Below are 56,931 nucleotides of genomic sequence, written 5' to 3' on the forward strand. Positions count from 1 at the left end.
CCGTGCATCAGTTGCGCAAGCTCAGCGCGGCGGCCGAAAAGCTCTTTGTGACGCAATCCGCCGTCAGCATGCTGATCCGCCAACTCGAGGACGGACTCGGCGCGCGCCTCTTCGACCGCACCACCCGTTCGCTTCAGCCCACGGCTGCGGCTGAAGAAATGCTCGCGACGGCGGAACGCATCCTTCGCGATGTCGATTCATTGAGCGCTGGGTTTCTCGAACTCTCGACGCTCCAGCGTGGCCGCGTCAGCCTCGCCATCACGCCGACGCTGGCTTCGTTCCTGATGCCGCCGGCCATCCGCCGCTTCAATGAAGCGCATCCGCAGGTGCGTGTGCTCGTGGACGACTGCGCGCCGGAGCAATTCGTCTCGCGCATCATCGGCGAGCATGTGGACTTCGGCATCGGCACGCCCGAGCGGTCGGGCGCGGAGGTCGAGACACAGACCTTGCTGCGCGATCACCTGAGCCTCGTTTGCACGCCAGAGCATCCCCTTGCGCAAAAGAAGGCTGTGCGCTGGGCCGACCTGGGCGGGCATCCCCTCATTACCGTGCGGCCGGGCTACGGCATCCGCCCCTTGATCGACGGTACGGCCACACGCGCCGGCGTCGCGCTCAACGTGGTCAACGAGGTGTCGTTCCTGTCGACCGCGATATGGATGACCGCGAGCGGCATGGGGCCGTCGATCATGCCTTCGGCCTTTGCGAAGGCTGCGGAGAATCCTGCGCTGGTCATCAAGCCGATCACCGCACCGCGCGTGTCGCGCGACATTTCGGTGGTGAGCAAGCGGGGGCGTTCGCTTTCAGCGGCAAGCCGCAGCTTCATCGAAGCGTTGCGCCACGGACTGAAAGAAAGTTGAAGAAAGCTGAGAGAAGGCAGCGAGATAGGCGAGGACGCCCGGGCCGTTCAGGCCGGCTGAAAATGCTGCTCAATGCGCTGAGCGACCGCTTTAGGGTTCGCGCGCAACGCTTCGGTCGCACAGGCACCGAGGAACATGCCCTCGAAATTCATCTCCACGCTCGCGAAGTAGTGGTTGAGCGACGCCCCTGCGTCAAAGAGGCACTGTTCCAGCGACGTGAAGGTGCCGCCGGCGTCCTGCGGTTCGAATCCTTGGGCGCTGATGCGATAGTAGTAAGCATCCGCTGCGATGCGCCGGATTTCGATCAGGGGTTTCATGGCACTCGGATGATTCCCGCAATGGCGCATGCGGTAAATAGTCCATTTGGACGGGGCTGACTTCGCGCAGAATTCGCGGGTCATGTTGCCGCCCCGAATCCTGCTTATCGACGACCATGCGCTGTTCAGGTGCGGGCTGCGCATGGTGCTCCTGTCCGGCATTCCCGAGCTCGAAGTGGCCGAAGCCGCGTCGCTCGAAGAAGGCATGAAGACCGCCATGACGGAGCCGGCGCTGGTCCTTCTCGATATTCAGTTGCACGGCCTCAACGGCCTTGAAGGCATCGCGCTGGTCAAACGCAAGTGGCCGGACGCGGCAGTGGTCATCCTGTCGTCCGACGCCGCGCCGCAGAACGTGCGAATGGCCCTGGAGCGCGGCGCCGCCGCCTTTGTCTCGAAAGCCGACACGGCCGACAACATCCTCGCCGTGATCGAGCAGTTGCGCCGCGGCCAGGAGGTTGTGTCCGCGGTGCAGCCCCATGCGCACGGTGATGCGGACGGGGCCCGCCAGTTGCTGACGCCTCGGCAGTTCGAAGTGCTCGACCTGCTGTGCCAGGGCCTCTCCAACAAGGTGATCGGCAGGCGGCTCAATCTTTCCGAGAACACCGTGCGCGGACACGTGCAGGCCGTGCTTGCCGCGTTGCAGGTATCGAGCCGCTCCGAGGCCGGCTTCGCGGCACGCCGAAGGGGACTGGTCGCCTGATGAAGAACCCGCTGCGCCTTGCCGATGGGCGCACCCTTGTCGAGCAATTGCGGCTGCTGTGCGGCAACGTCGGCAGCTCGGTCATCCCGACCATCCTCGTCGCGCTGCTGCTGGTGTGGGTGCTTTCGAACGAGCACAACGTGCTCGCGCTGCGCGCATGGGCCGGGGCCGTGATCCTCATGAAGCTCATCTGCGCGCGTGAGGCGCGGCGGACGCTCGCCTCGGTGATATCGCCCGAACGCGCCCGGCAGCTGGTTTGGCGGCAGATCGTGCTGAACGCGGTCGACGCCGCGGTGTGGGGTTCGCTCGGTTGGGCGGCGCTGGGCACAACGACGGTGGCGGGCTCGGTGCTCGTGGTGGCGGTGCTGGCAGGCGTCGCCGGCAGTTCGATGTCTTCACTCGCGCCGGTGCTGCCGGTCTTCATTGCCTTCGGTACGGTGCAATTGGTCGTGCTCGCGTCAAAGCTGTGGACGCTCGGCGATCCGGCCTACAACGCACTGGGAATGGCCGGCGTGCTGTACGTCGTCACCCTGCTCGGGCAGGCGCGCAACAGCGCCAAGGCGGCGCGCGCGGCCATCGATCTGCGATTCGAGAACATCGAACTGATCGAACGCCTGCGGGTGGAAACCGAGCACGCACAGGCAGCACAACTGAAGGCCGACGAGGCCAATCTCGCCAAGTCCAAGTTCCTGGCCGCTGCCAGCCATGACCTTCGCCAGCCGATTCATGCGCAGGGCCTGTTTCTCGAAGTGCTGGCGCGCAGCAAGCTTTCCGCGGCGCAGTACGACGCACTCGCCAATGCCCGCGCCACCTGGCAGGCTTCGGCCGAGATGCTCGACACATTGCTCGACTTCTCGCGCATCGAGGCCGGCGTGGTCGAACCGCAGATGCAGGTCTTTCATCTGCAGCCGCTGCTCAACAAGATCGAGAACGAACTCGCGCCGCAGGCCGACGCCAAGGGCATCGTCTACCGTTCGCGCGAAACCCATGTGGCGGTGCGCTCCGATCCGGCCCTCGTCGCGCTGATCCTGCGCAATCTCGTCTCGAATGCCATCCGCTACACCGAGCATGGCGGCGTGCTGGTGGCGTGCCGCGTGCGTGGAACCGAAGTGCAGATCGAGGTGTGGGACACCGGCATTGGCATCGAGGCCTCGCAGCACGAGGACATCTTTCGGGAGTTTCATCAGCTCGGCAATGCGGAGCGCGACCGACGCAAGGGCCTGGGGCTTGGCTTGGCCATCGCCCAGGGGCTGGCGCGTACGCTCGGCCATGCGCTGTTGCTGTTTTCGCGGCCCGGTCGCGGCAGCGTATTCAGGGTCAGCCTGCCGGTTGCGCAGATGGGTGTCGCGAGTGGCGTCGTCGAGGTCGTGCCCGGTCACGCGCGGGTCTTTGACGTGCGCGTGCTCGTGATCGACGACGACGATGCGGTACGCGCCGGCATGCGCCAATTGCTGGGCGCCTGGGGTTGCCAATGCGATGTCGCCGATTCGATCGAAGAAGCGCTGGCGCTGGCGCGTGTCAATCCGCCGGGTTTGGTCATCAGCGACTACCGCCTGCGTGAACTGCGCACTGGCGCCGAGGCGATCGCCGCGCTGCGGGCCGAGTTCGGCGAAACGCTGCCCGCTTTGCTGATCACCGGGGACACCGCGCCGCAGCGCCTGCGCGAAGCCCGCGCGAGCGGCGTGCCGCTGCTGCACAAGCCTGTGTCGCCGAATCAGCTCTATCACGGGCTGATGTGCGTGCTGAACGATGTCGAAATCGATTCGTCGTTTGCGCGGCTCGAAGCAGCGCCCGGCGAGAGCCTTCGGCGCGCCTGAGGCCCCTGAGCCCCTGACACTTCGGCATCGCCGCTCAGGCGAAGTGATCGAAAGACGTGAAGCGCTGCGCGACAGCCTTGCCTTGCGCGTCGACGATGCGCAGCCCTGATTCGGCTTCGATGCGCCCGATGCGCGCGACCGGCGTTGACGCAGCGCGACCCGCCTGTTCGACGGCATCCCGAGCCGAAGCCGGCGCAGTGAAGGCAAGTTCGTAGTCGTCGCCGCCCGCGAGCGTGCAGGTGCGCCGCACTTCCGCGCTGATCGCGGTGCTCGCAGCAAGAAGGGCTCCCGCAATATCGGCATCGACTTGTGCGCCGACACCGCTGGCCTTCAGGATGTGTCCCAAGTCGCCGACAAGACCGTCACTGACGTCGATTGCCGCAGTCGCGATGCCGCGCAGCGCAAGGCCCAATGCAACGCGGGGCGTCGGTCGTTCCATCCGCTCGCGTGCCAGCTCGAACGCCTCACCCGGCAACGCGAGCGTGCCCCGAAACACTTCGAGCGCGAGCCGGGCATCGCCGAGCGTGCCGCTGACCCAGATATCGTCGCCCGCCTTCGCGCCCGAGCGCAGCAGCGCACCGCCGGCAGGCACTTCGCCGAAAACGGTGATGCAAATGTTGAGCGGCCCGCGCGTGGTGTCGCCGCCGATCAACTCGCAACCATGCGCATCGGCCAGCGCGAAGAGGCCGTGCGAGAAACCTTCGAGCCATGCTTCGTCGACCGCAGGCAATGCAAGCGCGAGCGTGAAAGCCAACGGCTTGGCGCCGCACGCCGCCAGGTCACTCAAATTGACGGCGAGCGACTTGTGCCCAAGCCTCTCGGGGCTGACCGTCGAAAGAAAATGCCGACCCTCCACCAGCATGTCCGACGACACCGCGAGCTGCATTCCTGCAGCCGGCGCGAGCAGTGCGCAATCGTCGCCCACGCCCAAGGGAGAGCGCTTTGCCGGCCGCGTGAAGTAGCGCGCGATGAGATCGAATTCGCCGTTGCTCATGTCGATGGCAATCCCGGATTCAGATGGCGGAACTGCGAAACCGCAGTGCCGATTGCCGAACCACTTCGGCCAGCAGTTTTTCCTTGCCCTGAAGCTCGCGCAGCCAGCGCGCGTCGTTGCGGTTCGCTTCGACGCTCGTGCGCAGATCGGACAACGCCTTCGTGGCGTTGAGCGCTTCGCTGTGCCATTCGAGCTGCGTCATCGTCATCAGGATGTGGTCGCGCAGCGGCATGTGCTCGCCGCTCGCCGGGTCGACATAGACGGCGTCGAGTCCGAAGCGGCAGGCCTGAAAACGGTTGTACGTGTAGACGAGATAGTCGTCCTCGCACGGCGTGAAAGGCTGCTCCTGCAGGAACCAGGCGGCCAGCGATTGCACATAGCCCGCGAGCGCTGCGGCCCGCTCTACCGTCAGCGGCGTGTCGAACACGCGGATCTCGATGGTGCCGAATTCAGGCTTGGGGCGGATGTCCCAATAGAAGTCCTTCATGCTGCGGACCACGCCGGTGCGCGTCATTCGCATGAAGTAGTTCTCGAACTCCTTCCACGACAAGGTGAACGGCGCGCGGCCCGACAGCGGAAACGCGAACACCGAATTCAGCCGCGCCGAATCGAACTGCGTGTCCTGCCCCTGCACGAAGGGCGACGACGCCGACAGCGCGATGAAGTGCGGGATGTAGCGCGACATGCGGTGCAGCATCAGCAGCGCCCCGTTGGCATCAGGGCAGCCGATATGCACGTGCTGGCCAAAGATGGTGAACTGCTTCGACAGATAGCCGTAGAGCTCCGACAGCTCCCGAAAGCGCGGCTTGTCGTAGATGCGCCGCTCGTGCCACTGCTGGAATGCGTGCGTGCCGCCGCCGACCACTGCAATGTTGAGCTTGTCGGCATTGCGCACGAGCGCATCGCGGATCGGCGTCAGTTGCGCGATGACGTCCTGCGCCGAATGGCACACGTCGGTCGAAATCTCGATCATGCTCGACGTCATCTCCGGCACAACGCTGCCGGGCAGTGGCGTCTGGGCCATCAGCCGGAGCATGTCCGCCGCATAGGGCGCGAGATCGTAGTCGTGCGTGTTGACGAGTTGCAGCTCGAGCTCGACGCCCAGCGACAACGCCACGGAATTGTTGAAACGCTCCAGCGGCACGATGCGGCTCGCCGGTGTTGCAGGCGTGCCATCCGCCTGGAGTTCCATAGGGCGTGAGCTCATGTCGATCCCCATGCTCGGCAGTTCGTGCCCCTCAGCGCTGCGTTCATCTCTGCTCCTCCACAGTCCCAAACGCCTCAGGCAGCCACGGCCTGGAACTCTCGCCCGCGCCGTGAATGGCAATGGTGGCGATCACCGCGCCCAGCACTTCCATCAGCAGGATGGCGGGCAGGGCCACTTGCGTGATCATTGCACCCAGCAATGGCGACGCGGTGACGAAGGCCGACGTAATCAGCAATGCAATCGAGGACAAGGGCGACATGGCGCAGCCGACCCAGAAAGCCTGCTTCCAGCTTGCGCCGCTGCCCGGATTGGCGATGGCGACGCCGGCGACCTTGGAGAAGGCGCGCACGCCAATCACCGCCAGCACCAGGCTCGCGACCGGCAGGCTCCAGTCGGCTTGCGCGGCGACGATCGACACCAGCACGAACATCAGCATCGTGATCAGCGAAGCAGCGGTGCCCAACTGCCGGGGCCAAGTCCACGGCTTGGGATTGAGCGCCTTGAGCAGCACCCCGCCGATCAATGCCGCCAGCGGCGCCGAACCGCCGAAGTGCGCCGCCAGCGCAGCGCCCGCGGCGATGATGGCGAGCAGCAGGATCGACGTGTTTTCGCTGGTCGGGCTCATCACGCGCAATGCCGATCGCAACGAAAGCGCCATCAGCGCGCCGACCACAAAAGACATCCCCAACACCACCAACACCGGCGACAGCTTCTGCAGCAGCCCCGTCGGCGCATGCTCGATCAGCCCAGCCTGCGCATAGCCGAGCGACAGCGCATAGAAGGTGTTGAGCGTTGCCAGCGTCATCGCGCGCTCGGTCACGGGGCCGGATGCGCGCGTGTCGATCACGACCCGGCTCAGTACGGCCGGCGACGCGACGATCGCCATCAGCGCAATGGGGTTGGCGACCGGGTCTGGCACTTCCATCCAGTGCAGCACCCAGAACACCGCAAAGTAGGTGATGGTCGATTCAAGCAGGCTCTGCACCAGCACCATCGGGTTGTGCCGAAACCAGCGCAGCGGCAGGCGTCCGCCCGCCTCGAAAAGCACGATCGCCACGCCGAGTTCGACCAGGAAGAGGCTGATGCCCTGCAGCGGCCAGATCGCGCCTTCGAAGCCGGCAAAGCCCACCACCGTGCCGACGATCGAATAACCGATCACCTTGGGCATCCCCATGTAGCGTTGCACCAGATGGCCCGAGGCGGCCGCTGCCGCCAGCAGCAAGGCCCACAAAACGGTCGGCAGGCCCGCCGAGGGGCGGACCCACTCGGACCAGAAGCTCAGCAGATCGCTGGAAAAGAAAGACGTCATCAATAAGATTCAAACAAGGGGGAAACGCTGCGCTGCCACCCTCTGGCGCGGGGCCCGGCGAAACATCCAGGAGCGCACGAGGCGTTCATGGTGCGAAGAAGGAAAAGTGCGTTCAGTGCAGCACGCGCGAGGAGGGCATGCCCCCCGCATCGGCTTCCAGCACGAACATGGCAATCGGGACGTCGAAGCGCTCCGCACGTTCCGTCACGATAAAAAGGCTGCCGTGCATCGTACCGCTCGGTGCCTGGAGGCGGCAGCCGCTGGTGTAGCGAAACGATTCCCCCGGCGCCAACAGGGGTTGCTTGCCGATCACGCCCAGCCCGTCGACTTGCTGCGTGTTTCCATCTGTGTCGTGGATCACCCAGTGCCGCGCAATCACTTGGGCCGCCACGTCGCCGTGGTTGGTGATCGTCACCGCATACGCAAAGGTATAGACCCGGTCGGCGGGCGACGACTGGTCGGGCAGGAAGCGCGGTTCGACCTGCACCGTCATCGGGAAGTTGGACATCGCCGGATGGTAAGGCACGCCGTACGCGGGTTTGCCCTGTACTGCGACAATCCGACCCCATGAGCAGCCCCTTTCGCATCGCCCCTTCCATCCTTTCCGCCGATTTCGCGCGCCTGGGCGCCGAAGTGAGCGACGTCATCGCCGCCGGTGCCGACTGGATCCATTTCGACGTGATGGACAACCATTACGTGCCCAACCTCACCTTCGGGCCGATGGTGTGCCACGCCCTCAAGCCGCACGCGCAAAAGCCCGACGGCACGCCCGTGCCTATCGACGTGCACCTGATGATCGAGCCCGTCGATGCACTGGCCGCCGCCTTTGCGCAAGCCGGCGCCGACTTCATCAGCTTTCACCCGGACGCGTCGCCGCACATGCACCGCAGCATCCAGGCCATCAAGGCCGCGGGCTGCAAGGCCGGCCTCGTCTTCAACCCGGGCCTCGGGCTCGAAGCGCTCGACTGGGTCATCGACGAAATCGACCTCATCCTGATCATGAGCGTGAACCCCGGCTTCGGCGGGCAGAGCTTCATCGATTCGGCGCTGCGCAAGATCGAACTTGCGCGCAAGCTCATCGACGCCACCGGCCGCGACATTCGGCTGGAAGTCGATGGCGGCATCAAGGTCGACAACATCGCGCGCGTTGCCAGCGCCGGCGCCGACACCTTCGTGGCCGGCAGCGCCATCTTCGGTGCGGGGGACTACAAGAGCGTCGTGACCGCGATGAGAGAGCAACTCGACGGGTCGCTCAAAGCTTGACCTTGTCGGAGTAGACGCCGTCATTCTTTGCGGCCGGGGCCTTCGCGGTGAGCATGACTTGCTCCTGATTCGTTGATCTTGATTCATTGCTTTTGGTGGGCCATGTTGTCGCACGGCATCGCGGCAAACACGGTAGGAACTGCCAACTCGGCGTTGTAGGATGGCCGGCGAAATGACAGCCCCCAGCAACGAGCCCACCCTCAACGACCCCCTCGGCGACTCTCTTCGCATTCACGGCATCGCGTCCCCCAGGCCCGGGCCGAAGCTCATCGTGCTCGGTGGCGTGCATGGCGACGAGACCTGCGGCACCGTCGGTATCGAACGCGTGGTGGCCGACTTCGACGCCGGCAAGCTGCAACTGCTGCGCGGCGAGCTGACGATGGTGCCGGTCGCGAATCCGCTCGCACGACGCCGCATGCGACGCGAAGGCGAGCGCAATCTCAACCGGCTTTTTCAGCCGACCCCGCCGGGCGTCGAACCCGCCGACTACGAAGCCCGAATCACCAACCTGCTGTGCCCGCTGCTCGATCGGCACGATGTGCTGCTCGACCTCCATTCATTTCAGAGCGCCGGAGAAGCCTTCGCGATGATCGGGCCGCGTGACAACGATGGCACGCTGGAACCCTTCGCGCGTGCTTTCGAGGAAGGGCAGCTTGCGCTGCATCTCGGCACGCCGCGTGTGGTTGAAGGCTGGCTGGACATCTACGCCGCCGGAGTGGCCCAGCGCACGGGCGGGCAGTCGGCGGACGAGGCGGAAGTCGCCTTTGGACGCGGCACCAATGAATACATGCGAAGCCGCGGCGGCTACGGCGTGACGCTGGAATGCGGGCAGCATGAAGATCCGGCTGCGCCTGAGGTGGCGTATGCGGCGATTCTTTCCGCGCTGCGCTTGCTGGGGATGATTGCGGCCGACCCGCAAGCCGAGCCGCCGAAGCCGCCTTCGTTGCTACGGCTGGTGAGCGTGACTGATCGGCTGCATGAGGACGATCAGTTTGTGCGGGAATGGGCGACGTTCGATGCGGTCGCGAAGGGCGAGGCGATCGGCGTGCGCGAGGATGGGAGCGTGCTGCACGCGGATCGGGATGGGTTCATCGTGTTTCCGAATGCTGAGGCGTTGCCGGGGAGTGAGTGGTTTTATTTTGCGGTGGGGAGTGATGATCGGGATTTGGGGCGGGTGGATAGTTGATAGTGCGCCGGATTGCCAAAGCTGTCTGCAGCTCTTCGCTTGCTGTTCGCGGACGGCTTGGATGGGCCCGAAGGAGACCGTCACGGCTCAAAAATGGCCGACCGAAACCGGCCGTCCAATGAGCGCTGCGGCGTCGGGTGGCTTGACGCGCGGACAACGTCGCGACCCTCTTCTTTCGACTCGGACGGGCGCGCACGCCAAACCCTTCAACGAATAGACGGTCGCGAAAGCGGGTAAGTGTTCTGGGTGGTTCTTTGTACTGACGTTGCGCGCCGGCCGCACTCAGCCTCAGAGCAGCTTGAGAGCGTCACCCGGATTGACGCCCGTGACGCTGCAGCCCACCGCGAGCACCTCCTTGAGGCCAGCGTCGCCTGCGCGAACTTGGCGTACCGTCTGCGTGATGACCGGGAGGGCAACCGAGGGCATCGAGAACTGCGCGGGCAGCCGGGTCTGCTGGTTGAGCCGCTCTGCGAGGAAACGCGCGACAGGCGCGTCGATACTGCGCGCGAAGAAAAGCGTCATGCCCCATCGCACCGTAGCCGCCATCCGGAGAGACGCGACGACCAGCACGCGGGCCTGCACGTCGTCGGAATGGCAAACTCGCACGGCCGCGCCGAAGTTGACGACTTGGTCTCGGCTGACAAACTGGACGACCTCGGCTGCGGCGGCGCTTGGCGCCATGGTGAGGCCGGCCTGGAGACGCTCCAGGATAGGCAGCACGTCGACCTTGTTCGCATCGCGGGCCTCGACGCGCCAGCGCTCGAGAAGTTGGTTCGGCTCGCCCGAGGCTAGAAGGAGGCCGACCGCCAGCATGCCAGGCAGCAGTTCCTCTGCCATGACAGTCGGAGCACCCGGCGCTCCACGCTGTGCATTTAGTTCGGCAGTGACGTCGGACATGCCCATGACGTAGCGGAGAAAGCGTGGCGACGTACCGCCTACAAGCTCGCGCAGTACGAGCGATTTCGACCCAAGGTGCCGCGTGAAGAGGTCATCGCCTCGCAGTAAGACGGAGACTCGGTCGAACATCGCGCTTGAGGCGTCGGGCCAGTGAGCCTCGAGGAATGCGACCTGAGCTTCAAGGACTCCAACCCGCATGGATTGGCCGGGAGTCAATTCGTCAACGGCCAGGTCGGGCTGGCTCGCCTGGCCAAAGGCAATCACAAAAGGCTTGCCATCGGGAAGCAGTCGGTCGGGGTTTTCGATGAGCTGTGCCGTGGCGTTCGCGGCCTGGAGGATGGCCTCCCAGCGCTTGTCGCCCTCTGCCCACGCCTCAGGCGGAAGCAGCAGCACCGCATCGGTCAAAAGCGCGCTGCAGCGCCGAAGCTGTCCCGCTCGCAACGCGCAGTACGACGCATCGATGAGAAGGCCGACGCGGGTCGGCACAAACTCGTCGTTTTTCTGCCTAGCGCCTTGCTCGAAGAGCAGCGAGGCGCGGTCAAACTGCGCCAGCTTTGCGGCCGAGATTGCGACTCGCCGGAAGGCAAAAGGGTCGGTGACAGCCTGCAAGCCGAAACGCGCGATGGTCGCATCCCACGCCGACAATGCTCGGCCGTGGTCATCGGACTGTCCCATCAAATTGATGCGCTGCTCCTCAATAACGGCACTCGGGCCAAAGAGGTCTGTAGCCCGGTCAAGGACGGCGAATCCGGCGAGCAAGTCATCAGCGTACTCGCTCAACACAATCGACTTCGCACGTGCGACCTGCGCTCCGTACAGAGGGAGTTTGCAGGATTCGCAGACGGCAAGCGCTTGGTCGAACACTTCGAGCCAAGGTGACCAGTGGGGGCTGTCCTTATTGGCTTCCGCGACCCACCCGGTATGTACAAACGCGCCGAGGTCACGAACGTGCGGCCAATCGAGCATCTCATCGAACTGGCCGGCGAGCGCCTGATTCAACGGATTGGAGAGGAATGCCAGGAGGTCGTTGAAATCACGCAGCGTTCGCACTCCACCCGCGCGGAGTGACAAGAAGAACTGGAACGTCGTGGCGCTCTGAAGGAAAGCGAACCCCGGCAGGGCCGGCATGGCTTTCATGTTCGCGACACCGCCAGCTATGAAGGACGCGGCAGGCTCCTGCGCTTGCACTACACTCGAGACGGCGTCGAGCACCACTTCCATCGTAAGCGCGACATGCTTACTCAGTACCGTCATGTCGTACATAGCGCGGCTGAACGCCCAGTTCGCATCGGCATTGCGCGGCCCAAGTTCGTCGCGCCACGCGCGTGCGAACTCCGCGAGGCGCGACGGGTCTTCAACCTCCGCGACAAGGAACTGGAGATACCGCAACGAAGGCATCGCGGACTTCAGCGCGACCGGCACCGGGCCGCTCTCTAAGCCAACATGCAACACCCAGGAGCAGTGCGAGAAGACCCGTCGTTGGACTTCATCATCTGCTGCCACAAGTTTCTGCATGCTGGACAAAAAGCGTCGTGCATCAAGCGCGATGAATGCATGAAAGACCAGCGCGCCAGCGTCATTCGCTGTGATTGACTCGCAGGCGGAAATGGAGTCAAAGAGCTTGGCGTGGACGGCGCGATGCTGCTCCAGGGTCCAAGTGACATTGACTTCGCCTCGAAGAATCTGAGTGACGCGATAGCGCCCGTTGCCTAGTTCCTCGAGCCAGCGCCCGGTCAGAGCCGTCAGCACAGCCTGCGCGCCGGTGAGCTTGGGCGGCAGTCCCGCGAGATTGAGCAGCATCTCACGGGTTGGTGCCACCATGAACTCGCCGGCCTCGAGCGCAAACTGACTAGCCTCGGCGCTCACTGACGAGTCCAGCAGCTCGCGCGCCATCTGCTTGGCCGACTGCGTACCGGGTGAAGGTGTGACGAACGTCGAGAGCTCGAGCGCAGGCCAACCTAGGTCGCGAAGTTCGACCAGTCGGACGTGCACGAGCGCAGGGTGGCCACCCGACTGAACGGCGATGAGCTGGCCCCAAGTATTCGCTAGGTCCTGACTGCTGCAATTGAAGTCGACGCAGTGCTCGGCAACCTCACGCTGTGACATTGCGGGCACGACGACAAATTCGACACCCCAGGAGGTCGCCACCTCCTGCTCGAGCGCCTCGGTGTGCCCCTGCGCCGTGATGAGCAGTGCGATACCTGCGACGCTCGCGCGATGCACGAGTTGCCGCAGGCTCGCGGCGTAGACGCGTCGGGCGTTCGCCGACGTATCCAGGTCGTCGAGAATCAGCAAGGACGGCCCATCAGGCCGGTCAATCGTGAGTGCGAGCAGCCGCAGCGCTTCCGACATGGCCGCCGGCGTTCTCCCTGAAAGCTCAGTCCAGCTCGCATTGAGGCCGGCGTCGCGCGCGACAACCTGCGCAATCGTCGTCTTGCCTTTGAACACCGAGCCGACAAGAAGTACTGCGTCACGGCGGGTGACGCGCTCAGAGACGGCGTCCACCAGCGCCTGGCGGCGAAGAAGCGCACGTGGAGGACTGGGTGGCGTCCCCTGCAGAAGCGCCAAGTTCGCGAAGTTTGCCTGCAGCGAAGACAGCTGCGCGGCCACCACGAGCAGCCCACCCGCGCTGTTCAGGGGCATCTCAAGCGTGACCGTGGTTGCCTTCTCGATTTGCAGCCACAGCGAAGTCTTGTCGAGCTTGCGCTCGTCCGGTGAGGGCTTGAGTACCTGCTTCCAGCAGTGGGCCAAGAGCTCGTTCTTGGCCGTCCGTGCGGCGCTCCGGGGTTGTTTGGCCAAAACGAGCGCATCACCGATTCGCTCGAGAACAGCTTGCTCGACGACTTCCACATCCGGCTGACCAGTTAGCCAGGTGAACCGCTGGAGCAGTCTCGTCTGCAAGTCGCGCACGGTCGCAGACGTCAGAAACGCCCGAACGGGCTGGTTGTCCTCGAGGCTTGCGAGCAACTGCTGTCTGACGGCCTCCGCCATCACGGGGTCGAACGCGGCCTTGCCCCACGCCTCGATGCCAGGCAAGCCGCCGAACCGGGCGTCGCGCTCCTTCGCGATGTTCGACGTCGTCAGGTAGACGAACTTGACCTGACGGTCCGGAGAACGTTCTGCGGTTGCCCAGAAATTCCGAATGGCGTCGCGCACGTTCTGCGTGTTCAGAGACACACTGTCCTCGGTTCGCTTGACTTGCACCGTCGTGGTCTCGGAAGAGCTCACGCGGTCGATGTCCTCGGCGCCTTCGAGGAACAGCACCTCGTTGTCCGCCAACATCACCCAGCTCTCGATAGACCGCCAGATTTGATAGTCGTACCCACCCATCGCGCCTAGGGCCTCGCGTTGGGGCGTGCGAGGGAGCGGCTCGAGCGGAGCTTTTGCTTGTGGTTGCGGTTGCGGCGAAGGGTCGCTCATGGCGGCGGTCATTCCTAGCCGTGGTTCTCGAAGAGTCCCGAAGGCCCGCAGAGACGGTGGTTCAAAAGGCCCTGGGAGGCCAGGCTCGCGAGGAATTCCGGCGCGAGTTCGCTGAGGTCAGAGGTCATGATGGCTGCACATTCTGCCGCCGCAGAGAGAGCTTGACACGGAACTCGAAATGGCCGCATACATAAAAAGCGTGTCTGCTGTGCAGTAGGAGGCGGTGGAGCGGAGCCGTGAGGCTTGCGGAAAAGGCCATCGTGTTGCCGGAGAGCTGCCACTGGCGACCGGCGGCTCCTGGCCGCGTGCAGCTCTACGAGCTTCTCATAGACTTTGACGTTGCAATCGACCTCTCTTACAGCTCGGCTTCTCCATCAAGCGGTCCAGCTAGAGGTTGCGGTGACTCGCACTAGTAAGTCGGACGCATCAACAAGCTCGAGCGTACAACTGGTGCATGCAATGCATACCTCGCGGAAACTTTTTCAACGAGTTGTCCGAACCACAACGGAGCGGAGGGCGAAACATGGATAGCTTCGATAAGCTGGGACGGATTAACTGGAACGGAAACGTGCATTGCGCCCTTGGGAATCAGAGGCTCGTTGTCCGAAATCTCGGACCAAATGACAGCTCGAACCTCCTGTTCGTGCGCAAAGCTCATCCGCTTGTGCATGACTGGAAAGAGAGCGTTGCCGAACGGAATAGACGTTGTTTCGTAGTCGATGTACTGCACCGCCGACAAACCTACCGTGTATGGGCAAGACTCGAGGGCGCCCGCAAGAGCGTCGGAGGTGGTTCGGATGGCGATACCCACAGAGCTCGACAGGTAGAGCTTCCACATTGCCGCTGATTCGAACTCACTTGAAAACCAACAGCTTACGTATAGGTGCCGACGCATTACCTCTGGATGCTTCACCCAAAGTTCCGCATGCTCCGGACTGAGCTGGTACGGTGACGGGTCTGCGCGAAGCGCCCTTACCGCTGCTTCCGGAAGCATTCCCTCATAGGGATCCTCGAACAGGTCAGTCCGTGGGAACACCAGCGCGCGGTCTTCAAGTAGGCTAACCAACTTGGTGAAGTCCATGTAGCGCCATAGGGTGCGGCGGCCCTCCGGTGCCACGAACACCTCATGATTCTGGATGAGCATTTGCCAATCTGTGATTCGACGAAGTCGTCAGTTGGTCGGATTATTCGCGAATGGGCGACGGTGCCCGAGGTCCGCTTTTGGCTGCGGATTCAACCGGTCGATGCAACACACTAGGAACTGCGTAGGCAGAAGGAGTGTTGCCGATGAAGCGAAGACCTCGGATCTACTACACCGACAGCCAGAAAGCTCTGATGTGGGAGCGCTGGAAGCAAGGTGAGACCCTCCACCAGATTGCTGCGTTGTTTGATCGCTCCCACCCGTCGATACAACGAATTCTGGCTGAGACGGGCGGGATACCGCCGCCAGAGCGACACCGTTCCGAATTGGCGCTGACCTTGGCCGAGCGAGAGGAGATCTCGCGTGCCGTGGCGGCTGGCTTTTCGATCCGCGCGATCGCCACGATTCTCGGACGTGCGCCCTCCACGGTCAGCCGCGAGATCAAGCGCAATGGTGGCCAAGGATGCTACCGGGCGGCCCAGGCCGACCAGGCGGCCTGGGATCGGGCCCATCGGCCCAAGAGATGCAAGCTGGCTGGGAACCGAGCCTTGGCACACGTCGTGACAGACAAGCTCCAGCTGCAATGGTCGCCGGAGCAGATTGCAGGGTGGCTCACGCATACTTACCCGAGCGACGAGAACCGCCACGTGTCCCACGAGACCATCTACCGCAGCCTGTTCATTCAAGCCCGAGGGGCCTTGAAGAGGGAACTGCTGCAGCACCTGAGGCGCACGCGAGGCATGCGCCGCTCGCGCCACTACACGCAGAAGACAGACGCTCACGGAAGAATCCTTGACGCCGTGTCGATCAGCGAGCGCCCGGCCACGGTTGAAGATCGAGCGGTGCCTGGCCACTGGGAAGGCGACTTGCTGTTCGGAAGTTCCAACAGCCAGATCGCAACCCTGGTCGAGCGACAAACACGCTATGTGATGCTCGTGAAGGTCACCGGCAAAGATACGGAGACGGTCGTCAACGCGCTGATCAAGAATGCTCGCAAGTTGCCACAGGAGCTCTACAAGTCGTTGACCTGGGATCGAGGCAAAGAGATGGCCGACCACAAGCACTTCACCTTGGCGACCGATATCAAGGTCTATTTCTGCGACCCTCAGAATCCTTGGCAACGCGGAACCAATGAGAATACAAACGGCCTGTTGAGACAGTACCTCCCCAAGGGCATTGATGTCTCGACCTACTCGCAAGCCAAGCTGAATGCGTTGGCGAGAAGATTAAACGAGCGACCCAGGAAGACTCTCAACTTCCGAACACCGGCTGAGATGTTCAGCCAAACCGTTGCATCGACCGGTTGAATCCGCAGCCGAACTCGGAAGTCTAGGTGTGCCGCCTAACAGCAGTTCCCCTGCAACCCTGCCGTTGGGGGAAAGAGCCAACGTGGCACGGTCAAGCTCTTCAGGCCGTTCCCCTGCATTTCGGATACGCTGCGCATCCCCAGAATGAGTTTCCGGCCTGTGCGCCCTTTCTCGCGGTTCTGCGCACCATAGCGCCCGCGCAATTCGGACAAGCTGGAGGCAGCGAGCTCGTCGCCCACGTGCCGGCGAACGCGGACTTCTGTTCCGCCACCCGCGTAGACCCACACTGCTCACCCCCACGCACAGATCCAATCAACAACATCAGCGCCTCACCATCCACCAACCTGACGTTGCGCCCCTCAGCAAACGCCCGCGCTTCGTCGGTGAATCTCCCAGAGGTCACCACAAACCCACCCGCCGCACCTTCAGCCGCCATCACGCCATACAACTCCCGCACGACTTGCACGCCCACCTTGAACGCACGCCATTGCTTGCACTGAACAAGGTGCTTCTCGCCAGCCTTGCGCAACACAAGGTCGACGCCGCCATCGGCCCCGCCGCCGCCCAGCTCTTCGACCTGAAAGCCCTTCCTCCTGAAGCCTTCGCCGACAAGGATTTCGAACTCGCGCCAACTCATCTTCCCCAAAATGTCCGGCGCCTTCGCTGCGGCCACACTGTCTGCCAGTTCCTTCCTGCGGCGGCGGCGCCACGCACTCACGGCCGCACCGGCGAGGCACACGAAAGGCAGCAGGTACTGCCCAGCCAATGCCAACGCGTAGAAAAGGCTCGAGGTAATTTGCGGCCGGCTCACCATGTCCGACACGACCCGACCAGCCCACGCATGCATGAAGAGATAGCTCACAGGGGCGAGTGCAACGCCGAGCCACCAGGGCAGCATCGACACAAGGTCAATCATGTCGTCCAGCGGGCTCGTCTTCTTGCGTCGCGGCATGTCTACTCCTCGTTCTTTATTGCGAAACCTTCTTCCGCTGGAACTCGAATACCGAAGTCGTGCCGTTCGCAGTCACTTCAAACCGAAGCATGTCGTTGGGATTGGGATAAGGATCGCAGCAGTTCTTCAACATGAGTTCACCGGCAACCATATGCAGCGGGTCCACGGTGTTTTCCTGAAGAATCGAGTTTGCAGCCTGCTCCTGATTCTGTGCATTGAATTCGATCTGGCTGATGCCCAGCCCCGTTGCTCCACCAATGGCGGCGCCCGCGACGATTCCGGCGAGGGGGTCGTACACCTGAACGGTGTTGGTGCCAGCGAAAGTCGTTACGCCGCGTCTTCCGGACACGAATCCTGAATAGTTACTTTGATAGGTCTGATGAGAGGCGCCGTACGCGGCCGCCCCCGCCGCCAGTCCACCAACAATCGCAAGCGCTATCTGCTTGCTTTGCTTCTCGCTTTGAATCTCCGCGACCCGCTGCGTGTACGTATAAATCGGGACAGGCTGTCCGCGGAAATAGGCCTTGATGTTGTCGGGCGTGAAGTTGACAGGCTGAGTGCCGTTATTCGCATAGCCAATCGTGAAGGTCGGCATCGCGGTGCCTTGTGTCCTGAACGTCGGGTACATGAACACTTCATGGGTTTCATGCTTTTCGATGACGGTGCCGACACCTTGCGTGTATTTCACCGTTTGCACGGGCTCGTGTGGCTTGGCGGAATACGCAACCATCGTCGTGCATCCGCTCGATCCGAGCGTCACCAAAACGGCGACGAGGATTGCTTTGGCTGGGCGAGACTTCTTGTTCTTCGTCTTCATGCTGGCTCATCGTTGGTTTTTATAACGATGAATACTGGCACGGGCTTCCGAATGGATGGCGGAACTAAGTCGCACGGTTCCTTCAAAACAACTCATCAAAATTGATGATGTTCATGCCGTGGTTCCATGCGCGGCCGAAGTTTCATTCGATGCAGTGAGTGCGCATCTTCCTTGTCGCAGTTCGCGTTAACTTCAGTTCGTCACGAGCGCGGACTTTTTGGGGGCCGATGGCTATACTCCGCTCGTCGCGCAAACAAGCGCGATAGGGTTTGGAAGCCCTAAGCACCTCTGCGACGAAAGCCGCAGTGACTCCCGCAGGACCTGCGGCTTTTTCGTTCGCGCCCCTTTTAAGGCGGCTCGGACGGGAGGGCTCGCGCCCTGCCGGTTCTCGCAAGAGGTGCCCGGTCTTCCAACCTGTTCGAGTCGCCGCCTCGTTTGGAAGCGGGAGCGGCGGTTTTTGTAAACCGCACCTCTTGGAGGCCATAGATGGTCCACCCTACTTGCGCGCTCGCGCGCCACCCGACCGCTCCCCCCGCAGACGAACACTCAACCCTGGAAGCCGATCTCAGCGCATTAGGAGAGGCCTATCGCGCAATCGCATGTGTCCACAACCTGCTACTTCATGTGCGAAGTCCGCACACACCTGAGCGCGACGACCTTCGCAGCGAAGTGGAAGCGCTGGTGGCGCTGATCAACTCCGAATTCCAGCGCCGCGCCAAAGCCGCAAAGGCCAGCATTGCTTCAACGCCGCGCCACTAGGCACTAGGCAAATACAGATGGCGGCCGCTGGCGCGCGTCGTCGCGGCTCTCCGATAGCTGCCCGGGCATCATGCTCACCACAAAATCGATGAACGCTCTTACCTTGGCCGGAACGTGGCTCCGGCTGGGGTAGTACACGTAAAGAGGAAAGGTCTCGCCGGCCCAGTCCGTCAGAACAGGCTCCAGCGTGCCCGCATGCAGATGCATGTCGATTCCGAGATCGATCACCTGCGCGATCCCGTAGCCCGCAAGGCAGGCGCCGATTTTGGTTCCCGCATCTGTGACTGTCAGATTCCCCTTGACGGCGACCTTCACCTTCTCGTTGCCACGCCAGAACTCCCATTCGAAGGGCCTGCCGCTCGCCGGATCGATGGCGTGAATGCATTCATGGCCGTCATCGACGAGGTCCTTCGGCGAGTTGGGTCGGCCGCGTTGCGCAAGATACGACGGCGCGGCCACTGTCAGGACTCGCGGGCTGTAGAGCCTGCGACAGACCAAGCTTGAAACGGAGGGTGGTCCAAACCGAATGGCGAGATCGAATCCGTCGCTCACCAAGTCCGACAGGTCGTTTCGGGTCTCCAGCTTCAATTCAAGTGCAGGATGATTCTTCAAGAACTGCGCCAACTCCGGTGCCAGAACAAGGCGCGCAAAGACGGCATCACACGCAACGCGCAATGTTCCGTTGACGACTGAGGTTTCGCCCGAAGCGCCCACAGTCGCCTCTTCAATTCCCTGGAGCAACGGCAGCACCTTTGACAGCAGCGCATGCCCAGCGTCCGTGACTTCAACATGTCGGCTGGTGCGATGCACGAGCTTCGCGCGCAGGCGGTCCTCCAGTCGTTGAACAGCGCGACTCACTGCGGGCTGAGTCTTGCCCAGGCGAGATGCGGCGCGACCAAAGCTCTTGGATTCGGCTACAGCTGCAAGGGTAAGCAAGCCGCTTACAAGTCCTCCATCGAGGTCTTCCATGATCTATGTGTTCCTGTAATGGCAGCGATAACCGCTTCGCAGTAGCCGAGCGCGGAGGGATCTTTCACTATACGAGTCCTTTCGACCCTTCAGGAAAGTCAGCAAATGACCCAGACCCAAGCCGTACTCGCCGTGATCGATGACTATTTCAATCTGGCGTACGAACCTGCGAGCCGTGACTTCAATAAAGTCTTCCACCCGAGCTGTCTCGTCCAGTGGATTCAAGAAGGCCAGCTCAACACCATGTCGTCTCCAGACTATTCGGCGCTCATCCACGGGAGGCCAAGTCCTCGATCTACCGGCGCGCCCAGGGACGAAGCGGTTCTCTCCATGGAGAACATTTCGGACATTCTTTCAACAGCGACAGTGAGGGCGCGAGTTGGAAACAGGCTTTTCAACGATCACTTCGTTCTGCACAAGATCGAGGGAAGTTGGCTCATAGCGAACAAGGCGTCCTTCATCGTGCGTACTTTCGAGTGAAGCTTCGGGTGAACTTCGAATGAAGACGGCAAGCTCGCGTTGGCTGGCGGCCTATCAGGTGGTGGTGTCGGCGGTTCTGGCGACCTACGGAACCAAGTAGACGCCTCCCGACGCGATGTGGGCCAAACGGTGCGAACCGCGCGAAACTCGGCGCACGTTTTCATCGGACCTATCAGATGCCCACACCGAACAGCACCACTCTCCCTTCACTCGCCGAGATCGCGCAGCGCGTCGGCGCCGCGTTGAAGGAGCGCAAGCAAACGGTCGCCGTTGTCGAATCTTCCGCCGGCGGCCTCGTTTCAGCCGCGCTTCTTGCCGTACCCGGCGCATCGAGCTACTTCCTCGGTGGCGCGGTCGTCTACTCCCGGCGCGCGGGCAAGGCGCTGCTCGGCCTCACGCCGGACGACGTCGCAGGCATGCGCGCGGAGACCGAGCCCTACGCGCTAATGGTCGCAGGCAAGGTCCGCGACATGCACCGCGCCTCGTGGGGCATCAGTGAAAGCGGCGCCGCTGGGCCATCGGGCAGTCCGTATGGCGATGCGCCAGGCCACGTGTGCATCGCAGTCGTCGGCGCAGCTTCGGCAAGCAAGACTATCGCAACCGGCAATGACGACCGCGCGGCGAACATGGACCTGTTCGCGCGTCATCTTCTTGTGCTCTTCGAAGAGACATTGCTCGCCGCTGATCGCTGATCGCTGATCGCTGAACGCCGGCACGCGCTCCCGGGGCTGGATGTCAAAGCCCAAGAATGCAAGACTACGTGGATCCCCCGAATCACGCGGAGCAAGTCATGTCGCCTACAGCCCCGATCACTGACGCCAACCCCACCGTCGCTGAAATGGAGGCCCGAGTTGCGCGTTTCCGTTCACTTCAACCCACGGACGACTACGCCGATGCAGGCATCCCCGGTTGCGAGCGAACCACCTGGCGCGTGCTGGGTACGCCACCGGCGGCGCCGCTCGCGGCAGAGGGCTTTCATCTCAACATCGTCTGTTGCAATCCGGGCAAGTCTGCGCCGCTGCACAACCACCTGACGCAGGAAGTGTTCGTCGCACTGTCGGGTCGGTGGGAGGTCTTTTGGGGTCCCGCTGGCGAACGCAATGTGGTGCTGGAGACCTGGGACACGATCTCGATACCGCCCGGTGTGTCGCGCGGATTCAGGAATATCGCGGCGGAGCCGGCCTATCTCATGGGCATGGCAAGCGGCCGTGATCCCGGCAACATCAATTGGCCATCCCAGATTCGAGCCGCGGCGGCGGCGGTTGGAGTTTCCCTGCCTTAGACGAGATGGATCGGGGAATTCTGCTGCGGAGTCCCGATCTGAAATCAATCCTCGGAGAGGCTGCTGATGCCCGCAGCCCTGACGCGAGCTTCGACCTTTAGATAGATTGCGTCGCCGAGATTGCCAAGGGTAGAGTTGGATTCGGTGCGTCGCCTGAGATCTCCAACTCAAACCCTTCAAAGGGCAACTGCGATGAGTTTCAACATTCGCACGAAGATCGCCCGGGCCTTCAAGGTCGTGTTGGGCCCTTTGGGATTGAACAAGCCGACGCGGGAGCCGTGGCCCAAGATTCTTCAAGTCGCAGCAGTCATTGCCCTGCAGACACTGGCGTACGGCATCGAGCAGCAAATCGAGCACCAAATTCTTGGCGAAAGGGTCGCCAACGTCGTCATCGCTGGTCAAAGCTGGTATCAACTGATGGTGTCGGCGTATCCACGAGCGCTTTCGCCAAAGTTCAGCACCGTGGTGCACATAGACCCGAGGTCGGACCCGACCGCGGAATATTTTCCGAACAATTCATGCGTGCAAAGAAAATATTTTGCGGATCTCTTGCCTGTTCTGGCGGGCTTTGCGCCGCACGTCATCGTGCTCGACCGGCGCTTTCTGCCGCTTGGATGCGAACCAATGGCGTCAAACGATCCGACCGAAAGGCTGCAGCAGGCGATATCGCATGTCACCACGGTGTTGCACGTCCCGATCATTCTCGGGATGGGTATCGAGGAGGCTCCTCCGACGCCGAGCGGCGATAGAACTGCGGCCCATGTCATTCCGTCGTTGGGTTTCGCGCCGTCCCCGCTGCTGACGGTCGGCATCCTCAATACAGACCGTACACCCGAAAGGCTCGCTCTCGGATGGACCGTCAAGGTGCAGCCTGGGGGATCGGAGGAATGGGTCAACGGACTTGCCCTGCAATCGGCGCTCCTCCGCGAGCCCAGGCTTGTGGATGACTCCTCCGTCCTCAAGCACCTCAAGGGGAGCGGCGAATCACCCTATATGAGCCTGATACGGCCCGAGAATCTTGTGCTCGTGCGATCAGGAGACTTGCTGTGCCTTCCGATGCCGTCCAGCGATCGGAGTCTGTCTAAGCGATGCCTTGATCTGAAGCCTTCTCTTCAAAATCTGGACCGCCTCCGTGGAAAGGTGGTCTTCGTGGGTGAGGTCGGAAGAAACGTCGATCGACACAGCACAGTCATCGGCGACATCTCCGGCGTCGATCTGCAGGCTAACGCACTCGAAGCACTTTTGGACGAGAGATTCTTTCCCCCCGCGCCGGCTCTCGTCGATATTATTTTCGGAATCTTGTTCCTGTTCGCAGTAGATTGGGCGCTCTCGCACAAGACTGCCCTGGTGGCTATTGCACGTTTCGCGTCTGTAGTGTGTGTCACGCTGCTGTTGCTCGCTTTGCTCATAAGGAGCACCGGCTACTACGTTTCACCATTGGGAGTGAGCGCGCTGGTCGTCATGAAGCTTATTTGGTGGGCGGGGGAACGCACAGGATTGTTTGGATCAGCCCACGCTCACCCCGACACAAAGTGATGTCAAGTCGAAAACCAAGGACGGAGGGTCAGCATGAACGTCGACAGACCTCGTTTAGCTTTCGGACTTCTTGCGCGAGCCTGTATTGCCTTGGCGGCTGTGGTCGCAACCGTCAGCGCCAATGGTCAAACGGAGACCGCTCCGCCCAAACATCAACGACCGCCAGGCGATGAGGCAGGTGGTGTGAGCAACAAGCCAGAGACTCAAAAGGAAAGCGAAGCTGCCGGTGCCACCGCCGGCGCCACGGCCGGTGCCGCGATGGGTGCCATGACCGGCTCAGCCAAAGAGAGCGCAAAGGCGGAAGCCCGGCGGGCGGAGGCAGCCACCAGCAGCAAAGCGCGGGCCAAACAGAGCGATTCGAACAAGATGAAGCAGGACTAGTAAACGCAAGAGGCTGTGGGGAGAAGGCAATGACCATCGCCAACAGCAGCCGGATCAGCGGCCTCGACGTTTTCCCGCCGCAGCGAAACTACATGCTGCTGACGCTGTCGGATCTCCTGGAAGCGCGCCGGCACTATCACGTCCACCTGGCCCACCTCCCCAATGTCGTCGGTACCGCCGTGGGGCGCTACCTGATCCACGAGAAGGATTGGTTCGCGACCCACGCGCCAGGATACCTGCACGATGGCGAGCCTCAAGACAACGGAAAACCCAACCGCGGCGCTGGCGTGCACACCGAGTATGAAGAGACGATGCTGCGCCGGAATGCGGTGACTTTTCTCGACAGCATTCAGAAGGCGCTCTCGTCGGGAGCCAGCCACGCCAGGACGCCAGCGACGGGCCACGCGGCGGCAGTCGAAACGGTGCGGTTGATGCAGCGCACCTTCAAGACCATCAAGCCACTGTCGATCGTTGATGCCTACGACGCAGGGGATGACCTGTGGGATACCTTCGGCACCAAGACGGTGGGCGTGATGGTCGATGGCGTGCGAACCCTTCGCGCGATCTGGCGGGGCGCATGGAATGTTGCGGATGGCGAAAAACGCATCGTGGCCAGCCGTCTCGTCGGCGTTCCTCCCAAGGACCTCATTGACCTCTACATGCGCAACACGTGGATGCCGTCGAAGACGTTGAAGACGGTTGCGGCGGTCTTGAAGGGCTTGTAGCGGGGTGCTACCGCGGCGCCGCTTACGGGCGCCGCTTACGTCTTCGGCAAGCTGAGATAGTAGAAGACGAAGGACACGCCGCACCCCAACACAAAGAGGACGAGCGACACCAAATTCGAAGAGCCCTTCTCAAGCCAGGTCGGGGGCTTTCCCTCGGATGCCGGCTGCAGGCGTTTTGAGGCCTCGGCGGCGGTGGTCTTGAAGCTGCGTCCGTCGGCCAGTGTCACGGTGATCTCTTCGTTTCCAGGTGCCTGCCGGATTGCGTCGATGGCATCCGCGGAAAACCCATGACTGGTCAGAATTCCTGTCACCGCCGCCAGGTGAGGCTTGCCGCGCACAAAGTAGGCAATGACGGCCGAAATGACGATTCCCACAATGAGTATCCAGGTCATCACGTCTCCTTGGTTGATGAAGGCATGGTGGGAGCGGTGTGCGCCCTTCGGTGCAGTTCCACGACCGCGCGCCAGGTCGGAGAGAGCGCCACATTTTGCGCGGGGAAGTGCCCCGCAACAATGGTCCAGATGTTGTCGAAGAAGATATGGCAATGACGCGAGATCGTGTCGATCCGATCGGCAAGGTCGGGATGTGCGGCCTTGAGTTGCATCACCAGGAACGTCAAACGAGTACGGGGATGTGGATGCATGTCGTCACCATGGGCCCTGAAGTAGAGATGGCCCATGAAGGCCTCCGGCAGGAGTGAGTAGTCGATGCGAAACGCCAGGTAGTTGATGGTTCGATAGATCAAGCTCATGGTTTCGAACATCACCAGGACGGCAATGAGCGCAGGCATCGTGTTGTTGGCCGGCTGGTGGCTGGACAAGGTTCCCCGTAGCGCGTGCACGTCCGCATCGCACTCTCGCTGCTGCAAGGACCCCAAGCCGGCAGCGCCGGAGAAGTGACCCAGCGACAGATGCGACAGCTCATGCAAAAGACAAAAGGCGAAGGCATCCGACAAGAACTCGGCTGCGAACAGGTGGCTCCTCATGCTCGCGTAGTCGACGCCGTGCTCCGGATACGGCCAGTTCTGCGTGACGAGGCCGAATAGCGACTCGGCGACGCCGTGTAGCGTGGTCGCCGCTCTCTGGAGGTCCATCGCTGTGCTCTGGGAAAGAACCTTTTCCAGGTCGGTGGGTTGTACAGGGCGGCCGTCTCCGGCGCGCGCAAGCACCTCACCGACGAGCATGTGCAGGACCAACATCCCAGTGCTGAATACGACGGCAGTCTTTCCGTCCAGGTCATTGCGAGTCACGCTGGGGTAGATGGAGGCCAGCGGCGCAGTGCCCATCAGCAGCGAATCTCCGAGCACGATGCCGGCGGGAATGGCGCCGGCTGCATTCAGCCTGCGGTAGGCCGCCTCCAGAAGAGGGAAGGTCAACTTTTCCTGGAAGCGCGATGGGGGTGAGGGGCCCCGAAGTTCAATGGGGCCTTGGCCACCCATCGTGATGAGTTCCAGTATCGAGATCTCCACTTCATGCGGCACGACATACTGGGCGGAGTAGGCGAAGCTCGGGTCGTCAACCCGGGCGAGAAAGCCAGCCTCTCGCCAGGCTTCTTGCTGGATGTACTCCAGCAAGGTCAACGCGGGCGGGGGCGGCACTTTTCGCCGACACAAGAACTGCAGCGCTCGTATTGGCACGTTGATCCTTTTGCCGCGGAGGACTGGTTCGCAAGAATACTGTGTGAGTGCCCCTGCGCTGCGTCGAATGATGCCCGCCGGCTGACCACGCTACCCGCGCTTCGTCGCAATCAACGGCTTCACATCCGGCGCATTGACGCGAGGCCGATTGGCCTCGACAGCGGGCAGCGCGTCGACTTCCTTCATGCTCGCAAGGCTGCGCCGCGTGAGGTCCTGATAAGTGCGCGTGCCTTCCAGCTTCCACGCGACTTCCTGGTCGCTCAGCTCGCGCATCACCTTGGCAGGAATACCGGCGGCGAGCGAACGCGGAGGGATTTTCTTGCCGGCCGGAACGAAGGCGCAGGCCGCGAGGATGGCTGCTTCGCCGACTTCGGCCTCGTCCATGACGACGGCGTTCATGCCGACCAGTGCGTCACGTCTGACGATGCAGCTGTGCAGCACTGCGCCGTGGCCGATGTGGCCGTTTTCTTCGACGACGGTGTCATGCGCGGGGAAGCCGTGGATCACGCACGTGTCCTGCAGGTTGGAGCCGCGCTCGAGCACGATGCGCCCGAAGTCGCCGCGCAGCACCGCGCACGGCCCGACGTAGCAGCCGGGGCCGACGATCACGTCACCGATCAGTACGGCTGTCGGATGCACATAGGCGCTGGGGTCGATGACCGGCACCACTCCTTCGATCGAATAACAAGGCAAGGCTGTCTCCTTTGAGTTGACGGGAAGGGGCCTCGGCAGATCGTCGGCAGATATGCGGGTTTCCCCGTGGGTCTTTTGACTTGCGCCCGGCTGGTGTGGATCTTATGATTCACCGACCGGTCGGTCAACAATACTCGTGACACAGATCGGCCCCACCTCTCGACTGCGCCCACGACTGGAGACAAAGCTTGTCCGATTCACTCGTCCTTGCATCGCAAGACGGCCCGGTATTGACGCTCACGCTGAACCGGCCCGCCGCACTCAACAGCTTCACCGGTGCCATGCACGAGCAGCTTCGCGCTGCACTCGATGCGGCGGCGTCGAATGCCGAAGTCCGCTGTCTGATCCTGACGGGTGCGGGCCGCGGCTTCTGTGCCGGCCAGGATCTTGCCGACCCGATGGTCGCTCCGTCGCCTGACGGCGAGCCGCCCAAGGATCTGGGCTGCGCGATTGAGATCCTCTACAAGCCCCTCGTGCGACGGCTGAAATCAATGCCGTTTCCGGTGATCGCCGCGGTGAACGGTGTCGCGGCCGGCGCGGGTGCGAACCTGGCGCTCAATTGCGATCTCGTGCTGGCGGGTCAATCCGCGAGCTTCATTCAGGCTTTCGCGAAGATTGGCCTTGTGCCCGACACGGGCGGCACGTGGCTTCTGCCGCGCATCGTGGGCCGCGCGCGCGCCATGGGGCTCGCGATGCTCGGCGACAAGCTCGGCGCTGCCGAAGCCGAGCGCATTGGTCTGATCTGGAAGTGCGTCGACGATGCAGCGCTGGCCGAAGAGGCCCGCAATCTCGCAGTGCGCCTCGCCGCAATGCCGGTGAAGGCACTGGCCGCGACGCGCAGCGCCATCGATGCAGCGCAACACCTCACGCTTGATCAGGCGCTGGACCGCGAAGCCGTTGTCCAAGCCGAGCTCGGCCGCGCACACGACTACCTCGAAGGCGTTGCCGCCTTCGGCGCAAAGCGCGCTCCCGTCTTCACCGATCGCTGATTCACCATGACCGCACCCCAATCCGACCGCACGCCGCAACAGACCGCGGAACTCGTCCGCGAGCGCATGTTCGCCAATGACCGCGCCGCGAAGAGCCTCGGCATGGAAATCGCCGAAGTCTCTCCGGGCAATGCAACGATCTCGATGACGGTGCGCGAGCACATGCTCAATGGTCACGACATTTGCCACGGCGGCTTGATCGCGACGCTCGCCGACACGGCTTTCGCGTACGCCTGCAATTCGTACAACGAGCTGACGGTGGCTTCGGGCTTTTCAATCGACCTGATGGCGCCGGGCCGCGAGGGTGACGTGCTCACCGCGCGCAGCTTCGAGGTGTCGAAGGCGGGCCGAACCGGGGTCTACGACTGCGAAATCACCAACCAGCGCAACGAACGCATCGCCGTGTTCCGCGGCCGTTCGTACACCATCAAGGGCAAGCCGGCCGTCGCCGCGTGAGCCGCCCGAGGAGACATCCATGCCTGTGAAGCAACCCGCCCCGGGTGAACTCGATCCCATCGAGACCGCGAGCCGCGACGAGATCCAGTCGCTGCAGTTGCAGCGCCTGCGTTGGTCGCTCAAGCACGCCTACGACAACGTGCCGCACTACCGCAAGGCGTTCGACGAAAAGGGCGTTCATCCGGACGATCTGAAGCAACTGAGCGACCTTGCCAGCTTCCCCTTCACGACCAAGAAGGACCTGCGCGATAACTACCCCTTCGGCCTGTTCGCGGTTCCGAGAGAGCAGGTCTCGCGCGTTCATGCGTCGTCGGGCACCACGGGCAAGCCCACGGTGGTCGGCTATACCAAGAACGACATCGACACCTGGGCATCGTTGGTCGCACGTTCGATCCGCGCTGCAGGCGGCCGTGCGGGGGACATCGTGCACATCGCGTATGGCTATGGCCTTTTCACCGGCGGACTGGGCGCGCACTACGGCGCCGAGCGGCTGGGCTGCACGGTGATTCCGATGTCCGGCGGGCAGACCGAAAAGCAGGTGCAGCTCATCCGCGACTTCAAGCCCGAGATCATCATGGTCACCCCGAGCTACATGCAGGTGATCGTCGAAGAGTTTGTGCGCCAGGGGCTCGACCCGCGCGAATGCTCCCTCAAGGTGGGCATCTTCGGCGCCGAGCCGTGGACCGAGGCGATGCGCCATGAGATCGAAGGCAAGGCCGGCATCGATGCGGTCGACATCTACGGCCTCTCCGAAGTGATGGGCCCCGGCGTCGCCAGCGAATGCATCGAGACCAAGGACGGCCCGGTGCTTTGGGAAGACCACTTCTATCCGGAGATCATCGATCCCGAAACCGGCGAAGTGCTGCCCGAAGGCTCGGAGGGCGAGCTTGTCTTCACGTCGCTGACGAAAGAAGCGCTGCCCATCATTCGCTACCGCACGCGCGACCTCACGCGTCTCTTGCCGCCCACTGCACGTTCGTTCCGCCGCATGGGCAAGATCGTCGGGCGCTCCGACGACATGCTGATCATTCGCGGCGTGAACGTCTTCCCGACACAGATCGAGGAGATCGTGTTGCAGCACGCCAAGCTCTCAGGCCAATACCAGATCAACGTCAGCCGCGATGGGTTGCTCGACACGGTGGAAGTGCAGTGCGAGTTGCAGCCGCTCGCCGCGCCGACGACCGGCGACCAGGAAGTACGCGAGATCGCGGGATGGCTCCAGCAGCGCATCAAGACGCTCGTGGGCATCTCGACCACCGTGAATGTGCTCAAGCCCGACAGCATTGAACGCACGCTGACCGGCAAGGCGCGGCGCGTCATCGACAAGCGCTCGCGCTGAAACGCCAACAACTTCATGCTGAAGAAACTCTCTCTCCTTTGCGCAGCCCTTGCGCTTGCCGGATGCGCCGCCACCACGGCCACCTCGACGGGATCGGTCACGATCAAGCGCGACAGCTACGGCGTGCCGCATGTGTATGCCAACGACGCGCGCGGCCTGTTCCATGGCTACGGCTACGTGGTTGCCGAAGACCGGCTGTTCCAGATGGAGATGGCGCGTCGTGCGGTGCTCGGCACAGTCTCGGAGGTCATGGGGCCCAAGTACGTGGCGCTCGACAAGGGCAGCCGCTCGGCTTTCACGCCGGCTTCGATCCAGGCACAGATGGCCAAGCTCTCGCCGGAGGACCGGGCCATCTTCGACGGATATGCCGCAGGCTTCAATGCGCGCGTCAAGGAGGTCCTGGCTGACAGGGCCCAATTGATGCCGAAGCAGTTCATCGACGCCGGCTTCGAGCCCAAGGCCGACTGGACGGGCTACGACGTCGCGATGATCTGGGTCGGAACGATGGCCAACCGCTACTCCAATGCGAGCAGCGAAATCGCCAATCTCCGCCTGTTGAATCAATTGCAGAAGGCGCGCGGAGATGCCGTCGGCCGCGAACTCTTCGATCAGATCCGCTGGATCGAGGACCCACTTGCGCCGACCACGGTTCCGCGCGTCGGCGGACGGGCGCAGGCCGCATTGGCACCAGCGAGCGACGCCACAAGGGCGAACGAAGCTTCGGCGCAGATTACGCAACTGGCGCATCTGGCGCCGGTTTCGCCCGAGTTGCTGGCGTCCAGCAGCGACGTCGATGCAGCGCGGCGCGGTGTTGCCCAGCCGTGGCAGCGGCCGATCGCGAGCAATCTCTGGATCGCAGGCCCGAAGAAGACCACCGACGGCAGCACCGTGCTGATCAACGGGCCGCAGTTCAACTGGTTCAATCCGTCGTATGTGTTCGCGATCGGGCTGCATGGCGCCGGCTATGACGTGACGGGCAACACGCCCTTCGCGCATCCCGTCGTCCTGTTCGGCACCAACGGAAAGATCGCCTGGGGCGCGACCGCGGGTCCGCTGGACGTCAACGACATGTACCAGGAGAAGCTCAACCCGTCGAATCGCTACGAGTACCTCTTCAACGGCGCCATGCGACCGATGGGCAAGCGCACGGAGATCATCAAGGTCAAGGGCGAGCCGGACCAGAGCCTCGACGTCTATTCGACCGTGCATGGCATCGTCACGGACTTCGACCTGCCGAACAACACCGCTTTCTCGATGAAGCGCAGTTGGGACGGCTATGAACTCGAATCGCTGCTCGGCTGGATCCATTCAATGCAGGCCAGGAACTGGGACCAGTGGCTGGCGCAGGCTTCGCGCGTTGCCATCACCATCAACTGGTACTACGCGGACGCCGACGGCAACATCGGCTATGTTTCGCCCGGCCGGCTGCCGATGCGTCCGGCTTCGCAGGATCTGCGGCTGCCCGCGATCGGCGATGGCTCGATGGAGTGGCTTGGCATTCGCCCTTTCAAGGAAGATCCGCAGGTGCTGAACCCGGCGCAGGGCTTCATCGCGAACTGGAACAACCAGTCAGCGCCTGGAGCGGTGAGCGACGGCGGCAACTATGGCGCGGCCGACCGGGTCAACGAATTCATTGCGCGACTGCAAGCCAAGCCGCGACTGACAGGCGACGAGCTCTGGGCCATCAATCGCAGCACGGCCTACGCAGACACGAACGCGCGCTACTTTGTGCCGTTCATCATCGAGGCGACGCGCAGCTTGCCGGCCAGCGATCCCGCAAAGCGCGCGGCGCAGATCCTCGGCGCATGGAACATGGAGAACGACGACCCGACCGAGCAGGGCGTCTACCAGAGCCCGGCCACGGCGATCATGATGACCTGGCTGCCGATCATCTACAAGCAACTGCTGGCCGACGATCTGCCCCCCGAGGTGTTTGCCGGCTACGCGAGCGCAGGCTATGCGGGCGCGACGCAGGTCGCCAGCATTCGGCCGGGCAACGGTTCGAAGTTGCTCTACAACGCACTGCTCGGCACCAAGGCCGGGGTGCCCCAGCGCTACGACTTCTTCAATGGCGCAGACAAGAACGCGATGATCCGGAGCACGCTGGCGCAAGCGGTGTCTGAACTGACGGCGCGTTACGGCAGCGATCCCGTTCGCTGGCGCACCCCGGTCACCAAGCATGTGTTCCTCACCAGCAACTTCATCGGCGCGCCGCAAGCGAGTGCGGACGAACTGCTGACGCTGCCGAGCTTCATGAATCGCGGTACGCAGAACGACAAGATCGTGTTCTCGCCCGGCAGCGTTTCGATGTGCACGGCGGCGCCTCCCGGACAGAGCGGCTTCGTTGCGCCCGATGGCCGCAAGGCCGCGCACTACAGCGACCAGATGGCGCTCTTCAAGGACTTCGGCTGCAAGAGCGAAGCACTGACACCGGCCGATGTGGATCGCCATCTCGAATCCACCCGGCAACTGACGTATTGACGGCAGAAGCCGCATTGACCCTTCGATAGGAGATCACGATGTACACGCAAGCCATGGACACGATGGGCAAAGAGCCCGGCGACGGCAAGAAGGCCGTACGCTCCGCTGACGAGATGCAGCTCGAACAACGCTTCGACGCCCGCATCGACGCTGGCGACTTCATCGAAGCGAAGGACTGGATGCCCGAGCACTACCGCAAGACGCTGGTGCGCCAGATCAGCCAGCACGCGCATTCCGAAATCGTCGGCATGCTGCCCGAGGGCAACTGGATCACGCGCGCGCCGACGCTCAAGCGCAAGGCCATCCTGCTGGCAAAGGTGCAGGACGAGGCGGGCCACGGCCTCTATCTGTATTCGGCCGCGGAGACGCTCGGTACTTCGCGCGACCAGATGGTCGATGCGCTGCACACGGGTCGCGCCAAATACAGCTCGATCTTCAACTACCCCACGCTGACTTGGGCCGACATGGGCACGATCGGCTGGCTGGTCGACGGCGCCGCGATCATGAACCAGGTGCCGATCTGCCGCTGCTCTTATGCGCCGTACGCGCGCGCCATGGTCCGCATCTGCCGCGAAGAGAGCTTCCATCAGCGCCAGGGCTTCGAAGCGCTGCTCACGATGATGCAGAAGGGCACCGACGCGCAGAAGGCGATGGTGCAGGACGCAGTCGACCGCTGGTGGTGGCCTTCGATCATGATGTTCGGTCCGCCGGATGATCAGTCGCCCAATTCGGCGCAATCGATGCGCTGGGGCATCAAGCGGTTTTCGAACGACGATCTGCGCGCCAAGTTCATCGATGCCGCCGTGGAGCAGGCCAAGGTGTTGGGCGTGACGCTGCCCGACCCTGACCTGAAGTGGAACGAAGAGCGCCAGCACCACGACCACGGCCCCATCGACTGGAGCGAGTTCTGGCGCGTCATTGCCGGCGACGGCCCCTGCAACCGCGAGCGCCTCGGTGCTCGCGTGAAGGCGTGGGAAGACGGCGCCTGGGTGCGCGAAGCCGCACTGGCCCACGCCGCGCGCCGCGCAGCCCCCGAACCGCTCGCGGCATAGCTCGCAGGCACAGAGCAAGGAACACGATCATGAGCAGCAGCACCAATCCGACAACAACTGAAGCACCTGGCGTCGCGACAGAGTGGCCCCTGTGGGAAGTCTTCGTACGCAGCAAGTCGGGCCTCGACCACAAGCACTGCGGCAGCCTGCATGCCGCCGATCCGAAGATGGCGATCCAGATGGCCCGCGACGTCTACACGCGCCGCCAGGAAGGCACCAGCGTGTGGGTGGTGCGTTCAGACCAGATCGTCGCGAGCGACCCGGGTGACAAGGACATGTACTTCGATCCAATGGAAGACAAGGTCTACCGCCATCCCACGTTCTACCAGCTGCCCGGCTCGGTAGACCACATGTGATGAACACTCGCCCCCAGCCTCGAGGATCATTGAAATGACGGCCTCTATCGCCATCGAATCGACGCCTGCCGTGCAGTACTTGCTGCGCATCGGCGACACCTGCCTGATCCATGCGCAGCGCATCTCCGAGTGGTCGGGCCACGCTCCGATCCTCGAAGAGGACATCGCGATGTCGAACATGGCGCTGGACCTTATTGGCCAGGCGCGCGCCGTGCTGACGCTTGCCGGCCAGATCGAAGGGCAAGGGCACGACGAAGACCAGCTCGCGTTCCTGCGCGACGAGAAGGACTACCGCAATCTCACGATGGTCGAACTGCCGCGCGGCGACTTCGCCTTCACGGTGATGCGCAACGCGATGGTCGCCACGTTGATGAAGCTGTTGTGGGAACGCTTGCACAGCTCCAGGAACGCCGAACTCTCAGGCATCGCCGGAAAGGCCGTCAAGGAAGCGCGCTACCACCAGCAGCATGCGGCCGACTGGGTCGTGCGCCTGGGCGATGGCACGGATGAATCGCGGCAACGCATCGAGAAGGCGCTGAAGGACCTGTGGCTCTATGTGCCGGAGTTCTTCGAATCGGATGCAGTCGACGACGCCGCGCACACCGCTGGCATCGGCCCGCGCTGGGTTGACCTGAAGGAGCCTTGGCTGGCCGACATGAAGGCCATTCTCGAAGAAGCGACGCTTTCAGCGCCCAGTGAAGCCGCATTCCGAAGCACCGGCAAGCGCGGCGTACACAGCGAGCACATGGGCTACATCCTCGCCGAGATGCAGCACCTGCAGCGGGCGTTCCCAGGAGGGGTATGGTGAACGCGTCGCCAGCATCCGTCGCGGCGCGCTGCGAGCAGGCGTGGGACGTGCTCGCCACGGTGCTCGACCCCGAAGTGCCTGCGCTGTCGGTGCGCGACCTGGGCATCGTGCGCGACGTGATCGAACATGACGACAAGCTGGAAGTGGTGTTGACGCCGACTTATTCAGGCTGCCCTGCCACGGAGGTCATCGAGCACGACGTCCTCGCGGCGATCGACAAGGCCGGGCTCGGCCCCGCCTACGTCACGCTGCAACGCGCTCCGGCGTGGACCACGGACTGGATCAGCGCCGAAGGCCGTCGCAAGCTCTTCGAGTACGGCATTGCGCCGCCAGGACCGGTATCGCCGGACGGCGCCGTGCCGATCCGCATCTTCGGCCGCAAGGCGGATGCGGTCGCTTGCCCGCGCTGCGGCAGCAAGAACACCGAGCGCTTGTCGGCATTCGGTTCGACCGCGTGCAAGTCGATGTATCGCTGCATCGCCTGCCGCGAGCCTTTCGAACACTTCAAACCCATCTGAAGCGGCCAATGCCATGAGCGTCATGTTTCACCCACTGCGCGTGCGCGCGGTCGAGCCCGACACCGAAGAAGCGGTGATTGTTTCGTTCGACGTCCCGACCGATCTGCGCGACGTCTTCGGTTTCACCCAGGGCCAGTACCTCACCTTGCGCAAGGACATCGATGGACAGGACCTGCGCCGCTCGTATTCGATCTGCGCGGGTGTGGACGATGGCGAGCTGCGCGTGGGCGTGCGCAAGGTCAAGGGCGGCACCTTCTCGAACTGGATCAACGAGCAGCTCCAGCCGGGCGACACCATCAACGTGATGGCACCGCAAGGCCGCTTCTTCGTGCCGATCGAACCGCAGTCGCGGCGCCAGCACGTGGGCATCGTCGGCGGCAGCGGCATCACGCCGATCTTGTCGATCATGAAGACCGTGCTTGCGCGCGAGCCGCATTCGCGCTTCACGCTGATCTACGGCAATCGCAAGCTGCAGTCGACGATGTTCAAGGAGGAGCTGGAAGACCTCAAGAACCGCTACATGACGCGGCTGGTGCTGCATCACGTGTTCTCGGGCGAGCCGACCGATGCGCCGCTGAACATGGGCCGCATGAACCGCGACAAGATCGGCGAGTTCCTGCGCACGGTGGTTCCGGCCGGCAGCATCGACCATGCGTACATCTGCGGACCTTTCCAGATGAACGACGAGGCCGAGGCGGCGCTGCTCGCGGCGGGGGTGCCCGAAGAGCGCATCCACATCGAGCGATTCGGCGTCGCGGCGCCCGAAGGCGCGCCGGTGGGCGCCGTCATCCACGAAGCACGGCCCGGCGATGCCGAACTCGCGAAGATCGTCATCATTCGCGACGGCTTTCAGCGCGAGATCGAGTTCCACAAGGACCAGCCGAGCATTCTGGATTGCGCCTCGGCCGCGGGCCTCGAAGTGCCGTTCTCATGCACCTCGGGCGTGTGCGGCACCTGCCGCGCCAAGCTGGTCGAAGGGCAGGTGCGGATGGAGCGAAACTTCGCGCTCGACAAGAACGAGATCGCTGCCGGCTTCGTCCTGACCTGCCAGGCCCATCCGCTGAGCGAGCGCGTGGTCCTGTCGTTCGACGAACGCTAGAACATCCAACCCGGAAAGAAAAAATTCCATGGCACGCGGACGCTCACCCGGATATGAAGACCAGCGCGAAATGATCCTGGATCGTGCCGCGCAGCTCTTTGCCAACCGGGGCTATTCCGCGACGTCGATGAACCAGGTGGCCGAAGCCTGCGGCTTCTCGAAAGCGCTGCTCTATCACTACTACCGCGACAAATACAGCCTGCTGATCAGCATCGCGGAAAACCACGTGTCACGCCTCGAGGATCTGGTGGCCGATGTCGACCAGCAGGCCCTGTCGCCCGAAGCGCACCTGCGAGAGTTGATCCGGCGCTTCGTCCAGGAATACGCGGGCGCGCGGCATGCACACCGCGTGCTGACTGAAGACGTGAAGTTCATGGAGCCCACGGACCGCGAGCGCGTGCTGGGCACCCAGCGCAAAGTCGTCGCCGGCTTCGCGCACGCGGTGATGGCGTTGCGCCCCGACTTGCGCAAGACCACGCTCGCCAAGCCACTGACAATGCTGCTGTTCGGAATGATCAACTGGATGTTCATCTGGATGCGGCCCGACGGCGAGCTCGACTACGACGCGATGGCGCCAGTAGTAGCAGACCTCTTCCTCGGCGGGCTTCCAGGTGTCAGACTTCCGCGGCCCGTTGTCCAGGCGGACGCCTGAGACAGCCGGACATCAATACCTTTTCATTTTTTCCAAACCAGCAAAACGGAGACAACCGCATGAGCATGAAACACCTCAAACCCTTCGCCGTGATCGCGGCGCTGATTGCATCGGCGTTCGCGCACGCCGACATCAACGTCGGCGTCACCGTGTCGGCGACGGGGCCTGCCGCATCGCTCGGTATTCCCGAGAAGAACACCATCGCGCTGATGCCCAAGACCATCGGCGGCCAGAAGGTCAACTACATCGTTCTCGACGATGCGAGCGACACCACGGCGGCGGTGAACAACACGCGCAAGCTGATCTCCGAGAACAAGGTCGACGTCATCCTCGGCTCGACCACCACGCCCAATTCGCTCGCCATGATCGACGTCGCGGCCGAGAGCCAGACGCCGATGATCTCGATGGCTGCTTCCGCCCGCATCATCGAGCCGATGGACGCCAAGCGGCGCTGGGTGTTCAAGACGCCGCAGAACGACATCATGATGTCGCTCGCCATTGCCGAGCACATGGCGGCCAATGGTGTGAAGACGGTGGGCTTCATCGGCTTCTCCGACGCTTATGGCGAAGGCTGGTTCCAGGAGTTCTCCAAGGCGGCCGATCTGAAGAAGATAAAGATCGTTGCCAACGAGCGCTATTCGCGCACCGACACGTCGGTCACCGGCCAGACGCTGAAGATCATGTCTGCCAAGCCCGATGCGGTGCTCGTCGCGGGGTCCGGCACGCCGGCCGCACTGCCGCAGAAGAGCCTGAAGGAGCGCGGCTATGGCGGCAAGCTCTACCAGACGCACGGCGTGGCAAACGCCGACTTCCTGCGCGTGGGCGGCAAGGATGTCGAAGGCACCTTCCTGCCGGCAGGTCCGGTGCTGGTCGCGGAGCAGTTGCCTGCTTCCAATCCGGTGAAGAAGTCGGCGCTGGCGTACGTGTCGGCTTACGAGGGCGCTTACGGCAAGGGTTCGGTGTCGACCTTCGGCGCGCACGCCTGGGATACCGGTCTGCTGATGACTGCCGCGGTTCCGGTAGCGCTCAAGAAGGCACAGCCGGGTACGCCTGAATTCCGCGCTGCATTGCGCGACGCGCTCGAACAGATCAAGGAGCTGCCTGGTGCCCACGGCGTGTTCAACATGACACCGAACGATCACCTCGGCCTGGACCAGCGCGCACGCGTGATGGTCAAGATCGAAAACGGCGCCTGGAAATACATCCCACCCGCACAGTGAACGACGTGAGCTGGTTCCGCGCTATTTCTAAAACGTGCCCGGCGCTCCGGATCCTCTTTGCGGGAGCTGCCGCGGAGCCGGCTTCGCCGGGCCGCTGGCAGCGCCCCCTTGAGGGGGGTGGCGGCCACACGCAGTGGGCAAGCCTGGGGGTGTGATGGACACTCAGATCGCCCTTTTGCTGGGGCAGGACGGCATCGTCAACGGGGCGGTCTACGGACTGATGGCCTTGGCGCTGGTGCTGGTTTTTTCGGTCACGCGGGTGATCTTCATTCCGCAGGGCGAACTCGTGGCTTTTGGTGCGCTGTCGATGGCGGCGCTCAACGGCGGACGTACGCCGGCCACGCTCTGGCTACTGCTGGCGCTTGCGGTCGCAACGCTTGGAGTTGAAGCCTGGCGCTGGAAGCGGGGCGCCACGGTGGATTGGAAGGCCACGGCTGTGTGGACGATCGCCTTTCCGGCGCTGGCTTCCCTGCTCGTGCTCGCTGTTCATCCATCGTCGCTCGCCATGCAGGCAGTCACGGCGCTGGTGCTCATCACGCCGCTCGGGCCGCTGCTGTACCGGCTCGCGTATCGGCCGTTGGCTGATGCGACCGTGCTGATTCTGTTGATCGTTTCGGTCGCGTTGCACGGAGTGCTGGTCGGCCTCGGCTTGTTGTTCTTCGGCGCCGAAGGATCGCGCACGCCTGCTTTCTCCGAGGCGCAATTCGACATCGGCGGTGTTCCGATCAGCGGCCAGTCGATGGTGGTGGTGGGCGTCGCCTTCGTGCTGGTGGTGCTGATGTTCGTCTTCTTCGAACGCTCCATCGTCGGCAAGGCGCTGCGCGCCACGGCAATGAATCGCGTCGGCGCGCGGCTCATGGGCATCCCAACCGATCTTTCGGGCGACCTGAGCTTTGCCCTCGCAGCCTTGATCGGCGCCGTCTCCGGCCTGCTCATCGCACCGCTGACGACTGTCTATTACGACACCGGCTTTCTCATCGGGCTCAAAGGCTTCGTCGCGGCGATCGTGGGCGGGCTCGGTAGCTATCCGATTGCGCTGCTCGGTGCGCTGCTGGTGGGCCAACTCGAAGCCTTCTCTTCGTTCTGGGCCAGTGCATTCAAAGAGGTTCTCGTGTTCACGCTGATCATTCCCGTCCTGTGGTGGCGCTCGCTGCGCAGCCGTCATGTGGAGGATGAAGAATGACGCGGCGCTATCTCACGTTGCTGTGCATTGCGGCGCTGGCGCTCAGTTGGGCCTGGCTTCCGGAATTCACCGTCACGCTCTTCAGCTACATCGGTCTCTATTCGATGGTCGCGGCGGGCCTTGTCATGCTCACCGGCATCGGCGGCATGACGTCTTTCGGGCAAGCGGCTTTCGTTGCCGTCGGCGCGTATGCGACTGCTTGGGTCTGCACGTCGCCGGTTGCGGCTTCAGCGTTGGGCGGGGTGGTTTCGCCGGGCGTGCTGCCGTGGGTCGGGCTGGTGCTCGGGCTTGTGCTCACCTTTGCGATCGCGTGGGGATTGGGCGCCATCACGCTCAAGCTGTCGGGCCACTACTTGCCGCTGTGCACGATTGCATGGGGGCTGAGCCTCTATTTCCTCTTCGGCAACCTGGAGTTCCTCGGTGGGCAGACCGGGATCACCGGCGTTCCGGCGCTCACGGTGGCGGGTTTCTCGCTCGCATCGCCGCGCGCATTGGGCCCGTTGATCTGGGCGGTCCTGTTGCTGGCGCTCTGGGCGCTGCACAACCTGCTCGATTCGCGCGAGGGCCGCGCCATCCGCGCGCTCAAGTCGGGCCGCGTGATGGCCGAGTCGATGGGTGTCGATACGGCGCGCTATCGGGTCAAGGTGTTCGTTCTTGCGGCGCTGCTCGCGGCGCTGTCGGGCTGGCTCTATGCGCACATGCAGCGCTTCGTCAATCCGACGCCCTTCAACCTCAACATCGGCATCGAATACCTGTTCATGGCCGTGGTCGGAGGCGCCGGACATCTTTGGGGCGCAGTGCTTGGCGCAACGCTGATCACGCTGGTCAAGGAGCAGTTGCAGGACATCCTGCCCAAGCTGCTTGGCGCAAGCGGCAACTTCGAAGTGATCGTGTTCGGGCTGCTGATGCTCTTCGTGCTGCAACGCTTCGCCGAAGGGATGTGGCCCACGCTGGCGCGCGTGTCCGGTCGATTCCTCAAGCCGGACCCCGTGCCTGTGCCGAAGACGACCACCACGCTTGCCACTCGCAAACTACCTCCTGCGGGCCAACTGCTGCTGGAGGCGGACAAGGTCACGAAGCGCTTCGGCGGGCTCGTCGCCAACAACGCGGTGGCGATGACGCTCAAGGCCGGCGAAGTGCATGCGCTGATCGGCCCGAACGGCGCCGGCAAGAGCACCTTCTTCAACATGATTTCCGGCGTCGACGATCCGAGTGAAGGCGAAGTGCGCCTGATGGGCGAGCCGATGCGTGGCAGGCCATCGCGCGAGTTCGCGGCACGCGGGCTCGGTCGCACCTTTCAGCATGTGCGTCTGCTCGGCATGCGCAGCGTGCTGGAGAACGTGGCGCTGGGTGCCCACCGGCGCGGGCGACATGGCTGGTTGAGTTCGATGTTGCGGATGGACCGTGCGGAAGAAGCCGCACTTCTGGCCGAAGCCCGCCGCCAGATCGAGCGCTGCGGGCTCGGCGAATACGCCGACGCGCCGGCCGCCTCGCTGGCGCTGGGCCAGCAGCGCGTGGTCGAGATCGCACGCGCGCTCGCGGGCCAGCCCGCCGCACTGCTGCTCGACGAACCGGCGGCGGGCCTGCGCCACCTCGAAAAGCAGGCGCTTGCAACACTGCTTTCGCAACTGCGCGCCGAAGGGCTGGGCATCCTCGTCGTCGAGCACGACATGGAATTCGTCATGAACCTCGCCGACCGCATCACCGTGCTGGAGTTCGGCACCGTCATCGCCGAAGGCACGCCGGCCGAAGTGCAATCCAATCCCCGCGTGCTGGACGCCTACCTCGGCGGCAGCGACGAACCGATCCCGATGGCTGCATGACATGAACCCGCTCTTCGAACTCCAGGACTTCAGCGTCGCCTACGGCGCGGTCGAGGCGGTGCATGGCGTCGCATTGCGCGTCGACGAGGGCGAGATCGTCACCGTCATCGGCCCCAACGGCGCGGGCAAGACCACGTTGCTGTGTGCGGCGATGGGCTTGCTGCGCTCCACCGGCAGCCTCACGCTGGCCGGCGAGCGCATCGCACGGCCAAGCGTCGAAGCGATGGTGGCGCGCGGCGTGGCGCTGGTGCCCGAGCGGCGCGAGCTCTTCGGCGAAATGTCGGTCGAAGACAACCTGCTGCTCGGCGGCTTCTATCGCTGGCGCACGGGCAAGCGCGATCAGCGCGAGCGCATGGACGAAGTGTTCGCGATCTTCCCGCGCCTGAAAGAGCGCCGCGCGCAGCTCGCCAGCACGCTGTCGGGTGGCGAGCGGCAGATGCTTGCTATCGGTCGCGCGCTGATGGCGCGTCCGCGTCTGCTGATGCTCGATGAGCCGTCGCTCGGCCTCGCACCGTTGATCGTGCGCGAAGTGCTGCATGTCGTCTCTTCATTGCGCTCGCATGGCGTCTCGGTGCTGCTGGTCGAGCAGAACGCGCGTGCCGCCTTGCAGGTCGCCGATCGCGGCTACGTGCTTGAAACCGGCGCGGTCGCATTGACCGGCCCTGCGCAGGCACTGCTGCACGACCGCCGAATCATCGACACCTACCTTGGCCTCGGCAACAAGAACGCCGTCGCTGCCTGACTGTCCGCAGAACGGAGAAATTCATGACCCAGACCCTTCAAAGCTTCATCGGTGGCCGCTGGCTCGGCCAGCAGGGCGCGCAAGAGCTTCGCAGTGCAATCAACGGCCGAGCCGTGGCGAGCACGCATGCCGAAAGCATCGACTTCGGCGAGGCGCTCGATCACGCACGCAACATCGGCTTGCCCAATCTTCTGGCGATGGATTTCCAGCAGCGCGCGCAACGCCTGCGAGCGCTGTCGAAGTACATCGCCGAGCACAAGGAAGAGCTGTACGCGATTTCTGCGCACACGGGCGCCACGCGCGCGGACAGCTGGATCGACATCGAAGGCGGTGCCGGTACGCTGGCCGCTTATGCGGGCATCGGCGGCAACGAACTGCCGTCGGGCAACCTCGTGCATGAAGGCCCGGCGATGCCGCTCGGCAAGAAGGGCGGCTTTGCGGGAACGCACATCCTGGTGCCTCGCCGAGGTGTCGCGGTACACATCAACGCGTTCAATTTCCCCGTGTGGGGCCTGCTCGAAAAATGGGCGCCGAGCTTTCTTGCGGGCATGCCCTGCATCGGCAAGCCGGCCACTTCGACCAGCTACCTGACCGAAGCGCTGGTGCGGATGATGCACCGCTCGGGTCTGTTGCCGGAGGGCAGTCTGCAACTGGTGATCGGCAGCACGGGCGACCTGCTCGACCGGCTCAATGGCTCCGATGTCGTGAGCTTCACCGGCTCGGCGGACACTGCCGCGAAGCTGCGCGTGCATCCCAATGTCGTGCGCCAATCGATCCCTTTCAACGCCGAGGCCGACTCGCTGAACTGCGCCATCCTCGCGCCGGATGTCTCGCCCGACGATGAAGAGTTCGATCTTTTCGTCAAGGAAGTGGCGCGCGAGATGACCGTCAAGTCGGGCCAGAAGTGCACCGCCATCCGCCGCGCGATCGTCCCGCGTCAACATCTCGACGCCGTGGCCGACAAGCTGCGTGCGCGGCTCGCGAAGATGGTCGTCGGCGACCCCTCGCTCGAAGACGTGCGCATGGGCGCGCTCGCATCGCACGCGCAGCAGGCCGACGTCGCCGAGCGCGTGCGCATGCTGATGCAAGGCGCGGAACTGGTCTTCGGCGAGCGCGATGGATTTGCGCCGCGCGGCGAAGGCGCAGCGGAGGGCGCGTTCTTCTCGCCGACGCTTCTGCTTTCACGCGAACCGATGCGCCACGATGCCGCGCACGATGTCGAAGCGTTCGGCCCGGTGAGCACACTCATGCCTTATGAGGGGCTCGATGAAGCGCTCGCACTGGCCGCGCGCGGACGCGGCAGCCTTGTCGCCACACTGGTCACCAAGGACCCGGCCACCGCCGCCAAGGCCATCCCCTTTGCGGCCGCACACCACGGACGCCTGCTCGTGCTCGACCGCGAAGCCGCAGCCGAATCGACCGGCCATGGTTCGCCTTTGCCCTTCCTCAAGCATGGTGGCCCGGGCCGCGCAGGCGGCGGCGAAGAGCTGGGCGGCTTGCGCGCCGTCAAGCACTACCTGCAACGAGCGGCCGTGCAAGGCTCGCCGAGCATGCTGGCGGCAGTCACCGGCGAATACGTGCGCGGTGCCAAGCTGAACGAATCCGAAGTGCATCCCTTCCGCAAGCACTTCGAAGACCTGCAGATCGGCGACTCGCTGCTCACGCACCGGCGCACGGTGGGCGAGGCCGACATCGTTGCCTTCGGTGGCATCTCCGGCGATTACTTCTACATGCACTTCGACGAAGTGGCCGCGAAGGAGAGCCCCTTCGGCAAGCGCATTGCGCACGGCTACTTCGTGCTGTCGGCCGCCGCGGGGCTCTTCGTCTCGCCAGCGCCGGGGCCGGTGCTTGCCAACTATGGGCTCGACACGCTGCGCTTCATCAAGCCGGTGGGCATCGGCGACACGATCCGCGCGCGCCTGACATGCAAGCGCAAGATCGATCGGCAGAAGAAGGATGCCAACGGCGTCGGACAAGGTGTCGTGGCCTGGGACGTCGAGGTGACCAATCAGGATGGCGATCTGGTCGCGAGCTACGACATCCTGACCCTCGTCGCCAAGCGGAGTTGATCGGCGCGGGCGTTCCGCGCCCAAGGTGCAATCCTCCCGACGCTCGCCGCCGTTGCTTTCCTACAGCGGTTCGTGTCGGCGCATCCTAGGGTCCCAGCCTGGAGACCCGACATGCCCGCATCCGCACTCGAAGCGCTGGCGCCCTACCACCGCAAGCGCGACTTCAAGAAGACACCGGAACCGAAGACGGGCGGCAAGGCCGGCAAGGGGACGCTGTCCTTCGTCGTGCAGAAGCACCACGCGAGCCATCTGCACTACGACTTCCGGCTCGAACTCGACGGCACTCTGAGGAGCTGGGCGGTGCCGAAAGGGCCATGTCTCGATCCGAGCGTCAAGCGGATGGCCGTGCAGGTGGAAGACCATCCGATCTCGTACGCCGACTTCGAAGGAACCATTCCGCCGAAGCAGTATGGCGCCGGCACGGTGATCGTGTGGGACCGCGGCGAATGGTCCGCGCTGGGCGACGCGCGCAAGTCCCTGGCCGAAGGCAAGCTCAAGTTCGAACTGCGCGGCAAGAAGCTGCGGGGGCATTGGACGCTGGTGCGCATGCGCGGCAGGGGCGAAAAGAAGGAGCCCTGGCTGCTGATCAAGGAGCGCGACGACGAGGCGCGTGATCTCGCGGACTATGACGTCGTCGAGGCCGAACCCGACAGCGTCTTGACCGGACGAGACGTCGACAGCCCGCCGCCGGTCACCTATGGGAGCAAGCCCGAGCCCGCCGCGAAGAAGACAAAGGTGAGCGCAAGGCCCAGCGAGACACCCGCCGTGGGCGCCATCGGTCGCAAGGCTCCATTGCCTGCAATGCTTTCACCCGAGCTCGCCACGTTGGTCTCCGCGCCACCGCTCCGGCCGGCCGATTGGCTGTATGAGCTCAAGTTCGATGGCTATCGCATCCTCGCTCGCATCGACGGCGACAAGGTGCAGTGCATCACGCGCAACGGCAATGACTGGACATCCAGGCTGCCAGGCGTGGCCAGGGCATTGGCGAAGCTCCCCACTCGATCGGCGTGGCTMGATGGCGAGATCGTCGTCCATAACGAGCACGGGGCGCCCGACTTCCAGGCGCTGCAGAACGCCTTCGACAGTGGATCCACTTCATCGATCGTCTATTGGCTGTTCGATGCGCCTTTTCTGGATGGGCGCGATCTGCGGGATGTTCCGCTGGAAGAGCGACGCGCAGCACTGGCCCGGCTGACGGGAGACAAGCCGCCCGATCTCCTGCGCTTCAGCGAAGCCTTCGACGTCGCGCCGCGCGATTTGCTGGCTTCGTCGGCGAAGGTCGGCTTCGAGGGCATCGTCGGCAAGCGCAAGGGATCGAGCTACGTGTCGCGCCGCTCGCCGGATTGGATCAAGCTCAAGAACCAGCGGCGGCAGGAGTTCGTCATCGGCGGCTACACCGCGCCGAAGGGCTCGCGCACGGGCTTCGGCTCGCTGCTGCTGGGTGTGTACGACGACAAAGGCGCGCTCCAGTATTGCGGCAACGTCGGCGCAGGATTCGACGTCGGTCGCCTGACGGACATCAAGGCGAAGCTCGACGAGGTGCAGACGAGAGAGTGCCCCTTTCAGACGCGGCCTGCGGGCGTCAAGGCGCAATGGGTCGAGCCGGTGCTGGTGTGCGAAGTGGCCTTTGGCGAATGGACGCAGGACGGGCGCATCCGCCACTCCGCATTCCAGGGGCTTCGCACGGACAAGCCCGCCGGGCAGATCCGTCGCGAGACCGCGGCGCCCCCTCAGCAGGCGACCCCGACCGAGGCAAAGTCAAAGAAGTCGACCAAGGAACCGAAACCTCAAGGAGCTTCGAAAGCCATGCCGCAGCGCATCACCCATGCCGAACGCGTGATCGACGAGCAGAGCGGCACCACGAAGGGCGAGCTAGTCGCTTATTACGCCGAGGTCGCCGAGCTCATTCTTCCGCACCTCAAGGGCCGGCCGGTGGCGCTGGTGCGCGCGCCGGAGGGCGTGGGTGGCGAGCTCTTCTTTCAGAAGCACATGAAGCAGAGCGAGCTGCCGGGCGTGAAGCTGCTCGATCCGGCGCTCGATCCAGGCCACGATCCGCTGCTGCAGATCGACAACGCGCAAGGCATCCTGGCGGCGGCGCAGATGAATGTCGTGGAGTTCCACACATGGAACGCGACCTCGAACAACATCGGCAAGCCCGACCGGATGACCTTCGACCTCGACCCTGGCGAAGGCGTCGAATGGTCGCGTATCCAGGAAGCCGCCATGCTGGTGCGGACCCTGCTCGACGAACTGGGGCTGCCGGCATTTCTCAAGACCAGCGGCGGCAAGGGCCTGCACGTGGTCGTGCCGCTGCGTCGCAGCTACGACTGGGATGCCGTGAAGGGCTTCTCGCAAGGGATCGTGCAGCATTTGGCGGAGACCATCCCCGATCGCTTTGTTGCCAAGAGCGGGCCGCGCAATCGTGTGGGCAAGGTCTTTGTCGACTATCTGCGCAACGGATTCGGCGCGACGACGGCGTGCGCCTGGTCGGCCCGTTCGCGGCCGGGCTTGGCCGTCTCGGTACCCGTGGCATGGGACGAACTGCCCCTGCTTGAAAGCGCTTCGCAGTGGACCGTAAAGAACGTCGGCGCCCGACTGCCCACCGGCAATTCACCGTGGGCGGACTATGAGAAAAGCCGGACCGCCTTGGGCGCCGCGATGAAGCGGCTGGGCTACGTGGCGGGTTAGGGCGACCGTCGCCAGCGCGCTGCCGCATAGATCGTTGTTGCATGGATGCAACTTTCCCTCCTCATCTTTGAGGGTGACTCATCGGTTTTTCATGTGACAGGTTGTTTCACAACCTACGATTTATTGGTCAGGTGATCGTCAGTTCGACGCACCGACGCAATAAAAACGAAAGAGAAACCGAGATGAGGGCACCGTTTTCCGTCGCGAGCGCGACGATGTTGATCTTGAGTCTCGCCGCTTGCGGCGGCGGTAGCAGCGGCGGCAGCGCCGGCTTTTCGCTTCAGGCGCCGGGCGGCTCGGCCACCGGAGCCACCGGAAACACCCAGGCGCCGCAGACGACGCCGGAGGTGCCCGCCGCCGACGCCCGCAACGGCACCTACCAGGTGTTCAGCGGTGCCGGCACGGAATTCAAGTTCAAGGTCGACTTCGACCTCAAGCAGTACGCGCTCCTCGACAGCGCAGGCGCCCTCATTCGTTCAGGCACGTTGATGACCGACCCTGAAACGGCCGGCACCTACGTCATGGTCGACGCGGTCACCAAGCTGGCGACCTCTAATAACGCGCGTTTTCGCGTCTCGGCGGATACGCTCGTCGGCGTTGCGCCGTTGCCTCTCCCGTTCGCCAATACCACCAACATCAGCGAGTCGCTTCCGTTTGTCGCCACGCGTTCACTCGTGACCGACAAGACCCAGCTCGACGGTCTGTACAACCGCCTGGACCTGACCTTGACTGCCGGATCGGGAAATTCGTTGCCTCAACTCAGTTCGCGGTTGCATGAAGTGAAGATTTCGGGCCAGGGCACCGGCCTCGACCAGTGCAACGAAACCAACACCTTGTCGAATCTCGCCAATTGCACGGGGACCGGCAAGACCCTGGTCCACTACACAGCCGCTGCCACTGCGGACGCGCAAGGGCACTGGACCTTCACGAACGACTCCGATGCGAGCGACAAGCTCGTCTTTGCGGTGGCGCGCATCGGCGGGGAGAACGTGCTGCTCGAATCGGATGCGGACGCACGCATGCCAGCGAATCGCGTCTTCCGCGTCGGCTTGCCGAGCGGCGCTTCGTGGCCGACTTCGACTGCGTATGGCGGCAGCGAAATGGGCGACTGGAGCAAGTACAGCATCGGTCCGACGTCGATCGACGTGACCAGCAAGGCGCTAGACGGCAGCAGCAGTTCCGAAAGCTACCCGCTCTCCGTTCCGTCGACCACCGAGCCACAGGGATGGAAGAAGGCGAGCTTCACCGTCGGCCAGACGACCGGAGTCGCCTTTGCGATGCAAGGCAAGGGCCTCTACGTCCTCATGGGCAGTCCCAGCATCCACAACGGCTACCTCCATGTCGGCCTGACCCACTGACCAGGCTCACGCAAAGGTCGGCTGCGGCAGCACCTCATCCGTCGTCACCTCGAAGCGCTCCAGCGTGCTGGCACCGAACACCATCGTGATCGGCACGTCGGCCGCGTCCCGGCCGCGTGCGATCAGGATGCGACCGATGCGCGGCACGTTGTGGCGCGCGTCGAAGGTGTGCCAGCGGTCGCCCAGGTAGACCTCGAACCAGGCGCTGAAGTCCATCGGCGAGGGTATCGGCGGCACGCCGATGTCGCCGAGGTACCCGGTCACATAGCGTGCGGGGATGTTCATGCAGCGGCACAGCGTGATGGCCAGGTGGGTGAAGTCGCGGCACACGCCGACGCGTTCGCGGTAAGCCTCCAAAGCGGTACGGGTGGCTCGCGCGCTCTGATAGTCGAAGCGCAGGTGCTGGTGAACGAAATCGCAGATGGCCTGCACGCGCTGCCATCCGGCCGGCACGCCGCCGAAGAGCCCCCACGCAAGCTGCAGCAGTTCGCTGTCGACCTCGCAATAGCGGCTGGGCAGCACGAACTGCAGTGTCGACGTCGGGAGGTCGGCAGGCGCATGCTCGATCGCATCGAATGTCGCCGGGTCAGGCAGGCCGGTGTCGTACACCACGCCCTGGCTCTGCAGGCGCACCTTGCTCACGCCGGAGGGTATGGCCACGCGCGCGCACTCGTTGCCAAACGTGTCCGTGTAGAAGTCTGTTCGCAGCGGCGGGCTGATCGTCGTGCTTTCGCCGGGCTGGATATCCTGCGCACGTGACGAGTGCACGCGCAGCATGTAGATCAATGCCGTGGGCGGAGTGACGCCCAGTTCGATGTCGAAGCCGATTTTGATGAGCATGATGCGCTGCAATCGAGTGGATTGGGTCGGGTTGGGCCGGATGGGGTGGCGAGCAACTCATCCTATGCTCTTCGCGCCGGTGCCGGTGAGGGAATGAGCGCCTCAAGACGCGTAGGCAAACGTCAACCGGCCTCATCAGCCCCGCCCTTTCGTCGGTGCGCTCCTACTGTGAATCACTGGAGACTCCCACACGCTGCGGCGCGCGGCCACTACGGGTTGCGGCACGGGGGCCACATACGCTTGCGAATTGGCACGCACTGCCCTTGCCCTGTCAGCACCGCCAGCTACCCCCGAAGGAATCTCCCGATGACGCAACAGAACAAGGCCGCCGCCCGGCGCCTCAAGCAGAGCGACGGCTATAGCGCGAAGCAGGAGCAACTCGAAGCCTTCACCGTCGACAGCAGCGCCACGCCGCTCACGACGAACCAGGGCGTTCAGATTCCGGACAACCACAACTCGCTGCGTGCCGGTGCGCGCGGCCCGACGCTGCTCGAAGACTTCATCCTGCGCGAGAAGATCACGCATTTCGACCACGAGCGCATTCCGGAACGCGCGGTGCACGCCAGGGGCTCCGCGGCGCATGGCTACTTCGAGGTCTACAAGTCGATGTCGCAATTCACCAGCGCCGACTTCCTGCAGGACCCGTCGGTGAAGACGCCCGTCTTCGCGCGCTTCTCGACCGTCGCAGGCTCTCGTGGATCGGCCGACACGGTGCGCGACGTGCGTGGATTCGCCGTCAAGTTCTACACGCGGCAAGGAAACTACGACCTCGTGGGCAACAACATCCCCGTGTTCTTTGTCCAGGACGCGATCAAGTTCCCCGACCTCGTCCATGCGCTCAAGCCCGAGCCGCACAACGAGATTCCGCAGGCGGCGAGCGCGCACGACACCTTCTGGGATTTCGCCTCGCTCATGCCCGAGACCACGCACATGCTGATGTGGGCGATGTCGGACCGCGCCATCCCGCGGAGCCTGCGCATGATGGAAGGCTTTGGCGTGCACACCTTCCGCTTCGTCAATGCGCGGGGCGACAGCCACTTCGTGAAGTTTCACTGGAAACCCAAGCTCGGCATTCATGGCTTGGCGTGGGACGAAGCGCAGAAGATCGCCGGCAAGGACGCCGACTTTCATCGCCGCGACCTCTGGGAGGCGATCGAGAACGGCGACTTTCCTGAATGGGAACTCGGCGTGCAGATGATTCCGCAGGACAAGGAGCATGCCTTCGGTTTCGATCTGCTCGATCCGACGAAGCTCATTCCCGAAGAGATGGTGCCGGTGCAGCGAATCGGGCGCATGGTGCTCAATCGCAACCCTGACAACTTCTTCGCCGAGACCGAGCAGGTCGCCTTCCACCCCGGCCATGTGGTGCCGGGCATCGACTTCACGAGCGACCCGCTGTTGCAGGGGCGGCTTTTCTCGTACACGGACACGCAGATCTCGCGGCTGGGCGGCGCGAACTTTCATGAGCTGCCGATCAACAAGGCCGTGTGTCCCTTCCACAACTTTCAGCGCGACGGCATGCATCGCCAGACCATCGCGCGGGGACAGGTGGCCTACGAGCCGAACTCGCTGGGCGATGGCAAGGAGTACCGCGTCGATGGCGGGAGCGCCGGCTTCCAGTCGTATCCCGAGGCGCTGGAGTCGCCCAAGGTTCGAAGGCGCAGCCCTTCGTTCGACGACCACTTCACGCAGGCCCGCCTCTTCTTCAACAGCCAGAGCGCGGCCGAGAAGGAGCACATCATCGGCGGCTTTCGTTTCGAGTTGTCGAAGGTCGACGTGCCCGCCATTCGCCAACGCATGGTCGACAACCTCGCGCACGTCGACGAGAAGCTGGCGCGCCGGGTGGCCGAACCTTTGGGCATTGCCGCGCCGGACGCAAAAGCGGCTGCCGGTCGCGCGGGCTTTCGCGAACACCGCATCTCGATGCCGATTGACGAATCGCCCGCGCTTCGCATGGTCGACACCGGCGACGGCTCGGTCAAGACGCGCAAGGTGGCGATCCTCGTCGCGGACGGCATCGATTCAGCCTCTCTCAAGCCCATCCGGGAAGCAATCGAGAAGGCGGGCGCCCAATGCAAGGTGATCGGCCCGCAGCTTGGCACGGTCGCGAGCATGTCCAAGCGGCAACTGGACGTCGACGCCACCTTCGTCAACATGCCGTCGGTGATGTTCGACGCGGTGCTCGTGCCCGCCGGCGCCCAAGGTGCCGAGGCGTTGTCGCGCAACGGCGATGCGGTGCACTTCGTGCTGGAGGCCTACAAGCACTGCAAAGCGATATGCACGGTAGGCGACGGCGTCAAGCTGCTGTCGATGCTCGGCGTGCAGCCCGGCGCGAAGAGCGTTCCCGCCGGCGTGATCGTCGCCGAAACACCGGTGACCAATCTCGGCGACATCGCGGCCGCAACGCAGATTGCGCAGGACTTCGTCGCCGCCATTGCGAAGCACCGGCACTGGGACCGCGCCAACGTGGACAGCGTGCCGGCCTAGCCGGCCGGCGTGCGCCAGCGGGTCGACCAGCGCGACCGCGCCAGCGCGAAGCATTCGACAGTGCCCCACAGGATCGCGACAGCCACGCCGCGCACCTGGCGGCCGGATGAATGCTGGAAGAGACGGCTCATGATCACGCCAGCCTAGCCTGTGCGTGTGACGGATTGATGTCGCGACAGGCCGCTATCCTGCGCGCACCACTCATCCCGCTGCGCGTGACTTCAACAGACCTGCCAACAGACCTGCCCGAACTGCTGGAGCTGCAAAGGCTTGCTGAACTCGCCGGTGCGCACATCACCCGGCGCGTGCTCTGCGAGGTCGATGCGGGCCAACGGCAATTCTCCGTCGAGGCTTTCATGCTCGGCAGTGCGCGCGCGGACGCGCCGGCAGTCGGCTTCTTCGGCGGCGTGCACGGCCTGGAGCGCATCGGCGCCGAAGTCGCCATTGCCTGTCTGCGCAGTCTCGTGATGCGCCTGCAATGGGACGACACCCTTCACCGCCAGCTGGAGTCGGTGCGCCTGGTCTTCGTGCCCCTGGTCAATCCGGGAGGGCTGTGGCTTGGCACGCGCGCGAATCCGAATGGCGTCGACCTGATGCGCAACGCGCCGGTGGAATCCCGCGAGCGCGTGCCCTTCCTCATCGGCGGCCAGCGCGTCAGTGCCGCCTTGCCGTGGTATCGCGGCGCGGAGGGCGCGCCGATGGAGCGCGAGAGCGCCGCGCTGTGCGAACTGGTCGAGGCCGAACTGCTGGGCCGGCCGTTCAGCATCGCGGTGGATTGCCATTCGGGCTTCGGCCTGGCTGACCGCATCTGGTTTCCTTTCGCGCACACGTCGCGGCCGATTGCGCATCTCGCGGAGATGCATGCGCTCTGCGAGATCCTTGACGATTCACTGCTGCATCACCGCTACGTGCTGGAACCGCAGAGCCGGCAATACCTGACGCATGGCGACCTGTGGGATCACCTCTACCTGCGCGCCTGCGACAGAGCCGAAATCTTCCTGCCGCTGACACTGGAGATGGGCTCGTGGCTGTGGGTCAAGAAGAATCCGAGGCAGATTTTTTCGCGCCACGGCATCTTCAATCCGGTGATCGCGCATCGTCAGCAGCGCGTGCTGCGCCGTCACGTCGCATGGCTGGAATTCCTCGTGCGTGCGGCATGCAGTCACGAGCGCTGGGTGCCCACCGGCGCCCGCAGGATCGAACACACGCGCCGTGCGATGGCGCGGTGGTACGGCAAGGAAGGCGCGACATGAGCACGTGGCTGCTGCTGCGCGGACTGACACGCGAAGCGGCGCACTGGGGAGCCTTTCCGGCGATGCTGCGCGATGCCTTGCCCGGGGCGCGCGTCATCGCGATCGATCTGCCGGGCAACGGCGGACTGAATGGGGAACGAAGCCCCGCCCGCATCGAGGACACGGTGGAAAGCTGCCGCCGCGAGTTGCGAAAGCTGGCAATCGAGGAGCCCGTCTGCCTGCTCGCCATGTCGCTCGGAGCGATGGTGGCGATCGAGTGGGCGCGCCGGTACCCCGACGAACTGGCCGCTTGCGCGATCGTCAACACCAGCGTGCGTCCTTTCAGCCCTTGGTACCAGCGCCTCCGGCCATCGAACTATGGGGCGCTGGCAAGCCTGTTGATGCCAGGGCGAGGCGATCGCCAGCGCGAGCAGACGATCCTGCGCATGACCACGCGCCACCCCCGGCAGCCGGCGGCGGTCATCGACGAATGGACGGACTTGCGCCAAACCCGCCGCGTGCACGCTGCCAATGCATTGCGGCAGTTGATTGCCGCTGCGCGCTATCGTGCGCCTGCCGAGGCGCCGGCTGTGCCGCTGCTGGTGCTGGCGAGCCAATGCGACGCGCTAGTGAACGTGCAATGCTCGCGAGCACTCGCGCGGGCATGGAGACTCGCCATCGTCCTGCATCCCACTGCCGGCCACGATCTCCCGTTGGACGATGGGCCATGGCTGGCTCGCCAAATCGCCCAGTGGGCGAGCCTGTCGTTCACTTGCGGCCGTCAGCCGGGCGCAGCACGTTTCCCTTCAGGGTGACGGCCTTGCCGATGGGCGGCGCCGTGCTCGTTTCCACCCTGCGCACCGATCCGTCCTGCATGCGGACGCTGACGTCATAGACGGTCTTCGTGTGCGTGTGCTTTTCGATCGAGTTGCCCGCGAATCCCCCGCCGACCGCGCCGAGCACTGTGGCCGCGGTGCGGCCGTTGCCGCTGCCGATCTGATTGCCGACCAGGCCGCCCACCACGCCCCCGGCCACGGCGCCGACGCCCGATGTGGGTTGCTGGCGTTCCACCTTGCGAACCGACTCGACATGCCCGCAAACCGAGCACGGCTTGACCGGTGCGGGCGCCGGTGCGGAGCCAGAGGCGGCACCCGCAGGATTGGCCTGCACCACCTTGGGCGGAATGACCTCGGGGGCCCTGACGGGTGGCGGTGCCGGTGCCTGTGCCGGGGCCGCAGGTGGCGGAGGCGCGACTGCCTGCACCGGAGGCGGCCCGGGGAAATCGTCCGGCGTCTTGGCGGGCGGCGCCGCTGCGACGGCCGTCGAGGCCGGTGTGGGTGCTGTCGCCGTTGCACTGCCCGTCACTTCCTTGTGAACCAGCGCGCCGCCGAGCGCCGCCACGGCGATCGCCAATACGCAGATCGCCACCCAAAGCGCCTTGGACGGTTGCGACGGTTGCGGTTGCGTTTGCGGTTGCATGAAATCCTTCCTGTCATGGTGCGAAGGCACCGGATCAAGAAACAGCATCGCCGGCGCAGGGCGGCTGTCAATGCGCCCGAATCCCACAAACACTGTGCGTCTGCGGCTACATCGCTTTTGAAAGCCCGCTGTAATTCGCGTTCGTATGATGAACATCCGGCATTGCTCCCGCATTCATCTGCCATCTGCTTATTCATTCATGACGCCATCCAAGGACGACGCCTTCCATCAACTTTCCACGCAGACGCAAACGCCGCTCGTCTGCGTGGTCGACACCGACGAAGCTTTCCGGAATGCGGCATCCCATCAACTGAAGGTCGCCGGTTACCGCGTTCGCGCCTATGGCTCGATCGGCGAACTGCTCGAGACAGAGACGGAGACTGGGGACGAGGCGGCATGCCTTGTCCTGGACCTCCACATGGCCGCACCCGATTGGCTCGACCTGCAGGACGTGATCACGCGCAGCGCAGAGCCTCTTCCCGTCGTCGTGGTGACAGCAAGGGCCAGCGCGCGTGACACCCTTCAGGCCATGAAGGCCGGAGCGCGGGATTTCTTTCTCAAGCCGGTGGACGGCGAGGCGCTCGTGGGTGCAGTGCGAAACGCCGTGGCCCATCACATCTCGCGCCGCGAGGCCTTGAAGCAGGTCGACGCATTGAAGGCACGCTTTGCCACGCTCACACCACGGGAGCGGCAGGTGGCTGCCATGGTCGTGACGGGCGTTCCCAACAAGGACATCGGGATGGCGCTCGGCGCGGCGGAGCGCACGGTCAAGCTGCACCGTGCCAATGCAATGGAAAAAATGGGCGCCCGGTCATTGCCCGACCTTGTCCGGGCACTGGGCCGGATCGAAGCGGGCGTTTCGGGTCAGACTGCCTGAGTCGGCCGGGCGCCCAGCGACGCCCCACGAGAGACCGTGTCCTACATTCCGAAACTCGCCTGCCGGCCCATACTCGCCTGCTTTCGCTCCGGGGGAGATTTCGAATGAACACTCTGATCGTTGACGGCCGGCGGGCCCATGGGCGCCGCCAGTCGGGCGCTGCCAGCGGATGAAGGCATCGCCAGGCGCTCGCAGCTGGATGGCCGCCGGAGTGCGCCATGAATTGCTCACGCGGGCGCTTCCCGCGCTTCGCCACGAAATGGCCGCGCCGGTATCCGTGATTCGCATGAGCGCGCTTCTGCTGAAACGCCAGATGTCGGCCCCGAGCGAAGCGGACATCCCCGCCTGGACCGAGCGGGTGGGCTTGATCGAAGAACAGGTCGCGGCACTCGCGCTCGGCGTTCACGCCTTGCGCGACTGGGAGCTGTCGACCGATGACGAGGGCATCACCCGAGGCGATCTCGTGGCGCGTTGCACGGCGCTCATGCGGGTGGCTTTCGAGCTGCGCGGCATTCGTATCCAGGTCGCCGACGGGCTTTCGCCGGTGGAAGGCGAAAGGCGCTTTCCGTGCGGGGCGGCGCTGCGCTACATGTTTCTCGGGGCATTGGGCTATTTGCACGACAGCGTGCCCAATATCGGAGAGATCCAGGTCGAGCCCGACGGAGAGGATGCACTGCGTCTCTCGGCCCGACCCGGTGAATCCGCGCCCGCCGATCCGTTGGCTCATGCGCATCGCGCGCCCCGCGCGCTGGCCATCGACGCCATTGCGCTGCAATCGCTGGCCGAAGGGCTGGGTTATGCGTTGTCTGTCGAAGCCGACACCGTGTGCTTCGCACTTGGCACTGCGCTGGCGCCGGCCTGAACGCCGCGGGTGGCCGGGGTGGCCGAGGCTCCCGGGGTGGATGCGTCATCGACCTCCGCCATCATCCGGATGCTGCGCTTGACGCGGCCGGTCATCTTCTCGTTCAGGTGCGTCCATCCGCGATACATCGGCACCACGACCAGCCAGCCCACACCGATGACGCCGCCCAAGGCACCCATGTACTCCCAATGCATCGGTTCCATCTCTGTCCGCTCGGCCAAAAATGGCAATGGTAGAGCAGTCGCAAGGCAGCCATGGAGCCGCTGAATGGTGGCGTCAACAGCACGCCAGGGCGCCGGTGCGGCGGGTCGACAGCAATGCCCGAAGTTTCGCTGGCGCGACCGGCTTGGTCAGGAGCATCACGCCGTCCTGGCGCAAACGCTGGAGTGATTCGGGCCCGGTCGCGCCCGACACCAGCACCGTCAGCGCATCGGGCTGAAGCCGGCGCGTGTCCTCGATCACTTCCATGCCGTCTTCATCGCCGGCCAGTTGCAGGTCGCAAAGCACGACGTCGAAATGCGCATCCGATCGGTCGAGCCGCGCGAGTGCTTCCTTGTGCGTGGATGCGCAGTCGACACGGCAGCCCCAGAGTTCGAGCAGGGTCCGGCTGGCGTCGAGGATGGCGGGATCGTCGTCCACCACCAGGCAATGCAGGCCCGCCAGCGGCGCCGGAATGGCGGGTTCTGGTCTGGGCAGCGCCACCCGCCGGGGATCGGCAATCGGGAGATCGAGCGCGAAGGTGCTGCCGGCCTGAAGCGCCGACCGCACGCTGATGCGCGTGCCGAGCAGCAGCGCAATCCGAGCGCAGATCGACAAGCCCAGGCCGAAGCCCTGGCGGCGGTCGCGTTCGGTGTTCGCCACCTGGTAGAACTCTTCGAAGATGCGGGCCTGATGGATGGGTGCGATGCCGACGCCGTTGTCGCGGACCTCGATGCGCACGCTGCGACCCCTGCGCCGCGCGACCACGAGCACCGTGCCGTCCGCCGGCGTGTGGCGAACCGCGTTGCTGACCAGATTGCCCACGATGCGCAGCAGCAAGGCAGGGTCGGTATGGACGGCAAGGCCGCGGTCCTTCCACATCAGCCGCACGCGCGCCGCCTTGGCGGGAGCGGCATGCTGTGCGTCGAGCTGATCGAACACGGCGGCCAACGAGACGTTGGCGCTTGTCGGCGTCAGCACCTGTGCATCGAGCCGCGAGATCTCCAGAAGATCGTCCAGCAGCACGCCCATGAAGTCGGTGGCCTCCTGCAGGCGAAGCACGGCCGGCCGCTGGGCAGGGCTGGCCGTGGGCAGCAGCCCATCGATGAACAGGCCCATCGCATGCAGCGGCTGGCGCAGGTCATGGCTTGCCGCAGCAAGAAAGCGCGCCCGCGACAGCGCCGCCTGCTCCGCCTCGGCCATGCGTTGCAATGCGACCGCAGTGGCTTCGCGCACCTGCTCGTCGCTCAGTTGCCGGTTGCGCTGAAGGCGTTCAGCCAGTCGGTTGATGTCGTGCGCGAGGTTGACGAATTCATGCGGTGCGCGGTGCGTGCGGGCGCTCGCATCGCGGTCGTCTTCCGCCGCCAGCGTCACGACATTGCATCGCGCGTCGAAGCGGCCGGCCTCCAGCGCAGCGACGGTGCGAGAGATCCGGCGCAGCGGCTGCACGACGGCCCGGGCCGTGTGCCGCACCCACG

At 64.0% G+C, this 56,931-nt stretch carries 53 protein-coding genes (2 of these 53 running past the window's edge); 35 read left to right on the forward strand and 18 right to left on the reverse strand.

The features are described from left to right. Positions 1-857, forward strand: the 3' portion of a protein-coding gene (locus tag AC1DSF_RS23085; protein WP_478128630.1) for a LysR family transcriptional regulator. It extends 49 nt beyond the left edge of the window; the window shows 857 of its 906 coding nt (coding positions 50-906); its start codon lies off the left edge, out of view; it ends in the stop codon at positions 855-857. A 47-nt stretch (positions 858-904) separates the two neighbouring features. On the opposite strand, the gene AC1DSF_RS23090 is transcribed toward AC1DSF_RS23085, so the two are convergent. Continuing rightward, a complete protein-coding gene (locus AC1DSF_RS23090; protein ID WP_478128631.1) occupies positions 905-1,258 on the reverse strand; it encodes a hypothetical protein in 354 nt (117 codons plus the stop codon). Between AC1DSF_RS23090 and AC1DSF_RS23095 the strand changes: the two genes are divergently transcribed. Both AC1DSF_RS23095 and AC1DSF_RS23100 read left to right on the forward strand, forming a co-directional pair. After that, positions 1,257-1,874 carry a response regulator gene (locus AC1DSF_RS23095; RefSeq protein ID WP_478183487.1) on the forward strand — a complete coding sequence of 206 codons (618 nt, stop codon included), beginning with the start codon at positions 1,257-1,259 and terminating at the stop codon, positions 1,872-1,874. The genes AC1DSF_RS23090 and AC1DSF_RS23095 overlap by 2 nt on opposite strands. After that, the gene (locus tag AC1DSF_RS23100) at positions 1,874-3,691 is read left to right on the forward strand and encodes an ATP-binding response regulator (protein WP_478128633.1); all 1,818 of its coding nucleotides are present in this window, start codon (positions 1,874-1,876) and stop codon (positions 3,689-3,691) included. The genes AC1DSF_RS23095 and AC1DSF_RS23100 overlap by 1 nt, the downstream gene beginning before the upstream one ends. Before the next feature lie 34 nt (positions 3,692-3,725). Here AC1DSF_RS23100 and thiL read toward each other — a convergent pair whose 3' ends face one another. From thiL to apaG, 4 genes are all read right to left on the reverse strand, one after another. Beyond that, complete coding sequence (thiL, locus tag AC1DSF_RS23105; protein WP_478128634.1) at positions 3,726-4,685, reverse strand: thiamine-phosphate kinase; 960 nt, start codon at positions 4,683-4,685, stop codon at positions 3,726-3,728. 19 nt (positions 4,686-4,704) lie between these two features. Continuing rightward, positions 4,705-5,829 (reverse strand): YbdK family carboxylate-amine ligase, encoded by a 1,125-nt coding sequence (locus AC1DSF_RS23110; protein WP_478128644.1) that lies wholly within the window; start codon positions 5,827-5,829, stop codon positions 4,705-4,707. 106 nt (positions 5,830-5,935) lie between these two features. Then, positions 5,936-7,201, reverse strand: a complete 1,266-nt coding sequence (locus AC1DSF_RS23115; RefSeq protein WP_478145934.1) for a cation:proton antiporter — start codon at positions 7,199-7,201, stop codon at positions 5,936-5,938. Between the two features lie 112 nt (positions 7,202-7,313). Further along, on the reverse strand, positions 7,314-7,709 hold the full coding sequence (gene apaG / locus AC1DSF_RS23120) for a Co2+/Mg2+ efflux protein ApaG (protein ID WP_478128636.1): 396 nt from the start codon (positions 7,707-7,709) through the stop codon (positions 7,314-7,316). A gap of 59 nt (positions 7,710-7,768) precedes the next feature. On the opposite strand from apaG, the gene rpe reads away from it, so the two are divergent. Together rpe and AC1DSF_RS23130 are read left to right on the forward strand one after the other, a co-directional pair. Then, entirely contained in the window at positions 7,769-8,464 is a 696-nt protein-coding gene (rpe, locus tag AC1DSF_RS23125; RefSeq protein WP_478128637.1) for a ribulose-phosphate 3-epimerase, read from the forward strand. 172 nt (positions 8,465-8,636) lie between these two features. Beyond that, on the forward strand, positions 8,637-9,650 hold the full coding sequence (locus AC1DSF_RS23130; protein ID WP_478128638.1) for a succinylglutamate desuccinylase/aspartoacylase family protein: 1,014 nt from the start codon (positions 8,637-8,639) through the stop codon (positions 9,648-9,650). Between the two features lie 288 nt (positions 9,651-9,938). Here the strand turns inward: AC1DSF_RS23130 and AC1DSF_RS23135 are convergent, their stop codons facing one another. Both AC1DSF_RS23135 and AC1DSF_RS23140 read right to left on the reverse strand, forming a co-directional pair. Further along, entirely contained in the window at positions 9,939-13,967 is a 4,029-nt protein-coding gene (locus tag AC1DSF_RS23135) for an AAA family ATPase (protein WP_478128639.1), read from the reverse strand. Between the two features lie 409 nt (positions 13,968-14,376). Further along, the gene (locus tag AC1DSF_RS23140; RefSeq protein WP_478128640.1) at positions 14,377-15,111 is read right to left on the reverse strand and encodes a hypothetical protein; all 735 of its coding nucleotides are present in this window, start codon (positions 15,109-15,111) and stop codon (positions 14,377-14,379) included. Positions 15,112-15,254: 143 nt separating this feature from the next. Between AC1DSF_RS23140 and AC1DSF_RS23145 the strand changes: the two genes are divergently transcribed. After that, complete coding sequence (locus AC1DSF_RS23145; protein ID WP_478183510.1) at positions 15,255-16,415, forward strand: IS30 family transposase; 1,161 nt, start codon at positions 15,255-15,257, stop codon at positions 16,413-16,415. A gap of 100 nt (positions 16,416-16,515) precedes the next feature. Here the strand turns inward: AC1DSF_RS23145 and AC1DSF_RS23150 are convergent, their stop codons facing one another. Beyond that, on the reverse strand, positions 16,516-17,367 hold the full coding sequence (locus AC1DSF_RS23150; RefSeq protein WP_478128645.1) for a restriction endonuclease: 852 nt from the start codon (positions 17,365-17,367) through the stop codon (positions 16,516-16,518). Between the two features lie 16 nt (positions 17,368-17,383). Further along, positions 17,384-18,184: a hypothetical protein gene (locus AC1DSF_RS23155; RefSeq protein WP_478183488.1), complete on the reverse strand. Its 801-nt coding sequence runs from the start codon at positions 18,182-18,184 to the stop codon at positions 17,384-17,386. 486 nt (positions 18,185-18,670) lie between these two features. Here AC1DSF_RS23155 and AC1DSF_RS23160 point away from each other — a divergent pair, with 486 nt between their 5' ends. Further along, the gene (locus AC1DSF_RS23160) at positions 18,671-18,943 is read left to right on the forward strand and encodes a hypothetical protein (protein ID WP_478183489.1); all 273 of its coding nucleotides are present in this window, start codon (positions 18,671-18,673) and stop codon (positions 18,941-18,943) included. A 3-nt stretch (positions 18,944-18,946) separates the two neighbouring features. Here the strand turns inward: AC1DSF_RS23160 and AC1DSF_RS23165 are convergent, their stop codons facing one another. Then, positions 18,947-19,912: a LysR family transcriptional regulator gene (locus AC1DSF_RS23165; protein ID WP_478183490.1), complete on the reverse strand. Its 966-nt coding sequence runs from the start codon at positions 19,910-19,912 to the stop codon at positions 18,947-18,949. A 105-nt stretch (positions 19,913-20,017) separates the two neighbouring features. On the opposite strand from AC1DSF_RS23165, the gene AC1DSF_RS23170 reads away from it, so the two are divergent. The 6 genes from AC1DSF_RS23170 to AC1DSF_RS23195 all read left to right on the forward strand — a co-directional run bounded on the left by AC1DSF_RS23170 (position 20,018) and on the right by AC1DSF_RS23195 (position 24,316). Further along, positions 20,018-20,392 carry a nuclear transport factor 2 family protein gene (locus tag AC1DSF_RS23170; protein WP_478183491.1) on the forward strand — a complete coding sequence of 125 codons (375 nt, stop codon included), beginning with the start codon at positions 20,018-20,020 and terminating at the stop codon, positions 20,390-20,392. 176 nt (positions 20,393-20,568) lie between these two features. Continuing rightward, entirely contained in the window at positions 20,569-21,084 is a 516-nt protein-coding gene (locus AC1DSF_RS23175) for a CinA family protein (protein WP_478183492.1), read from the forward strand. A gap of 98 nt (positions 21,085-21,182) precedes the next feature. Beyond that, on the forward strand, positions 21,183-21,674 hold the full coding sequence (locus AC1DSF_RS23180; protein WP_478145943.1) for a cupin domain-containing protein: 492 nt from the start codon (positions 21,183-21,185) through the stop codon (positions 21,672-21,674). 192 nt (positions 21,675-21,866) lie between these two features. Continuing rightward, on the forward strand, positions 21,867-23,210 hold the full coding sequence (locus AC1DSF_RS23185) for a CHASE2 domain-containing protein (RefSeq protein ID WP_478183493.1): 1,344 nt from the start codon (positions 21,867-21,869) through the stop codon (positions 23,208-23,210). Between the two features lie 33 nt (positions 23,211-23,243). Beyond that, entirely contained in the window at positions 23,244-23,591 is a 348-nt protein-coding gene (locus tag AC1DSF_RS23190; RefSeq protein ID WP_478128659.1) for a hypothetical protein, read from the forward strand. 29 nt (positions 23,592-23,620) lie between these two features. Then, on the forward strand, positions 23,621-24,316 hold the full coding sequence (locus tag AC1DSF_RS23195; RefSeq protein ID WP_478183494.1) for a hypothetical protein: 696 nt from the start codon (positions 23,621-23,623) through the stop codon (positions 24,314-24,316). A gap of 35 nt (positions 24,317-24,351) precedes the next feature. On the opposite strand, the gene AC1DSF_RS23200 is transcribed toward AC1DSF_RS23195, so the two are convergent. The 3 genes from AC1DSF_RS23200 to AC1DSF_RS23210 form a co-directional block, all read right to left on the reverse strand. Continuing rightward, positions 24,352-24,708 (reverse strand): hypothetical protein, encoded by a 357-nt coding sequence (locus AC1DSF_RS23200; RefSeq protein WP_478145947.1) that lies wholly within the window; start codon positions 24,706-24,708, stop codon positions 24,352-24,354. Further along, positions 24,708-25,913: a hypothetical protein gene (locus AC1DSF_RS23205; protein ID WP_478183495.1), complete on the reverse strand. Its 1,206-nt coding sequence runs from the start codon at positions 25,911-25,913 to the stop codon at positions 24,708-24,710. Before AC1DSF_RS23205 ends, AC1DSF_RS23200 begins: the two co-directional genes overlap by 1 nt. Before the next feature lie 129 nt (positions 25,914-26,042). After that, positions 26,043-26,645: a phenylacetic acid degradation protein PaaY gene (locus tag AC1DSF_RS23210; protein ID WP_478183496.1), complete on the reverse strand. Its 603-nt coding sequence runs from the start codon at positions 26,643-26,645 to the stop codon at positions 26,043-26,045. Positions 26,646-26,833: 188 nt separating this feature from the next. On the opposite strand from AC1DSF_RS23210, the gene paaG reads away from it, so the two are divergent. The 17 genes from paaG (at position 26,834) to AC1DSF_RS23295 (ending at position 47,478) form a co-directional block, all read left to right on the forward strand. Next, on the forward strand, positions 26,834-27,634 hold the full coding sequence (gene paaG, locus AC1DSF_RS23215) for a 2-(1,2-epoxy-1,2-dihydrophenyl)acetyl-CoA isomerase PaaG (protein WP_478183497.1): 801 nt from the start codon (positions 26,834-26,836) through the stop codon (positions 27,632-27,634). 6 nt (positions 27,635-27,640) lie between these two features. Continuing rightward, positions 27,641-28,090: a hydroxyphenylacetyl-CoA thioesterase PaaI gene (paaI, locus tag AC1DSF_RS23220; RefSeq protein WP_478128665.1), complete on the forward strand. Its 450-nt coding sequence runs from the start codon at positions 27,641-27,643 to the stop codon at positions 28,088-28,090. Positions 28,091-28,109: 19 nt separating this feature from the next. Continuing rightward, positions 28,110-29,429: a phenylacetate--CoA ligase PaaK gene (paaK, locus tag AC1DSF_RS23225; protein ID WP_478128666.1), complete on the forward strand. Its 1,320-nt coding sequence runs from the start codon at positions 28,110-28,112 to the stop codon at positions 29,427-29,429. Positions 29,430-29,444: 15 nt separating this feature from the next. Next, on the forward strand, positions 29,445-31,910 hold the full coding sequence (locus AC1DSF_RS23230) for a penicillin acylase family protein (protein WP_478128667.1): 2,466 nt from the start codon (positions 29,445-29,447) through the stop codon (positions 31,908-31,910). A 38-nt stretch (positions 31,911-31,948) separates the two neighbouring features. After that, positions 31,949-32,962, forward strand: a complete 1,014-nt coding sequence (gene paaA / locus AC1DSF_RS23235; RefSeq protein ID WP_478128668.1) for a 1,2-phenylacetyl-CoA epoxidase subunit PaaA — start codon at positions 31,949-31,951, stop codon at positions 32,960-32,962. A gap of 29 nt (positions 32,963-32,991) precedes the next feature. Further along, positions 32,992-33,318, forward strand: coding sequence for a 1,2-phenylacetyl-CoA epoxidase subunit PaaB (gene paaB, locus AC1DSF_RS23240; protein ID WP_478128669.1), 327 nt, complete (start codon positions 32,992-32,994; stop codon positions 33,316-33,318). Positions 33,319-33,352: 34 nt separating this feature from the next. Further along, positions 33,353-34,126, forward strand: coding sequence for a 1,2-phenylacetyl-CoA epoxidase subunit PaaC (paaC, locus tag AC1DSF_RS23245; RefSeq protein WP_478183498.1), 774 nt, complete (start codon positions 33,353-33,355; stop codon positions 34,124-34,126). Further along, positions 34,120-34,644 carry a 1,2-phenylacetyl-CoA epoxidase subunit PaaD gene (gene paaD / locus AC1DSF_RS23250; RefSeq protein ID WP_478183499.1) on the forward strand — a complete coding sequence of 175 codons (525 nt, stop codon included), beginning with the start codon at positions 34,120-34,122 and terminating at the stop codon, positions 34,642-34,644. Before paaC ends, paaD begins: the two co-directional genes overlap by 7 nt. Positions 34,645-34,657: 13 nt before the next feature. Continuing rightward, a complete protein-coding gene (paaE, locus tag AC1DSF_RS23255) occupies positions 34,658-35,743 on the forward strand; it encodes a 1,2-phenylacetyl-CoA epoxidase subunit PaaE (protein WP_478128672.1) in 1,086 nt (361 codons plus the stop codon). 28 nt (positions 35,744-35,771) lie between these two features. Beyond that, the gene (locus AC1DSF_RS23260) at positions 35,772-36,395 is read left to right on the forward strand and encodes a TetR/AcrR family transcriptional regulator (protein WP_478128673.1); all 624 of its coding nucleotides are present in this window, start codon (positions 35,772-35,774) and stop codon (positions 36,393-36,395) included. A gap of 65 nt (positions 36,396-36,460) precedes the next feature. Further along, entirely contained in the window at positions 36,461-37,615 is a 1,155-nt protein-coding gene (locus AC1DSF_RS23265; RefSeq protein ID WP_478128709.1) for an ABC transporter substrate-binding protein, read from the forward strand. A gap of 154 nt (positions 37,616-37,769) precedes the next feature. Further along, entirely contained in the window at positions 37,770-38,798 is a 1,029-nt protein-coding gene (locus AC1DSF_RS23270; protein WP_478128674.1) for a branched-chain amino acid ABC transporter permease, read from the forward strand. Beyond that, the gene (locus AC1DSF_RS23275) at positions 38,795-40,621 is read left to right on the forward strand and encodes a branched-chain amino acid ABC transporter ATP-binding protein/permease (RefSeq protein ID WP_478128675.1); all 1,827 of its coding nucleotides are present in this window, start codon (positions 38,795-38,797) and stop codon (positions 40,619-40,621) included. Before AC1DSF_RS23270 ends, AC1DSF_RS23275 begins: the two co-directional genes overlap by 4 nt. 1 nt (position 40,622) lies before the next feature. Further along, the gene (locus AC1DSF_RS23280) at positions 40,623-41,363 is read left to right on the forward strand and encodes an ABC transporter ATP-binding protein (protein WP_478128676.1); all 741 of its coding nucleotides are present in this window, start codon (positions 40,623-40,625) and stop codon (positions 41,361-41,363) included. Between the two features lie 23 nt (positions 41,364-41,386). Beyond that, a complete protein-coding gene (gene paaZ, locus AC1DSF_RS23285; protein ID WP_478128677.1) occupies positions 41,387-43,432 on the forward strand; it encodes a phenylacetic acid degradation bifunctional protein PaaZ in 2,046 nt (681 codons plus the stop codon). A gap of 111 nt (positions 43,433-43,543) precedes the next feature. Then, a complete protein-coding gene (gene ligD / locus AC1DSF_RS23290; protein ID WP_478128678.1) occupies positions 43,544-46,120 on the forward strand; it encodes a DNA ligase D in 2,577 nt (858 codons plus the stop codon). 182 nt (positions 46,121-46,302) lie between these two features. Further along, complete coding sequence (locus AC1DSF_RS23295) at positions 46,303-47,478, forward strand: hypothetical protein (RefSeq protein ID WP_478128679.1); 1,176 nt, start codon at positions 46,303-46,305, stop codon at positions 47,476-47,478. A gap of 6 nt (positions 47,479-47,484) precedes the next feature. Here the strand turns inward: AC1DSF_RS23295 and AC1DSF_RS23300 are convergent, their stop codons facing one another. Beyond that, the gene (locus AC1DSF_RS23300) at positions 47,485-48,318 is read right to left on the reverse strand and encodes a transglutaminase-like domain-containing protein (RefSeq protein WP_478128680.1); all 834 of its coding nucleotides are present in this window, start codon (positions 48,316-48,318) and stop codon (positions 47,485-47,487) included. Between the two features lie 306 nt (positions 48,319-48,624). Here AC1DSF_RS23300 and katE point away from each other — a divergent pair, with 306 nt between their 5' ends. After that, entirely contained in the window at positions 48,625-50,805 is a 2,181-nt protein-coding gene (gene katE, locus AC1DSF_RS23305; protein ID WP_478128681.1) for a catalase HPII, read from the forward strand. On the opposite strand, the gene AC1DSF_RS23310 is transcribed toward katE, so the two are convergent. Next, entirely contained in the window at positions 50,802-50,936 is a 135-nt protein-coding gene (locus tag AC1DSF_RS23310; protein ID WP_478128682.1) for a hypothetical protein, read from the reverse strand. The two genes, katE and AC1DSF_RS23310, sit on opposite strands and share 4 nt — an antisense overlap. An 84-nt stretch (positions 50,937-51,020) precedes the next feature. Between AC1DSF_RS23310 and AC1DSF_RS23315 the strand changes: the two genes are divergently transcribed. Further along, positions 51,021-52,058, forward strand: coding sequence for a M14 family zinc carboxypeptidase (locus AC1DSF_RS23315; protein WP_478183500.1), 1,038 nt, complete (start codon positions 51,021-51,023; stop codon positions 52,056-52,058). Beyond that, positions 52,055-52,852, forward strand: a complete 798-nt coding sequence (locus tag AC1DSF_RS23320) for an alpha/beta fold hydrolase (protein ID WP_478128684.1) — start codon at positions 52,055-52,057, stop codon at positions 52,850-52,852. The genes AC1DSF_RS23315 and AC1DSF_RS23320 overlap by 4 nt, the downstream gene beginning before the upstream one ends. Here the strand turns inward: AC1DSF_RS23320 and AC1DSF_RS23325 are convergent. After that, complete coding sequence (locus AC1DSF_RS23325) at positions 52,806-53,516, reverse strand: glycine zipper 2TM domain-containing protein (protein ID WP_478183501.1); 711 nt, start codon at positions 53,514-53,516, stop codon at positions 52,806-52,808. The two genes, AC1DSF_RS23320 and AC1DSF_RS23325, sit on opposite strands and share 47 nt — an antisense overlap. Before the next feature lie 199 nt (positions 53,517-53,715). Between AC1DSF_RS23325 and AC1DSF_RS23330 the strand changes: the two genes are divergently transcribed. Both AC1DSF_RS23330 and AC1DSF_RS23335 read left to right on the forward strand, forming a co-directional pair. Beyond that, complete coding sequence (locus AC1DSF_RS23330; protein ID WP_478183502.1) at positions 53,716-54,393, forward strand: response regulator transcription factor; 678 nt, start codon at positions 53,716-53,718, stop codon at positions 54,391-54,393. Positions 54,394-54,592: 199 nt separating this feature from the next. Next, positions 54,593-55,255, forward strand: coding sequence for a hypothetical protein (locus tag AC1DSF_RS23335; protein ID WP_478128687.1), 663 nt, complete (start codon positions 54,593-54,595; stop codon positions 55,253-55,255). Here AC1DSF_RS23335 and AC1DSF_RS23340 read toward each other — a convergent pair. Next, complete coding sequence (locus tag AC1DSF_RS23340) at positions 55,189-55,458, reverse strand: hypothetical protein (protein ID WP_478128688.1); 270 nt, start codon at positions 55,456-55,458, stop codon at positions 55,189-55,191. The two genes, AC1DSF_RS23335 and AC1DSF_RS23340, sit on opposite strands and share 67 nt — an antisense overlap. 73 nt (positions 55,459-55,531) lie before the next feature. Next, positions 55,532-56,931, reverse strand: the 3' portion of a protein-coding gene (locus AC1DSF_RS23345; RefSeq protein ID WP_478183503.1) for a sensor histidine kinase. It continues 604 nt past the right edge of the window; only the last 1,400 of its 2,004 coding nucleotides appear in the window; its start codon lies beyond the right edge, outside the window; it ends in the stop codon at positions 55,532-55,534.

The organism is Variovorax sp. 01N429, from assembly GCF_056399425.1.

Excerpts from the sequence above, each read along its gene's own strand:
- AC1DSF_RS23135 (WP_478128639.1), bottom strand. The coding sequence starts at position 13,967 with ATGAGCGACCCTTCGCCGCAACCGCAACCACAAGCAAAAGCTCCGCTC.
- AC1DSF_RS23095 (WP_478183487.1), top strand. The coding sequence starts at position 1,257 with ATGTTGCCGCCCCGAATCCTGCTTATCGACGACCATGCGCTGTTCAGG.
- AC1DSF_RS23340 (WP_478128688.1), bottom strand. The coding sequence starts at position 55,458 with ATGGAACCGATGCATTGGGAGTACATGGGTGCCTTGGGCGGCGTCATC.
- AC1DSF_RS23300 (WP_478128680.1), bottom strand. The coding sequence starts at position 48,318 with ATGCTCATCAAAATCGGCTTCGACATCGAACTGGGCGTCACTCCGCCC.
- AC1DSF_RS23295 (WP_478128679.1), top strand. The coding sequence starts at position 46,303 with ATGAGGGCACCGTTTTCCGTCGCGAGCGCGACGATGTTGATCTTGAGT.
- AC1DSF_RS23195 (WP_478183494.1), top strand. The coding sequence starts at position 23,621 with ATGACCATCGCCAACAGCAGCCGGATCAGCGGCCTCGACGTTTTCCCG.
- AC1DSF_RS23230 (WP_478128667.1), top strand. The coding sequence starts at position 29,445 with ATGCTGAAGAAACTCTCTCTCCTTTGCGCAGCCCTTGCGCTTGCCGGA.
- paaD (WP_478183499.1), top strand. The coding sequence starts at position 34,120 with ATGGTGAACGCGTCGCCAGCATCCGTCGCGGCGCGCTGCGAGCAGGCG.
- thiL (WP_478128634.1), bottom strand. The coding sequence starts at position 4,685 with ATGAGCAACGGCGAATTCGATCTCATCGCGCGCTACTTCACGCGGCCG.
- AC1DSF_RS23335 (WP_478128687.1), top strand. The coding sequence starts at position 54,593 with ATGGCCGCCGGAGTGCGCCATGAATTGCTCACGCGGGCGCTTCCCGCG.
- paaE (WP_478128672.1), top strand. The coding sequence starts at position 34,658 with ATGAGCGTCATGTTTCACCCACTGCGCGTGCGCGCGGTCGAGCCCGAC.
- rpe (WP_478128637.1), top strand. The coding sequence starts at position 7,769 with ATGAGCAGCCCCTTTCGCATCGCCCCTTCCATCCTTTCCGCCGATTTC.
- AC1DSF_RS23170 (WP_478183491.1), top strand. The coding sequence starts at position 20,018 with ATGACCCAGACCCAAGCCGTACTCGCCGTGATCGATGACTATTTCAAT.
- paaC (WP_478183498.1), top strand. The coding sequence starts at position 33,353 with ATGACGGCCTCTATCGCCATCGAATCGACGCCTGCCGTGCAGTACTTG.
- paaB (WP_478128669.1), top strand. The coding sequence starts at position 32,992 with ATGAGCAGCAGCACCAATCCGACAACAACTGAAGCACCTGGCGTCGCG.
- paaZ (WP_478128677.1), top strand. The coding sequence starts at position 41,387 with ATGACCCAGACCCTTCAAAGCTTCATCGGTGGCCGCTGGCTCGGCCAG.
- AC1DSF_RS23200 (WP_478145947.1), bottom strand. The coding sequence starts at position 24,708 with ATGACCTGGATACTCATTGTGGGAATCGTCATTTCGGCCGTCATTGCC.
- katE (WP_478128681.1), top strand. The coding sequence starts at position 48,625 with ATGACGCAACAGAACAAGGCCGCCGCCCGGCGCCTCAAGCAGAGCGAC.
- AC1DSF_RS23150 (WP_478128645.1), bottom strand. The coding sequence starts at position 17,367 with ATGCCGCGACGCAAGAAGACGAGCCCGCTGGACGACATGATTGACCTT.
- AC1DSF_RS23280 (WP_478128676.1), top strand. The coding sequence starts at position 40,623 with ATGAACCCGCTCTTCGAACTCCAGGACTTCAGCGTCGCCTACGGCGCG.
- AC1DSF_RS23265 (WP_478128709.1), top strand. The coding sequence starts at position 36,461 with ATGAAACACCTCAAACCCTTCGCCGTGATCGCGGCGCTGATTGCATCG.
- apaG (WP_478128636.1), bottom strand. The coding sequence starts at position 7,709 with ATGTCCAACTTCCCGATGACGGTGCAGGTCGAACCGCGCTTCCTGCCC.
- AC1DSF_RS23165 (WP_478183490.1), bottom strand. The coding sequence starts at position 19,912 with ATGGAAGACCTCGATGGAGGACTTGTAAGCGGCTTGCTTACCCTTGCA.
- AC1DSF_RS23270 (WP_478128674.1), top strand. The coding sequence starts at position 37,770 with ATGGACACTCAGATCGCCCTTTTGCTGGGGCAGGACGGCATCGTCAAC.
- AC1DSF_RS23330 (WP_478183502.1), top strand. The coding sequence starts at position 53,716 with ATGACGCCATCCAAGGACGACGCCTTCCATCAACTTTCCACGCAGACG.
- AC1DSF_RS23115 (WP_478145934.1), bottom strand. The coding sequence starts at position 7,201 with ATGACGTCTTTCTTTTCCAGCGATCTGCTGAGCTTCTGGTCCGAGTGG.
- AC1DSF_RS23180 (WP_478145943.1), top strand. The coding sequence starts at position 21,183 with ATGTCGCCTACAGCCCCGATCACTGACGCCAACCCCACCGTCGCTGAA.
- AC1DSF_RS23310 (WP_478128682.1), bottom strand. The coding sequence starts at position 50,936 with ATGAGCCGTCTCTTCCAGCATTCATCCGGCCGCCAGGTGCGCGGCGTG.
- AC1DSF_RS23100 (WP_478128633.1), top strand. The coding sequence starts at position 1,874 with ATGAAGAACCCGCTGCGCCTTGCCGATGGGCGCACCCTTGTCGAGCAA.
- paaK (WP_478128666.1), top strand. The coding sequence starts at position 28,110 with ATGCCTGTGAAGCAACCCGCCCCGGGTGAACTCGATCCCATCGAGACC.
- AC1DSF_RS23275 (WP_478128675.1), top strand. The coding sequence starts at position 38,795 with ATGACGCGGCGCTATCTCACGTTGCTGTGCATTGCGGCGCTGGCGCTC.
- AC1DSF_RS23260 (WP_478128673.1), top strand. The coding sequence starts at position 35,772 with ATGGCACGCGGACGCTCACCCGGATATGAAGACCAGCGCGAAATGATC.
- AC1DSF_RS23175 (WP_478183492.1), top strand. The coding sequence starts at position 20,569 with ATGCCCACACCGAACAGCACCACTCTCCCTTCACTCGCCGAGATCGCG.
- AC1DSF_RS23160 (WP_478183489.1), top strand. The coding sequence starts at position 18,671 with ATGGTCCACCCTACTTGCGCGCTCGCGCGCCACCCGACCGCTCCCCCC.
- AC1DSF_RS23190 (WP_478128659.1), top strand. The coding sequence starts at position 23,244 with ATGAACGTCGACAGACCTCGTTTAGCTTTCGGACTTCTTGCGCGAGCC.
- AC1DSF_RS23185 (WP_478183493.1), top strand. The coding sequence starts at position 21,867 with ATGAGTTTCAACATTCGCACGAAGATCGCCCGGGCCTTCAAGGTCGTG.
- paaA (WP_478128668.1), top strand. The coding sequence starts at position 31,949 with ATGTACACGCAAGCCATGGACACGATGGGCAAAGAGCCCGGCGACGGC.
- AC1DSF_RS23090 (WP_478128631.1), bottom strand. The coding sequence starts at position 1,258 with ATGACCCGCGAATTCTGCGCGAAGTCAGCCCCGTCCAAATGGACTATT.
- AC1DSF_RS23155 (WP_478183488.1), bottom strand. The coding sequence starts at position 18,184 with ATGAAGACGAAGAACAAGAAGTCTCGCCCAGCCAAAGCAATCCTCGTC.
- AC1DSF_RS23130 (WP_478128638.1), top strand. The coding sequence starts at position 8,637 with ATGACAGCCCCCAGCAACGAGCCCACCCTCAACGACCCCCTCGGCGAC.
- paaI (WP_478128665.1), top strand. The coding sequence starts at position 27,641 with ATGACCGCACCCCAATCCGACCGCACGCCGCAACAGACCGCGGAACTC.
- AC1DSF_RS23140 (WP_478128640.1), bottom strand. The coding sequence starts at position 15,111 with ATGCTCATCCAGAATCATGAGGTGTTCGTGGCACCGGAGGGCCGCCGC.
- AC1DSF_RS23325 (WP_478183501.1), bottom strand. The coding sequence starts at position 53,516 with ATGCAACCGCAAACGCAACCGCAACCGTCGCAACCGTCCAAGGCGCTT.
- AC1DSF_RS23320 (WP_478128684.1), top strand. The coding sequence starts at position 52,055 with ATGAGCACGTGGCTGCTGCTGCGCGGACTGACACGCGAAGCGGCGCAC.
- AC1DSF_RS23145 (WP_478183510.1), top strand. The coding sequence starts at position 15,255 with ATGAAGCGAAGACCTCGGATCTACTACACCGACAGCCAGAAAGCTCTG.